This is a genomic window from Blautia sp. AF19-13LB, assembly GCF_003479105.1.
Classification (GTDB): domain Bacteria; phylum Bacillota; class Clostridia; order Lachnospirales; family Lachnospiraceae; genus Fusicatenibacter; species Fusicatenibacter saccharivorans.
This window is the reverse complement of the sequence record NZ_QUGO01000003.1, coordinates 244,988-295,343: the sequence shown is the minus strand read 5'-3', so window position 1 is coordinate 295,343 and position 50,356 is coordinate 244,988. Positions and strand designations below refer to the sequence as shown.

At 48.5% G+C, this 50,356-nt stretch carries 42 protein-coding genes, 1 pseudogene and 1 other annotated feature; of the genes and pseudogenes, 21 read left to right on the top strand and 22 right to left on the bottom strand.

The genetic code is table 11. The features are described from left to right. From DWX32_RS05080 to DWX32_RS04995, 18 genes and pseudogenes are all read right to left on the bottom strand, one after another. Positions 1 to 647, bottom strand: a 647-nt coding sequence (locus tag DWX32_RS05080) for a VirB6/TrbL-like conjugal transfer protein, CD1112 family (protein WP_118659349.1), incomplete at its 3' end; no start/stop codon positions are given. A 17-nt stretch (positions 648 to 664) separates the two neighbouring features. After that, positions 665 to 760 (bottom strand): annotated as a pseudogene (locus DWX32_RS05075) (Maff2 family mobile element protein); the annotation flags it as partial. 79 nt (positions 761 to 839) lie between these two features. Next, positions 840 to 2,462 carry a recombinase family protein gene (locus tag DWX32_RS05070; protein ID WP_118029937.1) on the bottom strand — a complete coding sequence of 541 codons (1,623 nt, stop codon included), beginning with the start codon at positions 2,460 to 2,462 and terminating at the stop codon, positions 840 to 842. A gap of 133 nt (positions 2,463 to 2,595) precedes the next feature. After that, positions 2,596 to 2,793, bottom strand: a complete 198-nt coding sequence (locus DWX32_RS05065) for a transposon-encoded TnpW family protein (RefSeq protein WP_118029936.1) — start codon at positions 2,791 to 2,793, stop codon at positions 2,596 to 2,598. Continuing rightward, positions 2,790 to 3,641, bottom strand: a complete 852-nt coding sequence (locus DWX32_RS05060; protein WP_118659348.1) for an ATP-binding protein — start codon at positions 3,639 to 3,641, stop codon at positions 2,790 to 2,792. Before DWX32_RS05060 ends, DWX32_RS05065 begins: the two co-directional genes overlap by 4 nt. A gap of 63 nt (positions 3,642 to 3,704) precedes the next feature. Continuing rightward, positions 3,705 to 4,475, bottom strand: coding sequence for a phage replisome organizer N-terminal domain-containing protein (locus DWX32_RS05055; protein ID WP_118029934.1), 771 nt, complete (start codon positions 4,473 to 4,475; stop codon positions 3,705 to 3,707). Positions 4,476 to 4,589: 114 nt separating this feature from the next. Then, the gene (locus DWX32_RS05050) at positions 4,590 to 4,976 is read right to left on the bottom strand and encodes a cysteine-rich VLP domain-containing protein (RefSeq protein ID WP_118029933.1); all 387 of its coding nucleotides are present in this window, start codon (positions 4,974 to 4,976) and stop codon (positions 4,590 to 4,592) included. Next, positions 4,966 to 6,612, bottom strand: coding sequence for a relaxase/mobilization nuclease domain-containing protein (locus tag DWX32_RS05045; protein ID WP_118029932.1), 1,647 nt, complete (start codon positions 6,610 to 6,612; stop codon positions 4,966 to 4,968). Before DWX32_RS05045 ends, DWX32_RS05050 begins: the two co-directional genes overlap by 11 nt. Then, positions 6,584 to 6,979, bottom strand: coding sequence for a plasmid mobilization protein (locus DWX32_RS05040; RefSeq protein WP_118029931.1), 396 nt, complete (start codon positions 6,977 to 6,979; stop codon positions 6,584 to 6,586). Before DWX32_RS05040 ends, DWX32_RS05045 begins: the two co-directional genes overlap by 29 nt. A 480-nt stretch (positions 6,980 to 7,459) precedes the next feature. Further along, entirely contained in the window at positions 7,460 to 7,792 is a 333-nt protein-coding gene (locus tag DWX32_RS05035) for a winged helix-turn-helix domain-containing protein (RefSeq protein WP_227616378.1), read from the bottom strand. Between the two features lie 100 nt (positions 7,793 to 7,892). Continuing rightward, the gene (locus tag DWX32_RS05030; protein ID WP_117739290.1) at positions 7,893 to 10,094 is read right to left on the bottom strand and encodes a HelD family protein; all 2,202 of its coding nucleotides are present in this window, start codon (positions 10,092 to 10,094) and stop codon (positions 7,893 to 7,895) included. Positions 10,095 to 10,496: 402 nt separating this feature from the next. After that, a complete protein-coding gene (locus DWX32_RS05025) occupies positions 10,497 to 10,637 on the bottom strand; it encodes a Maff2 family mobile element protein (protein WP_007037419.1) in 141 nt (46 codons plus the stop codon). A gap of 210 nt (positions 10,638 to 10,847) precedes the next feature. After that, positions 10,848 to 11,060, bottom strand: coding sequence for a hypothetical protein (locus DWX32_RS05020; protein ID WP_005928546.1), 213 nt, complete (start codon positions 11,058 to 11,060; stop codon positions 10,848 to 10,850). Then, positions 11,053 to 12,840, bottom strand: coding sequence for a VirD4-like conjugal transfer protein, CD1115 family (locus tag DWX32_RS05015; RefSeq protein WP_118235265.1), 1,788 nt, complete (start codon positions 12,838 to 12,840; stop codon positions 11,053 to 11,055). Before DWX32_RS05015 ends, DWX32_RS05020 begins: the two co-directional genes overlap by 8 nt. Then, on the bottom strand, positions 12,837 to 13,313 hold the full coding sequence (locus DWX32_RS05010) for a PcfB family protein (RefSeq protein ID WP_117853068.1): 477 nt from the start codon (positions 13,311 to 13,313) through the stop codon (positions 12,837 to 12,839). Before DWX32_RS05010 ends, DWX32_RS05015 begins: the two co-directional genes overlap by 4 nt. Before the next feature lie 81 nt (positions 13,314 to 13,394). Beyond that, entirely contained in the window at positions 13,395 to 13,613 is a 219-nt protein-coding gene (locus DWX32_RS05005; protein ID WP_118235264.1) for a DUF5348 domain-containing protein, read from the bottom strand. Positions 13,614 to 13,636: 23 nt separating this feature from the next. Further along, positions 13,637 to 14,638 carry a DUF6017 domain-containing protein gene (locus DWX32_RS05000; protein WP_118235263.1) on the bottom strand — a complete coding sequence of 334 codons (1,002 nt, stop codon included), beginning with the start codon at positions 14,636 to 14,638 and terminating at the stop codon, positions 13,637 to 13,639. 215 nt (positions 14,639 to 14,853) lie between these two features. Continuing rightward, positions 14,854 to 15,213 carry a hypothetical protein gene (locus DWX32_RS04995; protein ID WP_118235262.1) on the bottom strand — a complete coding sequence of 120 codons (360 nt, stop codon included), beginning with the start codon at positions 15,211 to 15,213 and terminating at the stop codon, positions 14,854 to 14,856. A 504-nt stretch (positions 15,214 to 15,717) separates the two neighbouring features. Here DWX32_RS04995 and DWX32_RS04990 point away from each other — a divergent pair. From DWX32_RS04990 to DWX32_RS04910, 17 genes are all read left to right on the top strand, one after another. Further along, positions 15,718 to 17,328, top strand: coding sequence for a CTP synthase (locus DWX32_RS04990; protein WP_022462358.1), 1,611 nt, complete (start codon positions 15,718 to 15,720; stop codon positions 17,326 to 17,328). 229 nt (positions 17,329 to 17,557) lie between these two features. Beyond that, complete coding sequence (gene gltB / locus DWX32_RS04985; protein ID WP_118594494.1) at positions 17,558 to 22,096, top strand: glutamate synthase large subunit; 4,539 nt, start codon at positions 17,558 to 17,560, stop codon at positions 22,094 to 22,096. A gap of 14 nt (positions 22,097 to 22,110) precedes the next feature. After that, the gene (locus DWX32_RS04980) at positions 22,111 to 23,595 is read left to right on the top strand and encodes a glutamate synthase subunit beta (RefSeq protein WP_022462356.1); all 1,485 of its coding nucleotides are present in this window, start codon (positions 22,111 to 22,113) and stop codon (positions 23,593 to 23,595) included. A 139-nt stretch (positions 23,596 to 23,734) separates the two neighbouring features. Further along, entirely contained in the window at positions 23,735 to 25,066 is a 1,332-nt protein-coding gene (gene glnA, locus DWX32_RS04975) for a type I glutamate--ammonia ligase (RefSeq protein WP_118659347.1), read from the top strand. Positions 25,067 to 25,089: 23 nt separating this feature from the next. After that, positions 25,090 to 25,638, top strand: a complete 549-nt coding sequence (locus DWX32_RS04970; RefSeq protein ID WP_022462354.1) for an ANTAR domain-containing response regulator — start codon at positions 25,090 to 25,092, stop codon at positions 25,636 to 25,638. A gap of 27 nt (positions 25,639 to 25,665) precedes the next feature. After that, entirely contained in the window at positions 25,666 to 26,880 is a 1,215-nt protein-coding gene (locus DWX32_RS04965; RefSeq protein ID WP_022462353.1) for an LL-diaminopimelate aminotransferase, read from the top strand. A 166-nt stretch (positions 26,881 to 27,046) separates the two neighbouring features. Next, the gene (locus DWX32_RS19515; protein WP_158555021.1) at positions 27,047 to 27,196 is read left to right on the top strand and encodes a hypothetical protein; all 150 of its coding nucleotides are present in this window, start codon (positions 27,047 to 27,049) and stop codon (positions 27,194 to 27,196) included. A gap of 194 nt (positions 27,197 to 27,390) precedes the next feature. Continuing rightward, complete coding sequence (aspS, locus tag DWX32_RS04955; protein WP_118594493.1) at positions 27,391 to 28,719, top strand: aspartate--tRNA(Asn) ligase; 1,329 nt, start codon at positions 27,391 to 27,393, stop codon at positions 28,717 to 28,719. A gap of 39 nt (positions 28,720 to 28,758) precedes the next feature. Then, on the top strand, positions 28,759 to 29,052 hold the full coding sequence (gatC, locus tag DWX32_RS04950; RefSeq protein WP_055228254.1) for an Asp-tRNA(Asn)/Glu-tRNA(Gln) amidotransferase subunit GatC: 294 nt from the start codon (positions 28,759 to 28,761) through the stop codon (positions 29,050 to 29,052). A gap of 15 nt (positions 29,053 to 29,067) precedes the next feature. Then, the gene (gene gatA / locus DWX32_RS04945) at positions 29,068 to 30,528 is read left to right on the top strand and encodes an Asp-tRNA(Asn)/Glu-tRNA(Gln) amidotransferase subunit GatA (RefSeq protein ID WP_117805348.1); all 1,461 of its coding nucleotides are present in this window, start codon (positions 29,068 to 29,070) and stop codon (positions 30,526 to 30,528) included. Between the two features lie 15 nt (positions 30,529 to 30,543). Continuing rightward, positions 30,544 to 31,980 carry an Asp-tRNA(Asn)/Glu-tRNA(Gln) amidotransferase subunit GatB gene (gatB, locus tag DWX32_RS04940; RefSeq protein ID WP_055228256.1) on the top strand — a complete coding sequence of 479 codons (1,437 nt, stop codon included), beginning with the start codon at positions 30,544 to 30,546 and terminating at the stop codon, positions 31,978 to 31,980. A gap of 163 nt (positions 31,981 to 32,143) precedes the next feature. Beyond that, complete coding sequence (locus DWX32_RS04935) at positions 32,144 to 32,356, top strand: DUF378 domain-containing protein (protein WP_055228257.1); 213 nt, start codon at positions 32,144 to 32,146, stop codon at positions 32,354 to 32,356. A gap of 114 nt (positions 32,357 to 32,470) precedes the next feature. Continuing rightward, positions 32,471 to 32,620, top strand: coding sequence for a hypothetical protein (locus DWX32_RS19510; RefSeq protein ID WP_158578723.1), 150 nt, complete (start codon positions 32,471 to 32,473; stop codon positions 32,618 to 32,620). 106 nt (positions 32,621 to 32,726) lie between these two features. Further along, positions 32,727 to 33,524, top strand: coding sequence for a GGDEF domain-containing protein (locus tag DWX32_RS04930; protein WP_243037557.1), 798 nt, complete (start codon positions 32,727 to 32,729; stop codon positions 33,522 to 33,524). A 428-nt stretch (positions 33,525 to 33,952) separates the two neighbouring features. Beyond that, positions 33,953 to 34,759, top strand: a complete 807-nt coding sequence (locus DWX32_RS04920) for a transporter substrate-binding domain-containing protein (protein WP_117762277.1) — start codon at positions 33,953 to 33,955, stop codon at positions 34,757 to 34,759. 176 nt (positions 34,760 to 34,935) lie between these two features. Further along, positions 34,936 to 35,625, top strand: coding sequence for an amino acid ABC transporter permease (locus tag DWX32_RS04915; protein WP_117762276.1), 690 nt, complete (start codon positions 34,936 to 34,938; stop codon positions 35,623 to 35,625). Beyond that, positions 35,615 to 36,358, top strand: a complete 744-nt coding sequence (locus DWX32_RS04910) for an amino acid ABC transporter ATP-binding protein (RefSeq protein ID WP_118594491.1) — start codon at positions 35,615 to 35,617, stop codon at positions 36,356 to 36,358. Before DWX32_RS04915 ends, DWX32_RS04910 begins: the two co-directional genes overlap by 11 nt. Positions 36,359 to 36,408: 50 nt before the next feature. Here the strand turns inward: DWX32_RS04910 and DWX32_RS04905 are convergent, their stop codons facing one another. Then, entirely contained in the window at positions 36,409 to 38,196 is a 1,788-nt protein-coding gene (locus DWX32_RS04905; RefSeq protein WP_117805378.1) for an aminopeptidase P family protein, read from the bottom strand. Positions 38,197 to 38,485: 289 nt separating this feature from the next. Between DWX32_RS04905 and DWX32_RS04900 the strand changes: the two genes are divergently transcribed. After that, on the top strand, positions 38,486 to 41,215 hold the full coding sequence (locus tag DWX32_RS04900; RefSeq protein ID WP_118594490.1) for a beta-mannosidase: 2,730 nt from the start codon (positions 38,486 to 38,488) through the stop codon (positions 41,213 to 41,215). Positions 41,216 to 41,269: 54 nt separating this feature from the next. Here DWX32_RS04900 and DWX32_RS04895 read toward each other — a convergent pair whose 3' ends face one another. Then, complete coding sequence (locus DWX32_RS04895) at positions 41,270 to 42,151, bottom strand: AraC family transcriptional regulator (RefSeq protein WP_158565949.1); 882 nt, start codon at positions 42,149 to 42,151, stop codon at positions 41,270 to 41,272. 133 nt (positions 42,152 to 42,284) lie between these two features. On the opposite strand from DWX32_RS04895, the gene DWX32_RS04890 reads away from it, so the two are divergent. Further along, positions 42,285 to 43,634 carry an MATE family efflux transporter gene (locus DWX32_RS04890; RefSeq protein ID WP_117802303.1) on the top strand — a complete coding sequence of 450 codons (1,350 nt, stop codon included), beginning with the start codon at positions 42,285 to 42,287 and terminating at the stop codon, positions 43,632 to 43,634. A gap of 91 nt (positions 43,635 to 43,725) precedes the next feature. Here DWX32_RS04890 and miaB read toward each other — a convergent pair whose 3' ends face one another. Together miaB and DWX32_RS04880 are read right to left on the bottom strand one after the other, a co-directional pair. Beyond that, positions 43,726 to 45,210, bottom strand: coding sequence for a tRNA (N6-isopentenyl adenosine(37)-C2)-methylthiotransferase MiaB (gene miaB, locus DWX32_RS04885; protein ID WP_118659346.1), 1,485 nt, complete (start codon positions 45,208 to 45,210; stop codon positions 43,726 to 43,728). A gap of 105 nt (positions 45,211 to 45,315) precedes the next feature. Next, positions 45,316 to 46,416, bottom strand: a complete 1,101-nt coding sequence (locus DWX32_RS04880) for an SLC13 family permease (RefSeq protein WP_055266017.1) — start codon at positions 46,414 to 46,416, stop codon at positions 45,316 to 45,318. Positions 46,417 to 46,644: 228 nt separating this feature from the next. Further along, positions 46,645 to 46,917, top strand: a binding site (T-box leader). 114 nt (positions 46,918 to 47,031) lie between these two features. On the opposite strand from DWX32_RS04880, the gene DWX32_RS04875 reads away from it, so the two are divergent. Together DWX32_RS04875 and DWX32_RS04870 are read left to right on the top strand one after the other, a co-directional pair. Beyond that, positions 47,032 to 47,532, top strand: a complete 501-nt coding sequence (locus tag DWX32_RS04875) for a TRAP transporter small permease (RefSeq protein ID WP_118594487.1) — start codon at positions 47,032 to 47,034, stop codon at positions 47,530 to 47,532. Then, positions 47,529 to 50,356 (top strand): TRAP transporter large permease subunit (locus DWX32_RS04870; RefSeq protein WP_243037556.1); only part of this gene is annotated, 2,828 nt, incomplete at its 3' end. The genes DWX32_RS04875 and DWX32_RS04870, both read left to right, overlap by 4 nt.

Genomic DNA, 50,356 nt, shown 5'->3' with positions numbered 1-50,356 from the left:
CCAAAATGCCCGCACACCGCCTTTGGATGAAAAGCGGCGCTTCTGGACGCGCGGTAAATTTCTATCATTCTGCCGTACAGAATAACCGTGATAAGCACCGACATGATTTTCATGCAAAGGCTCACAAGGCTTGTTTCCATAACGAGCAAAAGCAGTTCGGGGATTTCCATAGCGTCAAGTCCGGCTTGCATGGACGAGAGGGCGGCGTCAACGTCGATATTCGTATTGCCGCCGATCACGCCCGCCGCGCCGGAAACAACGTGCTGCGCCATATCGAACACCGCCATAGTGATAGTAAAGGTGTGGGTAACGAGATACACCGCTACCCACGCCTTGAAAAACCACTTAAAGAACATGAACGTGTCAATATCGTGCATATTGTTCTTTTCCGTTACCATGCTGATAAGCTCCACGCATAGAACGTAGGTAATGACAAGCCCCGCAATGGGTACAATCACATTTTCCGATAAACTCTGTATCATGGAAAATATGCCTGCGTTCCACCCCTGCGGGGTCTTGCCTACCTCTGCGGCGATAGTTCCGACTTTTTCGTTTACGTCCCCGAACATAGTTGACAGATTACCGTTAATGGCTCCAATGAGGATTTCCTTTATCCATTCGTTAATCGCGTCAAGTATGCTCTGCATAGGCAGTTACCCGCCGCTTAACCGAACAGGCCGGAAAGCAGAGGTACAAGGGTGCCACCGATAAGGGCAACGCCGCCGCCCGCCATGAGCTGCTTCATGCCCTGGCTTTTTGCTCATGTGAGATAAAGAAGTAAAAGAAGTGTAAAAAATTTTGCCGTTCCCTGTCCGGCTGACTGCCGGACGGGTCGGGCTTTAGTCGGGCAACTCTACCTTGCCGACAAAAGAGTAATAGATTTCGATTTCCTGTCTGCGGAGCTTCCCCCGGCGTTTCCCGTCAAGGGCTTCCGATTCGTGGATTACGATTTTCTCCACAAACTCCCGCAACAGGGTAGGGGTGAGTTCCTCAAAGCTGGTGTACTTGCGTACCACTTTCATAAACTTTTCAGCGTTTGCCGTGGCTTCCAGCGTTTTAGAAAGTTCGCCCTGCAAAGCGGCGGCTTTCTCTTTCAGTTCCTTTTGCTCGGCTTCGTAGTCTGCCGAAAGTTCCGTGAAACGCTCGTCCGATATGCGCCCGGTCACGCTGTCCTCATACAGCCGCTTGAAGATAGCGGAGAGTTCCGCAATCCGCTTTTCTGCCGCTTCCAGTTCTTTCTTTTTGGCGGCGTTCCGGCGTTTGCTCCCGTCCTCGGTCTGCTCGGTCAACAGCTTCATAAACCGGGCTTCATGCTTTGCGGCGTAGCTGGTGACTTTCCGTAAATTCTCGGTCACTCCCTCGGTCAAGAGGTCGGTGCGGATAAAGTGCGCCGTACAGTCTGCCGTACGCTTCTTGTAGCTGCCGCATATATAGCAGTCCTGCCGCCTTTTGTCCGTCTGATACCTCTGCTGGTACATCACGCTGCCGCAGTCCGCACAAAAGAGCAAGCCGGAGAACAAGCCCACTTCATCATAGCGGTTGGGGCGTTTGCGCTGTTTGCGCAGCTCCTGCACACGCTCCCATGTGTCTTTGTCGATTATCTGCTCATGGTGGTTCTCAAAGATAACCTGTTTTTCTTCGGGGTTCTCCTTGCTCTGCTTTACCTTGTAGGACACTTTCTCGGTCTTGAAGTTCACAAGGCAGCCCGTGTACTCCCTGTTTTCAAGGATATGCGCCACGGTGTTTGTCGCCCATCTGCACTCATAGCCGGGGTGGTAGCGGCGTGTGCTTCCCGTCCGGCGGTATTCCAGCGTTCCCGGCGTGGGGATTTCCTGCTCCGTGAGCATACGCGCTATCTTGGTCGGTCCATTCCCGGCAAGGCATAAGCTGTATATCTGCCTTACTACCGGGGCGGCTTCTTCGTCAATGATGAAATTTTCGTCCCCGTCCATGAGGTAGCCGTACACGGGCTTGCTTGTGACAGGCTTCCCACTCATGCCTTTTGAGCGTTTTACCGCCCGGATTTTCTTGCTCGTATCCCTCACCAGCCATTCATTAAAAATATTACGCAAGGGGGCAAAATCGTTGTCGCCCTGTGCGCTGTCCACTCCGTCATTGATAGCGATAAAGCGGACGCCTTTCTGTGGGAAAATCATTTCTGTGTACATTCCCACTTGTAAGTAATTTCGCCCTAACCGTGACATATCCTTTACTATGACTGTGCCGACTTTCCCGGCTTCAATGTCCGCAAGCATGGCTTGAAAACCGGGTCTTTGGAAGTTCGCGCCGGAAAATCCGTCATCAGTGTACCATTTGAGGTTGTTAAAGCCGTTCTGCTTGGCGTAGTTTTCAAGGATTCGCTTCTGATTGCTGATAGAATTGCTCTCGCCTTGCAGCTCGTCCTCATGGGATAACCTCGGATAAAGGGCGGTGATAAGTGTTGTGGCGGTCTGTCTTGACATAGATTCCTCCGTTTCCGACAGCCAGCCCACTATTCCGTATGTCTATTATACCATAGGTCATGGCTGGCTGTACAGTCCTTTTTGTTACTTTATGGCACATAATGTCGAATATTTTTTATCAAGGAATGTCGCTCTATATGGCATGGGCGGCTGTTCCCCCGGCTGCGCTTTCCGCTTCCAGCACTTTCATCATTTTGTCGGCGGCAGTGGCGGTGGTGTCCTGTTTGAAATAGCCGGAAACCACAAGGACGGTGTTTCCCCGGCGTATCTCGGTTACGCAGTCCGGGCGGCGGGCAGTAGTGGCGGTGTTCCTGTTGGGGGTATTGGTCATAGGCTCTCCTTTCCGTTCATCAGCGTTTTCAGCCGTTCCATTTTCTCCTGTGCCGTGGCTTTTCTGAAATTCTCCCCGGTGAAGCAGACGGGGGAACACATTTCAAGCAGGCGGTCATAAATCCGGGCGTGGGGCGTGTCCTCCGGGTTCTGCAATTCTTCCAGCGTGAGGTTGGTCGTCACGATCAGCGGCTTGTTGCTGCGGTATCGGCTGTCAACCACGTTATAGACTTGCTCTAAGCCGTATTCCGTGCCGCGCTCCATGCCGAAATCGTCAAGGATAAGCAGGGGGAAGCGGCAGAGGCGGTCTATGTATTCGTTCCTGTCCTTATAGCTGGCGGCAAGGTCGTTGAGTATCAAGGCAAAGTTCGTCATGCACACGGAAATCTCTTTCTCCATGAGGGCGTTAGCGATACACCCGGCAAAATAGCTTTTTCCCGCGCCGACTTTCCCCCATAAAAGGTAGCCGATATTCTCCGCTTTCATATCCTCCCAATGCGCCACATAGAAGTGCGCCTTATCCATTTGCGGGCATTTCCCGTTGTCGTTCTCAAACGTCCATTCCCTCATAGCCGGGTCGGTGAAGCCCTTTCTTTTCAGCCGTTCGACTTCCTCCCGGTGCTTCTGTTCCCTGTCGGCGGCTTCCCGCTTTTCCCGGTCTGCCCGTTTGCAGTCACATTCCTTGGGGTGTCGGTCGCGTCCGAAAAGCGTCTTTCCCTCCGCAAAATAGGCTTCTTTGGGCTGGCGGCATTTCCCGCAGTATAAAAGCCCGTCCCCGCCTGTGTAGTCCCCCGGCTCGGCTTCCTGTGCCGTGGCAAGCCGGAAAATAGCGTTATCGTAATCGCACATAAAATCGTTCCTCCTTATTCATGGTCTTTTACGCCCTGTTTACGGGGCGTTCTATTTCTATTGTCAAAGGCTCTCGCCCTCCCGGTAGGAATAATCGGGTATCTTTTGCTTTGGTGCTTTCTTTGCTTCATCATCAGCCGCCCATCGCCGGATAGTGGCGGCATGATTCCTGTATTTCTTTCCGCTGGAAGCGATATAGCCGGATAAGCGGTCTATGTAATATTCCCATTTGCCGGGAAGCTCCGTTTGCAGTTCTGCAAGCTCCTTTTCTGACAGGAATACGTTTTTATATCTGCCAAAAGGGGCGCGGGCGGTCTGTCCTGTCTTTATCTCTCCCTCTCTCTTTATCTCTAACTCTATATCTATCTCTTTCTCTATCTCTAACTCTCTCTCTGGTGGACAAATGTCCGCGGCATATGGTGGACATTTGTCCGCCACGGCTTCCGGCAATGTCTTTTGCTCCTGCAAAGCCCGCCTTGCGCGGCGTTTGCGCTCCCCCTCGGTAGAGGACTGACCGATTAAGAGTTCAATGTTGCTCATGTATAAAGCCCCGTTCTGCAACGGCTCTACAAGCCCCAGTTTCATAAAAATCTGCAAGGCTCTTTCCACTGTGCCGACTTGCTGGCGGGTGATTGTGGCTATCATCTGTGCGGTGTAGGGGATATTCTCGTCAAGCTGGAGCTTTCCCCCGTTCTTCAGCGATTTTAGGTACAGCTTCAAGAGAATGTTTGAATAGAGTACGCCGTCCTGCATACTTTCCAGCAGCACGATAGCGTCCTCGTCAAAATAGCTCTCTTTCAGCTTTAGGTAGTAATATTTGCGGTTGTCTGCCATTCGTTCCTCCTTATGGTCTGTTCTGTGGCTTCTGTCACGCTTTAGGACGCTGTTTTCATGGATAAAGGATATAAATACCGTCTACCCGTTGAGGGCGGTCAAAAAAGCCTTGATTTATGGGCTTCTTTCATAGCCTAAATGCGTAGAAAGGTGGTATCTTTTCCGCTGACGTTCCGATTCTTTCCGGCGGCGCACTTTTACGGCACAATCGGGGCAGTATTTCCCACGGTTTGACTTGGGGAGAAAATACGCGCCGCACTCGGTACAGCGTTTCAGTTCTGCCCGGTGGAACAGGGCGGCTTCCAGTTTCCCGTCCAGCGGCAGCACGGCGGCAGTAAACCAGCGGCATAAAAGCGAATAGCTGATACTCTGCACACATACGCAAGGCTCGCCATTATCCAGCAGGATACAGTTGCCGTTATCGTAATTGCAGCACTCATGCACAAGGCGGCACGCCGCCCGGTGCTGTAAATAGTCCATGTATGGGTGTTTACCGTTCATTTTCCCGCCCCTTTCCGCGCTCCGGCTCACGCCTTAAAATCTGCTCAATATTGCTCTTAACGGTCTGCAATTCCTTTGTTTTCTCTCTCTTTTCTCGGTACTCGTTGTAAAGCGTGTTTTTCTCCCTCATAAGCTGCTCAATCTCCGCTTGTAATGTCTTGGACGCTGGAAGTTTGGTAATGCCCTTTGCCTTAAAATACCGGGTGGCAGCTTCGGCTATCATAAAATCGCTTTCGTGCTGCTCCCGGTAGTTTTTGCGGGCTTTCTCCGTTTTCTGTGCTTTCAGCCCGTCACGGGCGGGCTTGGTCTTGATGTAGGCTAATAGCTGTTTCTGCAAGTCTTTCTTCTCCCGTAAAGTGCTTTCCACGGCTTTCAGTTCGGCATGGACACTGTTCAGTTCCGCGCTGGCGGCGGCAAGGGCGGCTTCCAGTTCCTCCGGGGAAGAAAAGCCGGATTCCTCGTAAATGCTCATGGTCGCCGCCATCTGTTTTAGGTTGTGGACAGCCGCCCAGCGGTCATATCCTATGCCCTTGCCCTCGGCTCGTTTCGCTTCCCGGTCTACCATGCGCTGTACAGCTTCCCGTTGGGAAGTGTCCTGTTTGGGTGTGTTTATGGCGGCTTTGTTACGCTGTAAACGCTCCCTTATGCTACGGGGGTGTTCCTTTTTGGGTGCGGGTGTTTCGGCGGCTCTGACGGCGTTCTGTGCGTTTAGGGTGAGTGCTTCCAGTACGGCGGCGCGGTCAAAATCATCACCCAATTTCCGGGCGGTGATTGGCTTCGTTCTGTCCGGCGTGAGATACGATAACCTCCCCCGGCTCTCCTTGACTGTCACGCCCTGTTGTAGCAGCTTCTCGGAAAAGTCCTCAAAAGAGAGGGCAGCGGACAGGGCGGTGCGGATCGTGCGCCGCAGCTTCTCCTTGTCGGTTTCAAATTTTGTAAGTTTGGGCGGCTCTCCTGTGGCGGTAGGGGAAGCGTTCTCTTTATCCAGTGCGGCTTGTCCTTTCCGCTTCGCCCAATACTCACGCTCGGTGACACGGTTCTTGCTCCCATGCAGTAAGTCAATCTGATAAAGGTTTTCCCGGTGGCACATCTCCATGACTTCCGCTTTGAAATACTCCATAGCAGCGTCCGTACAGCGGTGCTTGCAGCCCTCCCTTGTGTCCGCTGGTCTTTCCATGTAGGGCAGCAGCGGCACTTCCGCAATCCGCAAAGAATTGATTACGATATGCACATGAATGTTGCCGCTGTGGTTATGCCCGTCCGGGTGGGTGCATACAATGGCTTGGTGTCCGGGGAAATGTTCTCTGCAAAACTGTTCGCCTAACTGTTGCGCCCGGTCTACGGTCAAGCTGTTGTCGGCAGCGTCACGGGGGTCAAAACTGATAATATAGTGGTGGCTTTTCACGTCCTCACGTTTTTGGTTCTTGCCGTATTTCAGATTGGAGCGCATACAAGCGATTGCAAAATCTTCATCACCGCAATTCAGAGAGGAAATGAGATAGCCTGTCCTCGGAACAATCTGCCCGTTTTCATCAAGGGTGGGCTTCATGGTAAACTCGTCATGCTCAAAGGTTAGGTACTGCTCGGCAGCTCCATAGTCGGCATTTTTAGAGCTGATATGTTTGAATGTTGCCAACGGCTTCACCTACTTTCTGCAAGACTTCAAACTTCAAGGCGGCAAGCTCCGCTGTGGCGGCTCTTACTTCTTTTGAGAGGGCGTTATAAGGTGCGCCGTACTCGTTCAGACAGCGGGCAATCTGGTTCAAGTTGCCGCCGATTTTCCCGTATTCGGCTGTGAGTTTTCCAACGGCAGACAGCAATTCATCATTGACTGGGGAAACGGTGATAACCGGGCATATGCTCGACTTGATAAGGGCTTGCCGGATAAACTCGGCTTGGCTCATTTTGCATAAGGCGACACGCTCGGAAAACTCGGCGTATTCTTCCTCGGTCAAGCGTGTCTTGATTACCCTGTGGCGGTGGGGCGTGTTATATCTTTTCATGGTCGTAGACCTCCTTTCTTTTATGCTTTGCCATTTCACTAATAGGAGAAAAACAGGGGCAAAAGCGGAAGTGTTTTTTGAAAAATCCGAAAAAATTTTTTCGGTAGATTTTTCAAGCGGCGCAAGCCGCAAAAAGGCGGGCTTGGGGTGGCAACCCCAACAAGATTCCCGCAGGACAAAATAAGCCGGTAGGCGAAATTTGGTACTGTGGTAGAATCTTGCTCTAAGAAAGTGACGGATTCCGCTGTGTAGGCTTCTGCTGATACCCTCGACGGAGAGGGCGGGGCTTCTGCCAACTTTGCGGCAATATTTTTCCCGTCATTATTACTACGCACTGGAAGAAAAATATGGCAAAGTCCCCCGGAAAATCTTTTCGTGTTTTCGTAACAGTATTTGACAAAAACGGGCGCAAAAAAACAGGAAACCTTTTTCTGATTTCCTGTTTACTGACTGCCAAAAAGGGCGGCGGTTATTCGGTTGTCATTCCCCGGAAGCAAACTTGTAGCCTATGCCTAAAACGGTCTTTATGTAGGTGGGGTTTTTGCTGTCCGGCTCTATCTTTTTCCGTAGGTTGTAAATCACGTTGACAACACTTGAATGGCAGCTATCGCTATCCATGTTCCAAACGGCTTCAAAAATCTGTTCTTGTGTGAGGACATTGCCGGGATTGGAAGCAAGGAATACAAGGGTACTGTATTCAAGGCGGGTAAGGTTTATTTCCTCCCCGTCCCTAAATACCCGGCGTTGGTGCTGCCTTATTTCCAGTCCCGGAAAAAAGAGTGTAGGAAAAACACCAAAAGACATGGTTTCCATTTTAGCTTGATTGGCAGTTATTAACGATATAATTTGTTCATATAAGTTGTTCTGATTATCTGTCCGAATTATTATTAACTTATCCATGTGTTTTCATGACCTATTCTGTCTGCGCTAGTTTTGTATGTTTAGAAGTTGCATATATCAATGGGCTAACTTCTTTTTCACAAAATAAGCTAAGTCTATGGAGTGCTCTGGTACAGGCAACGTATAAGAGATTTTTATCATCTTCATCATAGTAGTTTTGATTGTCTGCATCACAAATTAAGACGGCATCAAATTCCAACCCCTTTGACATATATACTGGTATAATGAATACACCTTGTAACTCTGCTGCACTTCCATTTCTGATTATTTGTATATCTAGTTTGTGCTTTATTTTGTTATACAAGCAGATGGAATTATTTTCAGTTTTACAAATTAATCCTATTGACTGTAATCCTTTTTCTTGGCATGATTTTACCTCTTCAACAATCTTGTCAATAAAGACTTCGGAATTATCCGCAATAAATACTTCCGGGCTATCCCCTTTCCGATTAAAACTTTTTATCTGTGGACTTTGTTCTATGAATTTTAAGCTAAAATTTAATATCTCATTCGTACAACGGAAACTTTTGTTCAACACGATAAGAGAAGATTTTTTCTTATTCAGTATTTTATGAATTTCTTCATAGAAAGATATATCCTCTTTTTTGGCAAGGGTTTGTTTCATATCCCCTAAGATTGTAAATTTAGCATTTGGAAATAATAAGCCGAATATTTCATATTGAAGCGGGTAATAGTCTTGAGCTTCATCAATGACAACCTGCTTGATATTTTTATATTCATTCGTTCCGTATATTTTTAAATATAAATAAAGCATTGCTATTGCGTCATCATAGTATATACAGCCTGCTTCCAGATTTTCTTTCGTATATTCCCGGATTTCCTTTATGCTCTCTGAGGAATTATTATTTTGCAATAAACTGAAAAAATAGGATTCATTGCTAAATAATGTTTTATACAACTCAAATATATCAATTTTTATAAATTTTTGTATTTCCTGCTTTACTAAATTTTTTTCTGCTTTATGTCCCCGTCCCTTTCCTGTTCCAAATATTAGTTCTAAAATATAATCTTCTAATTGCTCTAACTTTATGCCTAATGGAGTTTCTGTTCTTCCCAGTATCTTATCTTGTAGAGTCTGCCTGTTTACAACACATGTTCCTTCATAATAAACATCATCAAATTCTATCCATTGGCATGGAATATCATAAATAAATTTGTCTAATATTTCCCCAAAAAGTTTTGACGCTTTAAACTCGATACTGTCTTTATAAATTTTTTTGTATTGTGAGGGAGCAATTATTTTTTCTAAAAAATCGTTCTTGGACTGAATTTTCCTGCCTTTTAACAGCATTTTTAGAATATCCTCAAATACAACGGAGATAACATTATCTTCTCCCAATTCGGGCAACACATTAGAAATATATTGCTCAAATATAGTATTAGGGGAAATAATCATAATATTATTTGCGGACAACTTTGTCTGTAATCCTTGATACATAAGATAAGCTGCCCGATGAAGGGCAATGGAAGTTTTACCGCTTCCTGCCACGCCCTGCACCATTAACAGGTCGTTTTCCATATCTCTGATAACAGCGTCCTGTTCTTGTTGTATTGTTTCAACTATCGCTTTCATTTTGGCGGTGGTATTCTGTGATAATAGTTGTCTTAAAAATTCATCAACAATCTGCACATCTGTATCAAAAAAATACTTTAACACTCCATTCTTTATTTCATACTGACGTTTTAATTTGAGTTCACCTGTTACCCGCCCGCATGGAGCGTCATAAAATGCTTCTCCTTTCATAAAGCGGTAAAAAATACTTGCAATCGGTGATCGCCAATCATAAACATACATCTCCTGATAACTGTTTTTCCGTAGAGAGGAACGTCCGATATATATTTTTTCACATTCTTCCTCATCATCAAATTTAAAATCAATACGGGCAAAATATGGTGATTTTATCATGTTTTCCAGTAAAAGTATTCTGTGTTCTTCTTCTTCATAATCTACAATTTTATCTGTAACAGGGTTCATATATTGACTTAACTCAACAAGTGCCTCAAATCCGTCAGAAGTGTATAGATTTGTAACACTATGTGTTGCGTTTTCACGAACTTCTTTTTTGGCTTCGATAATTTGTGATTTCTTTTTTTCTGCTGCTTCTTTTGCTTGTTTTAATTGTTCCTCGGCTAAAGATATAGTTTGCTTTAATCTTATTTCTTCGTACTCTCTTTCTGATTGATTATTTCCCATAAAAAATACCCTCCTTGATAAAAAACAACAGAAAAATTCTCACTGATACATTGCTAGGCTAGTTTAGCACACGTTTGCCTATATAAACAGTCTTGTAATCATGAAATTTGTATGATACTATTATGGTGGGAGAGAGAATACAAAAATATTGTATATGCAATAGTAAAAAGGTCAGTAGCCTTTCCCATTATCCCATATCTTCAGCAGACAGGAATACAAGCCCAGTAAATTCTTCTTACAGAACGTGGGAAAGCTGCACCTTAGCTTTCCATGTCCTGTGAATAGAGTTATCCATGATTCCATAGCCTGTTATGCACATTTCCATAATGCTTGTCTTTGGTTCTTTTGTTCGGAATAGTGTGGTGCTGGCGGTCTATCTCTTGTTTTCGGTTGCTTGCTTCTTTACCGTACATGAGCATTGGCGCCGGGGTTGTCGTTGCCGTAACCTTCCAGCAGGTTGATAACGCCCCAGATACCGAGACCGGCACCGAGCGCGATAACGAGGGTCTGAAGAACGGTGATTGCCTGTTCAAAAAATGCCATAATATAACTCCTTTCTGCCGCTGTGCGGCTGCCCGAAAAAGGGCATAAAAAACGGCGGTCAGTTTTCGATAACTGCCGCGGTCATAAGTCCCCGCGCTGCGTTTGTTGCTGCGGCGCGGCGGTATTCAGTTGTAAGGGTGCGGCTTCCTGCCGCGATACGCGCAAGGAGTAGGGGCGCGTACCATGTAGCCCGTGTTTATTATTTTTACTTTAAGCTCCCTCCTTTTCAAAAAGTGGTGTGTAGACAGGCATAATGCCGTACTGCCGTTCCCGGACAGCTTCGATATACTTGATATAGGAAATACCTGCCTGTCTTGTCCTGCGTTCCTGTTCCCGCTGCATTTCCTCGGCAGCTTCCACAAGCCCGCTGATAGCCCGGATTAGCTGCTGTTTTGCCTTTTTCTTTCTGATACGCTTATTCATTTTCTGTGTCCTCCTGCAAATCTGCTTCGTCAACTTCGTAATAGTCAAATACCTCGTCCGGCTTTACGATTGCAGGACGGCGGCGCAAGTGCTTTTCCATGTCAAAGGCATTTTTCTTGTCAAAGTCGGAAAGGTACTTGTACTTCGGGTGTTTGGTAATATCGTATTTTTCGGAGAAGAACGGACGCACCCCGCGTAGTTGCAAGATACATTTCCCGCCGTCCATGACCGCAATTTCATCTTCGCTCATAAGCTGCTTGCCTAACTTCTGATAGTTCAGCCCGTGGGAAAGCTCCCGTCCTCTTGTTTCGGAAGTGTTGAAGCTGTCAATGGTTTCTTTCCCCAAGATTTCCGACATTTCTTTAAGGGTCGTTTTCTCCTTGCCGCCCAAGAACAGGGTCGTATCGCAGTTGCCGACAATGGTATCGGCGTTGTCCTTGTAGATAGCCTTTAGCTGCGACTGGCTCTGCAAGATGATGGACGCGGAGATTTCGCGGCTCCTTATCGTGGCAATGAGTTTTTCAAACTTCGGTATCTGCCCGATATTTGCAAACTCGTCAAGCAGACAGCGCACATGAACAGGTAGCCGCCCGCCGTACACATCATCTGCCTTGTCACAAAGCAGATTGAAAAGCTGTGTGTAAAGGATTGATACAACAAAGTTAAAGGTGTCGTCGGTGTCGGAGATAATAACAAAAAGCGCGGTCTTTCGGTCGCCTAAGGTGTCAAGCTCCATTTCGTCGGTTTCCATCAGCTCGCGCAGTTCCCGAATGTCAAAGGGGGCAAGACGCGCACCGCAGGAAATGAGGATAGAGCTTCTTGTTTTTCCGGCAGACAGCAAAAACTTCTTGTACTGGCGCACCGCAAAATGTTCCGGGTCTTTTTCCTCCAAGCGTTCAAACATGAGGTCAACGGGGGATTGAAATTCCGGGTCGTCCTCGCGGGCTTCCGACGCATTTATCATTTCAAGCAGCGTCGTAAAGTTTTTCTCATTCTCCGGGGCTTCGTACCAGATGTAGCCGATAAGGGCGCAGTAAAAAAGCCGTTCCGATTTCACCCAAAAATCCTCGCCGGATTTTTCCCCGTCGCCTTTGGTGTTGGCGATAATGGTATTTACCAGTTTCAAAATATCCTTTTCGCTGCGCAGATAGGCGAAGGGATTGTACCGCATGGATTTCTTGAAATTGATGGTGTTTAGCACTTTGATTTTGTACCCGCCCCGCTGCAAGAGCTTCCCGCACTCGATTAAAACCGTTCCTTTCGGGTCAGTGACTACATAGCTGCTGTGCATTTGCATTAAGTTGGGCTTTACAAAAAACCTCGTTTTGCCGCTGCCGGAGCCGCCGATGACAAGTACATTTTTGTTTCGTGCATATTTCGGGTGCTTCGGGCGGCTTGACATCATCAGCCGTTCGGTCTGCGTCAGCAGCACGTTATTTTCAAAAATGGGGTCGATATACGGCTTTATATCCTCGGCATTGCCCCAACGTGCAGAGCCGTACTCCATGCCCTTACGGTATTTCTTTGCGTTCTTGCCTTTCACATAGACCGCAAGCCGGATAACGACAGCCCCGACAATGCCGATAAGCAAGTCCATAGGGGCGAAACTCGGCAGGGCATTTGAAAAGGCGGCAGAAAAGCCGCTGCCAATGGAAAGCAGCTTGCCGGAGAGGTCAGCCCCCGGAGAGAGCCGCACCGCCTGTCCGACTTTATCAAAGAGATACACAAAGAGCAGATAGGGGGCGTTTAGGATAAGCAGCTTCTTGATATTCGGCTTCATAGCGATACCTCCCTGTCCTTGTGTTTTGTCTTTTGACGGTTCGCATTAAGCTGCTTTGCTGCGTCCCGGAATGTGGCAAGTGCCTTTCGGATAGAGGGCTTTTGCTCCTGTGTCAGCTTCTTTGCGGAAAACTCCTTAAAGGCTGCGGTCAGAGCGTCCGCGTCCCGCCCCTTGAAAAATACAAGATAACGGGGCGGCGTTTCGGTGCTGTCTTTCTTTAGGGCAAAGTCGATACCGTATTTTTTTGCCGTCTGCTCAAAGGCTTTGATATTGCCCTCGGTTATCTCAATGTTGGAAAGCCCCGCGTTCTGCTTCGCAAGCTGCTTTAGGGTCTGCTTCCCGTGGGGCTGTTTTTCCTGCTGCTTTTTTGCCTGTGCAAGCATGGCTTTGATTGCCTTTTGCAGCATTTCAGCGGTCAGCTTTGCTCCCTTGACAGAGAGCGCAACCACTTTTTCGTTGATTTCATCTTGCAATGTTTACCGTTCCTCCTTTCCCGATAGTGATAGTGTTCTTTTGGGCGTGAAAAAAGGGCGTCCGTTCTTCACGCCGCCCTGTTAAATCCGTACCCGCAGCCCGTTCAAATCCTCGGCGCGGATACCTACAAGATACCAGTTGTCCCCGTACTCAATGCGGGTAGGCTTCCATTTGCCGCCTGTGAATACGTCCATGCACTCGCCGCAATGCAAGCCGCCGTAATAGTCGGCAATATCAAAGCGAATGTCGTAGCGGTCAGCGGTTTCATCAAAAATCAAAGCTCCTGTTTTCTGTGTCATGTGGTAAATCCTCCTTTTTTCGTTTACAGGCTTTCGCCCTCATTGTAGGTGTAATAGTCCGGGTCGCCGTACTTCGGCTTTCTCGGTGCAAGTGCGCCGCTTGCCATATCGTGAGCGACAAGGGAAGTATAGTAGCTGTCAATGGTAGACGGGGCATTGAAAAGCACCGCCTTTAGGTACTGCTTGATGTTGCGGATTTTGGTGGTGTTCTCCTGCATACAGTCAAGCACAAAGCGGATATGTTCGCTGTTCAGCTTCATAAACTTTGACTTCACAAGTTCGGCGGGGTAATCGTCCCCGGCAATACGGATTTTCTTTCTTGACGTACAGAGTGTTTCAAGGATAATGTCAACAATCTCATTCAGACGGTCATGGTCAAACTTCATATCCTGCAAGAGAATGTCATACTCGATATTGTCCTTGATGATTTCCTCATACACTCTATAAGCGTCGTTCCTTTCCGTTCTTTTCCTTTCCTGCGGCTGTGCCGTTTCGTCCTCGCCATAAGGCAGAGGGATAGGCGTTTGTTCCAAACGCCCGGAATGGATAGGAATGGAATGGGTAATTGATAAATCCGTATTTGATTTTTCTTTTTTTGGTAAGTTAGTTCTTGATATATCTTTATTTATTTGCGTTGGATTTTCCGACGTCGGATTATCCGTTGTCGGATTTTCCAATATCGGGTTAGCCGCTGTTGGATTTTCCAATATCGGATAATCCAATCCCGGCGGCTGCGGCTGCTCGTAAATGGTGTACTCGATAGCGGTCATTTTTCCTTTCTCGTCGCGCCCCTGCCGCCTTGTGATATATCCGGCTTTTTCAAGCTCCCAAATGGCGGTACGGATAGCGTCGATACTTTCCCGGTTGATGTAGGACAGCCCCGCAAGGGTATAGTCCCAATTTTCGGGAAGTGACAGCATTTGAGAAAGCAGCCCCTTTGCCTTTAGGGTAAGCTCCTTGTTGCGTAAGTGGTGGTTGCTCATTACGGTGTAGCCCGTTGTCCTTTCCACGCGGAAAACTGCCATAGCTTCATCACTCCTTTGCTGTGGATTTGTTACGCAGTAGAACGGCGATTTTGAGGGAAAAGGTATAAATCCCTTACCGCACGAAAAACGCGCCCGCAAAACCGCATAAATCAAGGCTTTTTCTGCTCCTACTGCGTAACATGAGGGCATAAAAATAGCGGCGTTCCTGTTCTCCCGGTGTGGGAGTAAGAAACGCCGCCTGTGCGGGTCTGTATTTAATTGTCGTCGGCGATTATGTCCTGCATGACTTCGCCAAAGTCAGCCGTAAGGGAAAACAGGAAGTATTCCAATACGTCGGGGTCTGCGCCCATAGGCTCGGCTTCCTCAGAAAAGGGCAAGCCCATAAGCCCGTACAGCAGCTTGACAACCTTAAAAAGTTTTTCCCTGTCTGCGGGGGTGTTCATGGTTACAAATACGTCCGTCAAGCGGTTAATGGTTTCCATGTCGCCGCCTGTCGTTACCCATACCATTTCCGCGAACGGCTGCGTGATTGCTCCGGCTACAAGGTTGATTTTATCCTTGTTGATTTCGCCGGACGGGAGTATAATACCCTTGTCTAAAAGTACGTTTTTCATGTCGTCCTCCTTCATTTTCGGTGCTGCGCTTGACGCTTTTTTGCCGCCCGCGCTTACAAAACGAGATTATGTGGAGATACGGCAAGATAAATGACGATATGCGGAAAACCTTGATTTTAAGCCATTTTCGCAAGGTTTTATAAACATTTGCGAGGACTTATAAAAGGTTTTGCGTCTATCAAATCAATAAAAAATAGTAAAAAAAAGTTGCAGGAAATTCGAGATGTGTTATAATCGTTTTTGATTTTGAATGAAAGCCCCGGACAGCAGCTATGGATGAGCCATGCTTGCATGAGCGAATTCATAGATATTGGCCGGGCAAGACGACATGAGTAAGTAGGGCGATAGCCCGGATTACGAATGTTGTCAGCAGTTACGGGAGCGACGCAGGCGCGGAGTAACTGGCTTTCATCATAGAGATGTCGCCGGCAGGCGACATTTCCTTTTAGAGAAACTTGTGACGGAAAAGAAAATATCAGAAGAGAAAAGCAGGAGGAAATCAATATGGCAGTAAAATATGTCTTTGTGACAGGCGGAGTAGTCTCTGGCCTTGGAAAGGGAATCACGGCGGCGTCCCTTGGACGGCTTTTAAAAGCCCGAGGATACAAAGTGACGATGCAGAAATTTGACCCGTACATCAACGTTGACCCGGGTACGATGAACCCGATTCAGCACGGCGAGGTTTTCGTTACCGATGACGGCACAGAGACAGACCTCGATCTCGGCCACTACGAGCGTTTCATCGACGAGAGCCTGGATAAAAATTCCAACGTGACGACCGGAAAAGTATACTGGTCTGTTCTGCAGAAAGAACGCCACGGTGATTTCGGCGGAGGCACCGTACAGGTCATTCCGCACATTACAAACGAAATCAAGAGCCGTTTCTACCGCGGAAAAGAAGTAGACGAGGAGCGTATTGCCATCATTGAGGTCGGCGGAACCGTCGGCGATATCGAGAGCCAGCCGTTTTTGGAGGCAATCCGCCAGTTCCAGCATGACGTCGGACACGAGAACGCCATTCTGATCCACGTTACCCTGATTCCATATCTGAAAGCTTCCGGTGAAATGAAAACAAAACCGACGCAGGCGAGCGTAAAAGAGCTGCAGGGAATCGGTATTCAGCCGGATGTCATCGTATGTCGGTCCGAGCATCCGCTGACCACTGAGATCAAAGATAAAATTGCTCTGTTCTGCAACGTTCCGTCAAGCCATGTTCTGCAGAACCTGGACGTGGAGTATCTGTATGAAGCTCCGCTTGCCATGGAGAAAGAGAACCTGGCGCAGGTTGTCTGCGAGAGCCTTCACCTTCCATGCCCGGAACCGGATCTGTCCGACTGGACCCATATGGTAGAAGCACTCCGCCATCCGAACAAAGAGGTGACGATTGCGCTCGTCGGAAAGTATATCCAGCTGCATGATGCATACCTGAGCGTTGTTGAGGCATTAAAACACGGCGGAATTGCAAGCCATGCAAACGTACACCTGAAATGGGTGGATTCCGAGCTGGTAACCGAGGAGAACGTGGCAGAGTATCTGAGCGATGTGGACGGTGTTCTGGTACCGGGCGGATTCGGAAACCGCGGTATCGAAGGCATGATCACAGCGATTCGATATGCAAGAGAGAACAAGATTCCGTTCCTCGGCCTCTGCCTCGGCATGCAGCTGACGATTGTTGAATATGCAAGAAACGTTCTCGGTTACCACGACGCACACAGCATCGAGATGAACCCGAACACCATGCACCCGGTGATCGCACTGATGCCGGATCAGGATGGAATCGAGGATATCGGCGGTACGTTACGTCTCGGCGCATATCCATGCGTCCTGGCAGACGGATCGAAGGCACAGGAGCTGTACGGTGAGAAAGAGATTTCCGAGCGTCACCGCCACCGCTATGAAGTAAACAACGATTTCCGGAAAGCACTGACCGAAAACGGCATGGTTCTCTCCGGTGTTTCTCCGGACGGAAGAATCGTTGAGATGGTAGAACTTTCAGATCATCCGTTCTACATCGCAACGCAGGCACATCCGGAGTTCAAATCCCGTCCGAACCGTCCGCATCCGCTGTTCCGCGGCCTGATTGCAGCAGCAGCCGAGTACCATGCAGCGAAATAATGGATCGAAAGTGTAGAAAATTATGTAAAATGCAGCAATAACCTAAGAAAGTAAAGAAAAATTGTAAAAAATTATATAAAAATTAAATTTGCTCTTTACAGGATGAAAAAAATAGAGTATAGTAAGGGCAATCCAAAAAGAACGGCGGGGAATGAAATGTTCCCCTCCATTCTTTTCTGGAAAACAAAAGAGAACCGAAAATAAGAAAAGGTAAAGGAAGGGAAGCCGTATGACACAGAGTAAAGAGCGTGTCATGGGAGAAGAAGGGCTGTACCGTTCTTCCTTTGAACACGACAACTGCGGTATCGGAGCAGTCGTGAACATCAAAGGTGAAAAATCCCATGCGACCGTAGAAAACGCATTAAAAATCGTAGAAAATCTTGAACATAGAGCCGGCAAAGACGCCGAGGGTAAAACAGGAGACGGAGTAGGAATCTTGTTGCAGATATCGCACAAATTCTTTTCCAAAGCCTGTTTGACCCTCGGTTTTTCATTAGGCGGAGAACGGGAATACGGCGTCGGCGTATTCTTCTTCCCACAAAATGAGCTGAAACGGAACCAGGCAAAAAAGATGTTTGAGATCATCGTGGAAAAAGAGGGACTGGAACTCCTTGGATGGAGAACCGTGCCGACCGTTCCGGAAGTTCTCGGCCATAAGGCAAGAGAGTGTATGCCTTACATCATGCAGGCATTCATCAAAAAACCGGAGGATGTGGAAAAGGGAATCGCTTTCGACCGTCGTCTGTACGTCGTACGCCGTGTTTTCGAACAGAGCAACGACAACACCTATGTGCCATCCCTTTCCAGCCGTACCATCGTATACAAAGGTATGTTCCTCGTAGGACAGCTCCGCACTTTCTTCCGTGATCTGCAGGATACAGATTATGAATCTGCCATCGCCATGGTGCATTCACGGTTCAGTACAAACACCAACCCGAGCTGGGAAAGAGCACATCCGAACCGTTTCATCGTACACAACGGTGAGATCAACACCATCCGCGGAAATGCTGACAAGATGCTGGCCCGTGAGGAGACGATGTCTTCCCCGATGCTGCAGGATGAACTTCATAAAGTGCTGCCGGTTGTCAACACACAGGGTTCTGACTCCGCGATGCTCGACAATACACTCGAGTTCCTGACCATGAGCGGTATGGATCTTCCGCTGGCTGTCATGATCACGATCCCGGAGCCATGGGCAAACAACGATACGATTTCCCAGGAGAAACGTGATTTCTATCAGTATTATGCAACGATGATGGAGCCGTGGGACGGACCGGCATCGATCCTGTTCTCCGACGGAGATGTGATGGGAGCAGTGCTTGACCGCAACGGTCTTCGTCCTTCCCGTTACTACATCACTAACGATGGATTTCTGATCCTCTCCTCTGAGGTCGGTGTTCTGGAAGTTCCGGAAGAAAAAATCGTCTTAAAAGAGCGTCTCCATCCGGGCAAGATGCTTCTCGTCAACACCGTACAGGGAAAAGTCTTAAACGATGAGGAAGTCAAAGAATATTACGCAAAGAAACAGCCGTACGGCGAATGGCTCGACAGTTATCTGGTACAGTTAAAGGATATCAAAATCCCGAATCTGCCGGTCGAAGAGTACACGAAAGAAGAGCGGATGCGCCTGCAGAAAGCGTTCGGCTACACCTACGAGGAGTACCGTTCCTCCATCGGAAAGATGGCATTAAACGGTGTCGAGGCAACCGCTTCGATGGGTATCGATACCCCGCTTGCCGTTCTCTCCCATGAGCATCAGCCGCTGTTCAACTATTTCAAACAGCTCTTCGCACAGGTAACGAACCCGCCGATCGACTGCATCCGTGAGGAGATCGTAACTTCCACAAGCGTTTACGTCGGACGTGACGGAAACCTGCTTGAGGAGGAGCCGAAGAACTGCCAGGTATTAAAGATCAACAATCCGATCCTGACCAATACCGATATGCTGAAGATCAAGAACATGAAAGTCGAAGGCTTCAAGGCAGTGACCGTTCCGATCACCTACTACAAGAGCGCACCGCTTGACCGTGCGATGGACCGCCTTTTCGTCGAGGTTGACCGTGCACACCGGGCAGGAGCCAACATCCTGATTCTCTCTGACCGCGGTGTCGATGAGAACCATGTGGCGATTCCATCCCTCCTGGCTGTATCTGCGGTTCATCAGCATCTGGTAAAAACGAAAAAGAGAACTTCTCTTGCGATTATTCTGGAGTCCGGCGAGCCGCGCGAGGTGCACCATTTCGCAACACTGCTCGGCTACGGTGCCTGCGCAATCAACCCGTATCTGGCACTCGACACGATCCATGAGCTGATCGAAGAGGGTATGATCAAGAAAGATTACTACGCAGCCGTTGAAGATTACAACCACGCAGTCATCTCTGGTATCGTAAAAATCGCAGCGAAGATGGGTATCTCCACGATCCAGTCGTATCAGGGTTCCCAGATCTTCGAGGCCATCGGTATCTCAGCAGATGTCATCGACAAATACTTCACCGGTACGGTCAGCCGTGTCGGCGGTATTACCTTGGAAGACATTGCAAAAGATGTCGATGAGCGTCATTCCCAGGCATTCGATCCGCTGGAGCTGTCTACCGATCTGACACTGGACAGTATCGGCCGTCATAAATCGAGAAGCCAGGGCGAGGAGCACCGCTACAATCCGCGCACCATTCATACACTGCAGGAGTCCACAAGACGCGGCGACTACAAGATGTTCAAAGAGTACACAGCAATGGTCGACAGCGAGGAGAGCGGCTATCTGCGGAGCCTGATGGACTTCGATTATCCGGAGCAGGGCGTTCCGCTCGAAGAAGTTGAGAGCGTAGATTCTATCGTAAAACGATTCAAAACAGGTGCGATGTCCTACGGTTCTATTTCCCAGGAGGCACATGAGACACTGGCAATTGCCATGAACCGTCTGCATGGAAAATCCAACACTGGTGAGGGCGGTGAGAGTGATGACCGTCTCGAATCCCCGGAGAGATGCTCCGCGATCAAACAGGTAGCATCGGGAAGATTCGGCGTTACCAGCAAATACCTTGTCAGTGCAAAAGAGATCCAGATCAAGATGGCCCAGGGTGCAAAACCGGGCGAGGGCGGCCACTTACCGGCCGGAAAGGTTTACCCGTGGATTGCAAAAACACGTCACTCCACACCGGGTGTATCCCTGATTTCCCCGCCGCCGCACCACGACATCTACTCCATCGAGGACCTTGCACAGCTGATTTATGACCTGAAAAACTCGAATGTGAATGCAAGAATCTCCGTTAAACTGGTATCCGAAGCAGGTGTTGGTACTGTCGCAGCAGGTGTTGCAAAAGCCGGAGCACAGGTTATCCTGATTTCCGGATATGATGGAGGAACGGGAGCAGCACCGAGAAGTTCCATCCACAATGCAGGACTTCCATGGGAGTTAGGCCTTGCCGAGACCCATCAGACGCTGATCAAAAACGGCCTCCGCAACCGTGTCATGATCGAGACTGATGGTAAGCTGATGAGCGGCCGTGACGTTGTGATTGCAGCACTCCTTGGCGCCGAGGAATTCGGTTTTGCGACCGCACCGCTTGTAACGATGGGATGCGTTATGATGCGTGTCTGCAACCTCGATACCTGCCCGATGGGTATTGCAACCCAGAACCCGGAGCTGCGCAAACGTTTCCGCGGCAAACCGGAGTACGTCATCAACTTCATGCACTTCATCGCAGAAGAGATGCGGGAATACATGGCAAAACTTGGCTTCCGCACCGTTGACGAGATGGTCGGCCGTTCCGACCTCTTAAAGAGAAATGATAAAGTGACGAACGAGCACGCAGACCGCGTAGACTTAAGCCAGATCCTGAACAATCCGTTTGCAAAAGCAGGCGAGAAGGTAACGTTCGATCCGAAAGATGTTTACGACTTCAAACTTGGCGCAACCCTGGATGAGAAGGTACTCTTAAAGAAATTCGGTCCGGCAATGGATAAGAAAGAGAAGAAGACCGTCAAAGTCGAGATCACCAACACCGATCGTACCGTGGGAACGATTCTTGGTGCCGAGATCACCAGAAAATTCGGCACCTCTCTGGAGCCGGATACGTACACCGTACAGTGCAAGGGTGCCGGCGGACAGAGCTTCGGAGCATTTATTCCAAAAGGACTGACCCTGGAACTTGAGGGCGATTCGAACGATTACTTCGGAAAAGGCCTCTCCGGCGGAAAACTGGTTGTCTACCCGCCGAAAGCAAGAAAGTATAAACCGGAAGAAAACATCATCGTCGGAAACGTTGCCCTCTACGGCGCAACGAGCGGTGAGGCGTACATCAACGGTATCGCAGGAGAGCGTTTCTGTGTCAGAAACTCCGGTGCTTACGCCGTTGTCGAGGGTGTCGGTGAGCATGGATGCGAGTATATGACCGGCGGCCGTGTCGTTGTCCTCGGCGCAACCGGAAAGAACTTTGCAGCCGGCATGAGCGGCGGTATCGCTTATGTCCTGGATGAAAAGAGCAACCTGTACCGCAATTTGAACAAGGAAATGATTTCGATTGAACTGGTAGAAAGCAAATACGATATTGCAGAGCTGAAAAACATGATTGAAAAACACGTCGCACACACCGGCTCTGAAAAAGGTAAAGAAATTCTCACACACTTTGACGAATATCTGCCGAAATTCAAGAAGATCATTCCGAATGACTATAAGCGCATGATGATGCTGAGTGCCCAGATGGAAGACAAGGGCCTTAGCAGCGAACAGGCACAGATTGAAGCATTTTACGAAAGCATGCGTAAGTAGGAGGAAGAAGAATTATGGGTAAGCCAACTGGATTTATGGAATATCAGCGCAAGACGGGAAACACCGTTGCCCCGCTTGAGCGTATCAAAAACTTTAAGGAATTTCATCTGCAGCTCCCGAAAAAGGAACAGCAGATGCAGGCTGCCCGCTGTATGGCATGCGGTGTACCGTTCTGCCAGGCGGGAACCATGATTGCGGGAATGGCCTCCGGCTGTCCGCTGCAGAACCTCGTTCCGGAGTGGAATGACCTTGTGTATCTTGGAAACTATGAGCAGGCATACCGCCGCCTCACCAAGACAAACTGTTTTCCGGAATTTACCTCCCGTGTCTGCCCGGCACTCTGCGAAGCAGCCTGTACATGCAACGTAAACGGAGACCCGGTCTGCACGAAGGAAAATGAACGCGCGATCATCGAAAACGCATGGGCAACCGGCCTGATTACGCCGCAGCCGCCGAAAGTGCGCACCGGAAAACGCGTTGCCGTTGTAGGAAGCGGTCCTTCCGGCCTTGCAGCAGCGATGCAGCTCAACCGCCGCGGCCATTCTGTTACGGTCTTTGAACGCCGCGACCGCGTGGGCGGACTTTTACGCTACGGTATTCCGAACATGAAACTCGATAAGAGCGTCATCGACCGCCGTGTGGATCTGATGAAGGCCGAGGGCATCGAGTTTGTGACGAATGCTGATATCGGAAAAGATGTAAAAGCTGACAAACTCTTAAAAGAATTTGACCGTGTCCTGCTCTGCTGCGGTGCGGCAAATCCAAGAGATATCAAGGCAGAGGGAAGAGATGCAAAGGGCATCTACTTTGCTGTCGATTTCCTGACTTCCGTAACGAAGAGTCTTCTGGATTCCAATTTTGAGGATCATGCCTACATCGATGCCAAGGGCAAACACGTTGTTGTCATCGGAGGCGGCGACACCGGTAATGACTGTGTCGGAACTTCCATCCGTCTCGGTGCCAAATCTGTGACACAGCTTGAGATGATGCCGAAAGCACCGGATCAGCGTGCCGAGAACAATCCGTGGCCGGAGTGGCCGAAGATCTGCAAGACGGATTACGGCCAGGAAGAGGCAATCGCCGTATTCGGCCATGATCCGCGGATTTACCAGACAACCGTAACGGAATTTATCAAAAACAAAAAAGGTGAAGTCTGCCAGATCAAGACCGTAAAACTGACACCGAAAAAAGATGAGAAATCCGGCCGCATGATGATGGTTCCGGTTGAGGGAACCGAAGAGATTCTCCCGGCAGATCTCGTTCTTATTGCAGCAGGCTTTTTAGGATCCCAGAAATATGTGACCGATGCATTTAAAGTGGAAGTCAACCAGCGCACCAACGTGAAGACAGATGACGGAAAATACCAGACAACAAAAGAAAATGTCTTCACCGCAGGCGATATGCACCGCGGCCAGTCCCTGGTCGTATGGGCGATCCGCGAGGGACGCGAGGCAGCAAAGGCAGTCGATGAATCCCTGATGGGATACACGAATCTCTAAGTTTTTCTTGACAAAACACGCGAAAAACTGCTATAATATGCCCAAAACAAGGGTGTTTTTACGCAAGGTGTCTTTCTGCCCTGCCGCGTGAAAACACCCTTTTCGTTTAGAATCGTCTTTGATAAAGGAGAGAATCGATATGGCAAAGTATACGAAGGAAGCGATCCTTCAGATGGCGGAGGAAGAAGATGTTGAATTTATCCGCCTGCAGTTTACCGATATGTTTGGAATGATGAAAAATATGGCCATCACCGCCGGACAGCTGGAAAAAGCCCTGAATAATCAGTGCGTTTTCGATGGCTCTTCGTTCGAAGGATTTGTCACCATCGAGGAAGCAGACATGTTTCTGCACCCGGATCTCGACACCTTTGCAATACTTCCGTGGCGTCCGCAGCAAGGAAAGGTTGCAAGATTGATCTGTGATGTGTATGATAGAGAGGGGAATCTTTATGCAAAGAGTTCCCGAACCATCCTTCAGAAGGTAATTTCCGAAGTGAAAGCGATGGGTTATGAGTTTGAAATCTCACCGGAGTGTGAATTTTTCCTGTTCCACACCGATGAGGACGGCGGAGCAACGAGTGTAACGCACGACAAAGGCGGTTATCTGGATCTTGGACCGCTGGACCTGGGAGAAAACGCGCGGCGCGATATGGTGCTGACTCTCGAAGAAATGGGAATCGACGTTGAGTCTTCCTTCCACGAGGTAGCGGCAGGCCAGCACGAACTGGATTTCTGTCCGGCTGCAGCACTTCGGACGGCAGATCAGCTGATGACTGCCAAATTTGCTATCCGTACGATTGCAAAACGTCATGGTCTTCACGCAACCTTTATGCCAAAACCAAAAACCGGAGTTCACGGATCGGGTCTTCATCTTTCCTTCTCCCTGTTTCAGGAGGGAAAAGATGTGTTTGCCGACAAATCCGATGAATACGGGCTCAGCAAAGAGGCATATTACTTTATGGGCGGACTGATGAAACACATCAGCGGAATCGCAGCGATTACCAATCCGCTTGTAAACTCCTACAAACGTCTGACACCGGGATACGGTGCACCGATCTACGTGGCATGGTCTGCAAAGAACAGAAGCCCGCTGATCCGCATTCCGCTGACGGGAGACGGTATCATGGCCATTGAGCTTCGATGCCCGGATTCGGCAGCCAATCCGTACCTGGCACTTGCTGTCTGCATGGCAGCAGGACTTGACGGTATCAAACAGAAAATCGTTCCGCCGTCCCCGGTGGACCGCAATATTTCCGATCTGACAGAAGAAGAACGAAACGCGATGCAGATCACCCTTCTCCCGGGAAGCCTTGGAGAAGCGGTCGCAGAGTTAAAGAAAGACGATTTTCTGTGTCAGGTACTCGGCCAGGAATTTGTGAATGGATATATCAATGCCAAAGAAGAAGAGTGGCATGAGTATCTCCGTCAGGTATCCGACTGGGAGACCGAGAAATATCTGTACCGTATTTAGACGACGAAGGGGCCTGAAAATGCATGAGCAGCATAGTGATAGTACTTCCCAAAATAGAAGATGGAAAGCGCATCCGGGATATTCTGGCAAAAAGAGGATATGAAATCGATGCTGTCTGTTCGACAGCGGCAGCGGCGCTCGGAGAGATGAACAACTTAAACGGCGGTATCGTCATCTGCGGCTACAAGCTCCCGGATATGTTTTTTACGGATCTGAATGAGTGTATGCCGTCCGGCTTCCAGATGCTTCTGATTGCATCGAGCCGCGCATTAAGTGCGGTGGAGGGAACCGGAATCATGGCGGTTACGATGCCGCTTTCCGTGTACGAGCTGGTTAATACACTGGAGATGATGCTGCAGAGTGCGGCACGGCGCAGAAAGAAAGAGCGGGCAAAGCCCAAGGTGCGCAGCGCCGAGGAACAGCACATCATCGATCGTGCAAAAAGCCTTCTGATCGAACGAAATCACATGACCGAGTCGGAGGCCCATCGCTACATGCAGAAATGCAGCATGGACAGCGGCACCAATCTGGTTGAAACGGCACAGATGGTGCTGACGCTTTTGACAGAGTAAGAAAAAGTGAAAAGGAGCGACATAATAATGTTCAAAATCAATGACAATTATCTGAAATTGCCGGGAAGCTATCTGTTTTCCACCATTGCAAAAAAAGTTGCAGCTTACACCGAGGCAAATCCGGACGCGAAAATCATCCGTCTTGGAATCGGCGACGTAACCCAGCCGATCGCACCGGCGATCATTGAAAAGCTGCACGGAGCAGTGGATGAGATGGGACACGCAGAGACCTTCCACGGATATGCACCAGATCTTGGATATGCTTTCCTTCGCGATACCATCGCAAAAAATGATTATCAGGACAGAGGATGCGATATCTCATCTGATGAAATTTTTGTATCGGACGGCGCAAAATGCGACTGTAGCAACATTCAGGAGATCTTCAGCCTGGACAACAAGATCGCTGTATGCGACCCGGTTTATCCGGTTTATGTAGACTCCAACGTAATGGCAGGCCGTGCCGGTGACTACGACGCAGCAACCGAGCGTTTCACGAATGTGATTTACATGCCGTGTACCGCAGAAAACAACTTCACCCCGGAGCTCCCGAAAGAAACCCCGGATCTGATTTATCTGTGCTTCCCGAACAACCCGACCGGCGCTATGGTTTCCAAAGCCGAGCTGCAGAAATGGGTTGATTATGCAAATAAAGTAGGAGCCATCATCCTGTATGATGCTGCATACGAGGCATATATCTCAGAAAAAGACATTCCGCATTCCATCTATGAGTGCGAGGGTGCAAGAACATGTGCCATCGAAATGCGCAGCTTCTCCAAGAACGCAGGCTTTACCGGTATGCGTCTTGGATTCACCGTTATCCCGAAAGACATCAAATCCGGCGATGTGACTCTGCACAGCCTGTGGGCACGCCGTCACGGAACGAAATACAACGGAGCTCCGTACATCATCCAGAGAGCCGGCGAGGCTGTTTACTCTCCGGAAGGAAAAGCACAGTTAAAAGAGCAGGTTGCTTACTACATGAAGAACGCAAAAGTCATCTACGACGGATTAAAAGGCGCAGGCTACACCGTATCCGGCGGCGTCAACGCTCCGTATATCTGGCTGAAAACACCGGGAAATATGACTTCCTGGGAGTTCTTTGATCACCTGCTTGCAGACGCAAACGTAGTCGGAACACCAGGATCAGGCTTCGGCCCGAGCGGAGAAGGCTACTTCCGTCTGACTGCATTCGGTACGTATGAGAATACAGTGGAGGCAGTGGAGAGAATCAAAAAACTGTAAATTGTGTGCGAAATACCAATAAAACGGAATTTCTGCGCAATTTTATAAACACGCGAAAAAATAATTTTGTATAGATAAAATTCATGAAAAATGCATTAGAATTTATATGAAATCCGTAAAAATTAGGTGTTTACAAATGCAAAACTGCTGTGCTATAATGCACAGTATGAAAAAGGCAGTGAAGGAAACTCCGTATGCGGAATCTGACAGGAAGCCGATGTCACCGACTGAGAGCATCAGCATGGAGGAAACATACAATGGGGAACATTCCGGAGCCGGTCTGCTGAACATGAGATCCGAACAGGAAATCAAGTAGGCAGATCCGTGATACGCGTTAAGTATAAATGAGTGGGCGTTTTCCCTCGGAAAACCGGAGAGAAAAACGCAATGCGGGTGGTACCGCGGGAACATAAAATATCCCGTCCCGGAACAGTAGTTAAAAAACTGTTCCGGGACTTTTTTATTTGAAAAAGCAATCCGGGACAGGCGAGAAAGAGAGGAGAACAAGACATGGAATTTATGACAGGCGTAAAGAAAAAAGAAGACATCTCCGTAAAAACTCTGCTGGAGATACCGGAAGGCACAGAAGTAAAACTCGAAGGAGCCGTACACATCATCCGTGACATGGGCGAGGTTGCCTTTGTCATCTTAAGAAAGAGCGAGGGACTCGTTCAGTGTGTGTACGAAGAAGGAAGTGTTGACTTCCCGCTGAAAGATCTGAAAGAGGAATCGGCAGTTGCCGTAACCGGAACGGTCAAAAAAGAGGACCGCGCACCGGGCGGCGTCGAAGTCAGGCTGCAGACCATCACCGTTCTTTCCGAGCCGACCGAGCCAATGCCGCTCGCAGTCAACAAATGGAAAATGAACACCTCCCTTGAAGCAATGCTGAACATGCGGCCGATCGCTCTTCGAAACGTCAGAGAGCGTGCAAAATTCCGCATCCAGGAAGGCGTGGTACGGGCGTTCCGTGATTTCCTTCATTCCCAGGGATTCACCGAAATCCATACACCGAAGATCGGCGCGAAAGGCGCTGAAGGCGGCGCAAACATCTTCAAGTTGGAATATTTCCACCGCCCGGCTGTCCTGGCACAGAGCCCGCAGTTCTACAAACAGATGCTTGTCGGCGTGTTTGACCGTGTCTTTGAAGTCGGACCGGTTTTCCGTGCAGAGAAACACAACACGAAACGTCATCTGAACGAGTATACCAGCCTTGACTTTGAGATGGGCTACATCGAGGATTACACCGACATCATGGCAATGGAAACCGGATTTTTACAGTACATGGTGGAGCTTCTTAAAGAGGATTACGCAAAAGAGCTGGAGATCCTGAAAGTTATGCTTCCAAAGACAGAAGAAATCCCAACTGTACCGTTCACGAAAGCGAAAGAGCTGGTAGCCGAGAAATACAACCGAAAGATCCGCAACCCGTTCGACCTTGAGCCAGAGGAGGAGCTTCTGATCGGCCAGTATTTCAAAGAGGAGTACGATGCAGACTTCGTATTCGTCACCGAATATCCGTCGAAAAAGAGACCGTTCTATGCGATGGACGACCCGGAGGATAAGAGATACACAAAGAGCTTCGACCTGCTGTTCCACGGTCTGGAGATTACAACCGGAGGCCAGCGTATCCACGATTACAAGATGCTCTCTGAAAAGATCGCAGCCCGCGGCATGACAGAAGAGGGCATGGAGCAGTATTTAAGTGCTTTCAAACACGGTATGCCGCCGCACGGAGGTCTTGGCATCGGTCTGGAGCGTCTAACCATGAAGCTGATCGGTGAGGACAACGTCCGCGAGACAACGCTGTTCCCGCGTGATCTTACAAGACTGGAGCCGTAAGCGGATCCTGCTGGAAAATGAAAAAGGAGAATGAGTGAAATGGCAAATGTGATTTCAGATGAAACGATGGAATATGTCGGCATCCTGGCAAAGCTGGAATTAAAGGATGAGGAAAAAGAATCCGCACGGCAGGATATGCAGAAGATGCTGGATTATGTAGATAAATTAAACGAGCTCGACACCAGCAAGGTCGAGCCGATGACCCACATTTTCGAGATGGGAAATGTATTCCGCGAGGATGAAGTAACCAATGGCGACGACCGCGATGCAATGCTTACCAATGCACCGGAAGTCAAAGAGGGCCAGTACAAGGTTCCGAAAACGGTAGAATAGCAGGAGGAGATTGATATGGAAATCAAAGATATGACAGCAGTACAGCTTTCTGCCGCAATCAAAGAAGGAAAGATCACTGTAGCGGACGCTGTAGAAGCGTCTCTTGCGGCAGTCAAAGCATCGGAAGAATCAATTCACGCATTCCTTCTTGTGGATGAAAAGGGTGCAAGAGCACGCGCGGCAGAAGTGCAGAAGAAAATTGACGCAGGAGAGCTCACCGGTCCGCTGGCCGGCGTTCCGATTGCGGTCAAGGACAACATCTGTACGAAAGGTCTTGCGACGACGTGTGCGTCAAAGATCCTGCAGAACTTTGTTCCGACGTACGATGCAGAGGTTATCACACGGCTCGAAGAGGCGGGAGCCGTTATCATCGGAAAGACAAACATGGATGAGTTTGCGATGGGAAGTACGACAGAGACTTCCGCGTACGGCGTGACGAAAAATCCATGGAACACCGAACACGTTCCAGGCGGTTCCTCCGGCGGTTCCTGCGCAGCCGTTGCAGCAGGAGAAGTACCGATGGCACTTGGCTCCGATACCGGCGGATCGATCCGTCAGCCGAGTTCCTTCTGCGGCGTAACCGGCATGAAACCGACGTACGGCACCGTTTCCCGTTACGGACTGATCGCTTATGGTTCCTCCCTTGACCAGATCGGACCGGTCGCAAAGGATGTGACAGACTGTGCAGCACTGCTGCAGACGGTCGCTTCGTATGATGCAAAAGATGCGACATCGATGAAACGCGACGATTACGATTTCATGAGCGCTTTAAAAGAAGATGTCTCCGATCTGAAAATCGGTATTCCGAACAGCTGCTTCGGCGAAGGCCTGGATCCGCAGGTGAAGGAATCCATTTTAAAAGCTGCCGATGTCCTGAAGGCACGCGGAGCAGAAGTAGAGTATTTCGATCTCGACCTCATTGATTATGCCATTCCGGCTTACTACGTTATTGCATCCGCTGAGGCAAGCTCCAACCTGGAACGCTTCGACGGCGTGAAATACGGCTTCCGTGCCAAAGAGTACGAAGGACTCCACGATATGTATAAGAAGAGCCGTTCTGAGGGCTTCGGTCCGGAGGTGAAACGACGGATTATGCTGGGAAGCTTCGTCTTAAGCTCCGGTTACTACGATGCGTATTATCTGAAAGCACTGCGCACGAAAGCCCTGATTAAAAAAGAGTTTGACCGCGCATTTGAAAAATACGATATGATTTTAAGCCCGGCAGCACCATCGACCGCACCGCGTCTTGGCGATTCGCTTTCGGATCCTTTACAGATGTATCTGGGCGACATTTACACCGTATCGGTCAACCTCGCCGGCCTTCCGGGCATCACCGTTCCGTGCGGCATGGATGACAAGGGGCTTCCGATCGGCATGCAGCTTATCGGAGACTGTTTCTCAGAGAAAAAACTGTTCCGTGCAGCATACACCTATGAGCAGGCACGCGGTGCATTCGGGCAGCCAGAAAAATGGTAAGGAGGAAGCAAAACAATGTCAAAACAGTATGAAACCGTCATCGGACTTGAAGTACATGTGGAGCTTGCGACGAGAACAAAAATTTTTTGCGGCTGCTCTACCGCATTCGGCGGTGCGCCGAACACCCACACCTGCCCGGTCTGCACCGGTATGCCGGGATCCCTTCCGGTATTAAATAAGAAGGTTGTCGATTACGCCCTGCGCGTCGGACTGGCTGCAAACTGCAAAATCAACCAGCTCTGCAAATTCGACCGGAAGAACTATTTCTACCCGGACAACCCGCAGAACTATCAGATTTCCCAGCTGTATCTGCCGATCTGCCACGATGGATATGTCGAGATTGACACCGCAGCGGGAAAGAAGAAAATCGGCATTCATGAGATCCACATGGAGGAGGATGCCGGAAAGCTGATCCACGATGAGTGGGAGGATTGCTCACTCGTCGACTACAACCGAAGCGGCGTTCCGCTGATCGAGATTGTATCCGAGCCGGATATGCGCTCTGCGGAAGAGGTTATCGCTTATCTGGAAAAACTGCGTATGATGATTCAGTATCTCGGCGCATCCGACTGCAAACTGCAGGAGGGCTCGATGCGTGCCGATGTCAACCTTTCGGTCCGTGAGGTTGGAAGTGAGAAATTCGGAACACGTACCGAAATGAAGAACCTGAACTCCTTTAAGGCAATCGGAAGAGCGATCGAGGGAGAGCGTGCAAGACAGATCGAGCTGATCGAGGAAGGAAAAGCCGTTGTCCAGGAGACCCGCCGCTGGGACGACAACAAAGAGTATTCCTACGCGATGCGTTCGAAAGAGGATGCGAAGGATTACCGCTACTTCCCGGACCCGGATCTGCCGCCGGTGCACATTTCCGACGAGTGGATCGACCGCATTGTGAAATCCATGCCGGAATTCCAGCCGGAAAAACAGGCACGCTACGTGGAGCAGTACGGACTGCCGCAGTACGATGCGGGCATTCTGACCGGTTCCAAGAAGCTGTCCGATCTCTTTGAGGAGACGACGGCGCTCTGCGGCAAACCGAAAAAAGTGGCAAACTGGCTGATGGGCGAGACCTTACGTCTCTTAAAGGAGAACGGCCAGGAGCCGGAGGATCTGCAGTTTTCACCAAAGCATCTGGCATCCCTGATCGAACTGGCAGAAGCCGGATCGGTCAATAACCAGGTGGCAAAAGAGGTATTTGAGCAGATCTTTGCAGAGGATGTCGATCCGGAAGCATACGTCGAGGAGCACGGACTGAAAACCGTAAACGACACCGGCCTTCTGGAAGAAACCACGAGAAAAGTTCTGGAAAACAACCCTGGCCCGGTAGAGCAGTACAAATCCGGAAAGACAAAAGTCCTCGGATTTCTGGTCGGCCAGGTCATGAAAGAAATGAAAGGTAAAGCCAACCCGGCAGCAGCAGGAGAGCTGCTGCAGAAGCTGCTGTCTGAATAAAGAAAACAAAATTGCACGAATGGAGGCCTGGAAATGGTCTCCATTTTTCTGCCCGAAAAATCAAAGAAAATGCATAATCTGCCTCCTTTTGGGAAATTCTTTATAAAGAAACCGGAAGAGATAAAAAGACGATACAAAATCCGGAAAAAGGAGGTTTCTTTACATGAAAGGACTGGATTACACCGCACTCACCGTTGCAATCATCGGAGCCGTCAACTGGGGCTTGATCGGATTCTTCCGTCTCGACCTCGTCGCCCTGATCTTCGGAAACATGACGTGGCTGAGCCGCATCATCTACGCGGTTGTCGGCATCTGCGGCCTCTACCTGATCTCCGTCTACGGAAGAATTTCCGACCACGTACTGGGACAGGCGTAAGAACAGGAACCCTCTCATATACGCAGAGAAAGGCGGTATGAGAGGGTTTTCTTTTGCTGTTTTAGGAAGGACAAAACAAATATTGCGGCCCTCTGTATGGTTTTGAGCAGGGATATGGATCAGAAAAAGAAAAAATACCGGATGCTTCTGATGCAGCTTTCCTGTGCCGTTCTTCTGGCGAGTGATGCCGCAGCGTGGGCATTCCGCGGAGGTCCGGGGAGTCTGGAAAGAGGTATTGTGTATGTGAGTAACTATCTGGTTTGAATGTGATAGATCTTGCTGAATGGATTGCCCTTGCAGCAATTTTTATATTAATGTGCAGACGCAGAAATATCATATTGTAAAGACAACATCGCAGAGTGCAGCCCAAATGGGGGAATATGAGATCATAGACGATTTTGGCGGGCATGCGAAGTGCATGGCAGAGAAAATGTGCATGGAATCACAACTGGAAGAAACTGCTGCATTTATCGATCTCAATACGCTGGAAGAGCGGCTCGCCGGAAAAAACAGTATCATACACGAATTTATCGATAAAAAAACAGGCTGGTGCCGGAGCAGATTCATTCCTGTTGATTACGATGAAAATGGAAGGCTTCTGCATGTGCTGTTTTGTATTGAGTGTATCGAAGAAGAGAAAAAACGTGAGAACCGCTTGATTTATCTGGCACAGACGGATCTTATGACGGGATTGTATAACCGTGGAAGCGGGGAAAGACAGATTTCCCATCTGCTGCAGGAAAAAACAGGAGGTCTGCTTTGCCTGATTGATTGTGACAAATTCAAAACAATCAACGATACGTATGGACACTCGACAGGGGATAAGGTTATTATCGCCGTTGCAGAGACGATGCAGAAATCCTGCCGGGACAAGGACGTAGTTCTGCGCCTCGGGGGTGACGAGTTTGCAGTCTTTATGCCGGAAATGCGGGAGAAAGCGGCGGCAGAGAGATTTTTCGAAAGACTTTTTTATAACATCAGCCAGATTACGATTGCGGAAATGAAGGGGAAGCAGATAGAAATCAGCCTGGGTGCCTGTTTCTGCGAGGCATCGGAAGAAGTTTCTTTTGACCAGCTGTACAGAAAGGCGGACCGGGCAATGTATCAGAGTAAAAAGAAACAGGGATACAGTGCCTCCATTTATGAAGAATGGATGAAAAGCAATTAGAACAGGACAAGGCAGGAGAGATACCAGATGAACATCATTTGTGTAGACGACGAACAAATACAGAGGGACTGGAAGGGATGGAAGCCTTAAAGCTCTTCGGGAGCAGTGTGGAAGCCTAGGAATGGGCAAAGGAGCATCCGGTGCCGGGAAATTTGCGAGAAACATCAAAACGGAAGCAGAGTTTCCGAACTCTCAGAGGAATATGCTTTATCGGAAAAGAGCATTCAGCGGATCCTGCGCTGCACAGCAGCAGACGGAAAAAATACGGACTGAATACAAAAACGGAAAGACAGCCATGGAAGAACCCCCGGGCTGTCTTTTGTATTTCTGTTGCTTTTTTTCCGTTTTTCCTTGCATTTCAGAAAGATGCTGTTATAATAAGGGAAAGTGAATAAATATACATTACATGAGGAGAGAAGGAGATTATTATGAAAATGAATTTTGCAAAAAAAGCAACAGCACTTGCAATGTCCGTTTTGTTTGCTGTTTCGATGGCAGGCTGCGGAAGTTCTGCATCTACCGCAAAGAAAGTAGAAGTAACATCCGTAGAGGATCTGGCAGATCTGAAGATTGGTGTACAGACCGGAACAACAGGTGATTCTCAGGCGAGCGATGCCGTTAATGCAGATTCCCAGATGCAGCGTTACAACAAAGGCGCCGATGCTATTCAGGCACTGAAAAACGGAAAGATTGACTGTGTTGTCATCGATTCCCTGCCGGCAGAAAAATTCGTTGCAGCAAACGATGATCTGAAAATTGTAGAAGGCATTTTTGATACCGAAGAGTACGCGATGTGCTTCAAAAAAGGAAATGAGTTAAGAGACGAGTTCAACACTGCATTGGCAGAGCTGAAAGAGGACGGAACTCTTGATGAGATCATGAGCAACTACATTGGTGATGAAGTCGGCCAGCATCCGTATGAGTCCCCGGCAGACGTGGACCGTTCCAACGGAACGCTTACCATGGCAACCAACGCTGAGTTCGAGCCGTGGGAGTACAAAGAGGGAAATGATATCGTTGGTATCGATGCCGACATTTCCAAGGCAATCTGCGACAAGCTTGGTTATGAGCTGAAAATCGAGGATATGTCATTTGAAACCATCCTTGCATCTGTCAACAGTGGAAAAGCAGACTTCGGCGCAGCCGGAATGACCGTTACTCCAGAACGGGAAGAAAGCGTTGATTTCACGGATACTTATGCAGATGCAACACAGGTTGTCATCGTCAGAAAGTAATAACATAGTGATAAGGACTGCGAGAGTACGAAGTACGGGGCAATCTGGAATCAGGGGATAGAAACGAGCGGCTGTCCGCCAGACAAAAGGCGCGGCCGTTCGTTTTTCGATTGCGCTGTAAGGAAACTGCCGGTTGCAGATCCCGCAGTTAAAAACACAAAGGAGAGATGTGTCATATGGAAAATTTACATCATCAGTTCAACCGCTACTTTGTAGACAATGGTGCTACAGAATGGTGGCTGACCGGTCTGAAGACGACACTGCTTGTCACGGTGCTTGCGCTGTGCATCGGTGTTGTGCTCGGACTTCTTATCGCACTGATCCGCTCGACACACGAGCAGACCGGTAAATTAAAACTTCTGAACATCGTTGCGCGCGTCTATCTGACGATCATCCGCGGAACGCCGTCCATGATTCAGATCCTGTTTTTCTATTCGGTTATTTTTGCAACCGTAAACCTGAACAATATCGTGATCGGCGGAATCGCATTTGGTATCAATTCCGGTGCATACGTTGCTGAGATTTTCCGTTCCGGAATTATGTCTGTGGACAAAGGACAGACGGAAGCAGGACGAAGCCTTGGCTTAAATTCTGCACAGACCATGCGTCTCATCATCATTCCGCAGGCGTTTAAAAATGTTCTTCCGGCGCTGATTAATGAGATGATCGTGCTGTTAAAAGAGACTGCCATCATCGGCTATATCGGAACCATTGATATTACAAAGGCAGCGACCCTGGTACAGAGCCGTACGTACGATGCACTGGTTCCGCTTCTTTCCGCAGCGATTTTTTATCTGATTCTTGTTATGATTCTGACCTATTTCATGGGAAAACTGGAAAGGAGACTGCGTAAGAGTGACCACTAATGAAAAAGTATTAATCAAAGTTGAAAATCTGCAGAAGAGCTTCGAGGATAATAAGGTTCTGGACGGGATCAGTACAGAGATCCATCAGGGAGAGGTTGTCGCTGTCATCGGTCCTTCCGGTTCCGGAAAATCGACCTTTCTGCGTTCCTTAAACCGTCTGGAAATTCCAACCGGCGGAAAAATTTATTTCGAGGGCGTTGACATCACGGCGCCGGAAACCGATATCGACCATGTACGACAGAGAATTGGAATGGTATTTCAGCAGTTCAACCTGTTTCCGCATAAAACCGTCAAGGAAAATATCATGCTCGCCCCGGTGACATTAAAGCTGATGACACCGGAAGAAGCAGCGAAAAAAGCGTTGGAGCTCTTAAACCGCGTTGGACTGCCGGATAAAGCAGATGCTTACCCGGGAAGCCTTTCCGGCGGTCAGAAACAGCGAATCGCCATTGCACGCGCCCTTGCGATGAACCCGGATGTCATGCTGTTTGACGAGCCGACCTCCGCACTCGACCCGGAAATGGTAGGGGAGGTTCTTGAAATTATGAAGGAACTTGCTGAATCAGGCATGACGATGGTTGTCGTAACGCATGAAATGGGTTTTGCAAGAGAAGTGGCAACCCGCGTGATCTTTATCAACGAGGGAAATATTCAGGAGGAGAATACGCCGCAGGAGTTCTTCGCAAATCCGCAGCATCCCCGGCTCAAAGAGTTTTTATCGAAAGTATTATAATAAAAAACGCTGTTCTGTATCATCAAAACACAGAACAGCGTTTTTGCATCTTATTTGGAAATCGGGCGGGTGGCTTCTTTCAGCCACTCTTTTTCGTCTCCTTCTAGATAAGGAGAAATCTTTTCATATACTTCTTTGTGGTAGTTGTTCAGCAGTTCCACATCTTTTTCGGTCATATACTGTGTGTCAATACCGTCAAGATCGATCGGAACCATGGTAACGAACTCAAAGCACATGAACTGGCCGTACATGTTCTTTTCTGCTTTGCGGCAGAGCATCAGGTTCTCAGTACGGATGCCGTGGCTTCCTTCGATATAGATACCCGGTTCATCGGAAGTAAGCATGCCCTCCTCAAGAACGGCGTTTTCCATCCGCTCCGGAACCATTTTCCAGCGGAAACCGTTTGGACGCTCATGTACATTTAAAAGATAACCGACACCGTGGCCGGTTCCGTGATTGAAGTCAAGACCTCTCTCCCAGAATGCCTGTCTTGCAAGGTAATCAAGGTTGATACCGATGCAGCCGTGGAGGAATTTTGCATTTCCAAGACGAAGGGTTCCCATCGCAGTGATGGTGAAATGTTCTTTTTCTTCCTCGGTCAGCGGTCCAACTACGATTGTTCTGGTAATATCGGTCGTTCCCTCATAATACTGTCCGCCGGAGTCCACTAGGTACATGCCTTTTGGCTGCAGAACAGAGAAATTGTCTTTCGTTGCCTGATAATGGCACATAGCAGCATTCGGGCCGTAAGCGGAAATCGTTCCGAAACTTGGCTCAATAAAGCCTTCCTGCTCCTTCCGGAAGGATTCCAGTTTTTCAGCAACGGAAACCTCATCCATTGGGATCTTACCGATATTCTTCTTTAACCAGTATACGAAACGGGTAACGGCAACGCCGTCTTTGATGTGGGCTTTTCGGATGTTTTCCATCTCAACCGGTGTTTTGACTGCTTTTAAAGAAGAAGCCGGGTTCATGACATTGACAATCGTATTGCTGCCCATGACACTCTGGCAGATCGTGTAGTTGACTTTGGCTTTTTCCAGAAGAATGGTTTTTCCTGTGATGCCGGAAACAAAATCATAAACAGCATCGTATGGATGAAGGGAAATGCCAAGATCAGCAAGATACTGTTTTACTTTCTCATTTAAGGTTTCTTCCTGAATGAACAGATGACTCTCGGTTTCTGTCAGTACGAGATAGGAGAGAACAACCGGGTTGCATGGAATATCGTTTCCACGGATATTCAGCATCCAGGCGATATCATCCAGTGCAGTCAGAATATGCACTTCGGCACCGTTCTCTTTCATCTTTTCGCGTACTTTTGCAAGACGCTCCGCAGCGGATTCACCGGTATATTTTGCATCAAGGATCCACACGGGTTCTGCGGAAAGTGCCGGGCGGTCCGACCAGATCTCACCGATCAGGTCGCTTCGATAGGAAAGAAAACGCTCCGGAAGTGTTTTCTCCAGTGCTTCGCCGAGCATTTCATTGACAACGCGGCCGTCAAAACCAATGGTCATGCCCTCTTTTGTATTTGCCGCCAGGTATTCCTCTACCGTCGGAACGCCTTCCTGGCCCATTTTCATTAAGGTAACGCCGGTTCCGGCAAGTTCTTTGGCTGCCTGTACGAAGTAGCGGCCATCGGTCCAGAGGCACGCTTCGTCCTGCGTAATCACAGCAGTTCCGGCAGAACCGGTAAAACCGGTAATATACGTTCTTGCTTTAAAGTAAGTTCCTACATATTCGGATTCATGATAATCGGCGGTCGGAACCAGATAAGCGTCCACGCCGTATGCTCTCATTTTTTCGCGGAGAGCAGCTAATCTTTCTGGTATCATAGTTTTTTCCTCATCTTTCTTTTCGAAAAATAATGTCGACATTTTTAAATGGGATGCCAACGTTTTTATTCTATCACATTTTCCAAATCTGTCAAAGTGATGATTGAGAATTTGTCTCACTGTTTTCCTGTTTTTGCGAAAATTTTTGTGCATTTGGAGATTTTTCCTATTTTTCAAGAGCTTTTTTGTACCATTTTCTGTACAAAAGAAGTAAGATAGGAAGAAGGAAAAAGCGTGGTGAAACTACGCGAAGAAGCAGAAACTATGTAAGAAAGGGGGACATACTGTAATGCATACAATATGTCTGAAAGACAACTGGACCTTAACGGTCCTTGGAAAAAATGTTTACGATATTCCGGAGACTCCAATTGAGACAAAGGTTCCGTCTACCGTTTACGGCACACTTCTGGAAAAAGGTCTGATCCCGGATCCGTTTTATCGTGACAATGAACTCGACGCACTGAAACTGATGGAGAACGATTTCGCATACGAGACAGAAATCGTGATCGGAGAGGAAGACAGAAAAGCGGACCGCCTGTTTTTACATTTCGACGGAATTGATACGATCGCGGATGTTTATTTGAACGGAGAGAAAATCGGCTCCGCAGACAACATGAACCGTGTCTGGGAGTACGATATTACCGATCTTGTTGCAGGTGATGCAGCCGATACCGTATATCAGGTAAAAGTGATTCTGCATTCCCCGACCAAATTCATTGCGGAAGAAGATACAAAATGCCCGGTTGGCGGATCCTCCGATGCAATGCCGGGATTCCCGCATATCCGTAAAGCAGCGTGCATGTACGGCTGGGACTGGGGCCCGCGTCTTCCAGATGCAGGACTGTTCCGTGAAGCTTCCGTTCTCGCAGTAAAAACAGCCCGTCTGGCGCAGGTATTTGTAGGCCAGGAGCATCACGTAACCGGAAAAACGGTTCACGGAAACGTTGTTGATTCTGTTCGCCTGACGGCAGATGCTGAGATCGAGTGGATGCCGGGAGTTACCAACGGAAATGTAAAAATTGTCATGACGGTTACTTCTCCGGATGGAAAAACCGTTCTGACCGCAGAAAGCGGCAGCATCGATCCGCTGACCCATTCAGCACCGGCAAAGAATCTGACTGGTCTTACGTGTGAGCTTCGCAGCAACCATGTACAGGCTTCTCTTACCGTAGAAAATCCGGAGCTGTGGTGGCCGAACGGTTACGGCGCACAGGCACTGTATCAGGTAAAGGTAGCGCTTGTTGCAGAGGATACCCTGGATACCTGGGAGAAAAAAATGGGTCTTCGCACCATCACGGTCAATACCGATCCGATGGAAGATGAAGTTTATGATGAGCACATGACCGGACAGGCACCAGATTACGACGACGGCGACAACATGGTTATGACAAACGGTGAGAAGAAAGTAATTATCACCGATAAAGCAGCAAAGACGGTAAAAGGCCGCAACTTTGCATATGAAATCAACGGACTGCAGATTTTCGCGATGGGCGCGGATTACATTCCGGAGGATAATATTTTAACCCGCCAGACGAGAGAACGTACCGATCTGCTGTTAAAATCTGCACAGGAAGCAAACTTCAATTCCCTGCGTATATGGGGCGGCGGATACTTCCTCGATGACTTCTTCTATGATGTCTGCGATGAGAGAGGACTTCTGATCTGGCATGACTTCATGTTTGCCTGCGCTTCCTATGAGCTGTCAGATCATTTTGAGGAGAATATCTCCACAGAAATCCGTCAGAATGTACGCAGACTTCGTTCTCATGCAAGCATTGCTCTGTGGTGCGGAAACAATGAGATGGAGACACAGTATGAAATGCTGGCATGGCCGAAATCCAAGAAACAGTATTACGATTATATCCATCTGTATGAGTACATCATTCCGAAAATCGTCAAAGAAGAGGATCCGGAGAAATTCTACTGGCCGTCATCCCCGTCTTCAGGTGGAAATTACGAAAACAGCAATGCGGAAAATGTCGGCGATACCCATTACTGGGGCGTATGGCACGGAAGCGAGCCGTTTACCGCTTATCGTTCCCACCATTACCGTTTCCTGTCCGAGTTCGGATTCCAGTCCTTCCCGTCCCTGCAGACTGTAAAACGGTTTACGGAAGACGGCGACCGCAACATCTTCTCACGCGTCATGGAAATGCACCAGAGAAATACGGCTGCCAACGGAAAGATCCTGAACTATATCTCACAGACCTATCTGTATCCGAAGAATTTCGATGAGCTTCTTTACTGCTCACAGCTTCTTCAGGCAGATGCCATCCGTTACGGCGTAGAGCATTTCCGCCGCTTCCGTGGTACCTGCATGGGTGCTGTTGTATGGCAGCTGAACGATATCTGGCCGGTAGCATCCTGGGCAAGCGTCGATTACTACGGAAACTGGAAAGCCCTGCAGTACGCAGAGAAGAAGATGTTCGCACCGATTCTGCTTTCCTGTGAGGAGCATGGAGAGATCGATCAGAAACCGTTTGTCAACACCCTGCCGCATCCAATCGATGTCAGTGCAGACCTTCACGTTGCGAATGAGACGGGTGAGCCGATTGTTGGAACCGTAAAATGGTCTCTGCGCCGTCCGGATTCTTCCGTAGTCAAAGAGGGAACCTTCGAGGTCAACGCACCGGCCTACGGCGGACAGTGGATGCCGCATCTTGATTTCAACGGTCAGGATCCGCTGGAAGTTCATCTGACGTATGAGCTGGTTGTCGATGGAAACGTCGTATCTTCCGGATCGACGCTGTTCTGTGCACCGAAGCATTACCATTTCGCAGATCCGAAACTTTCTGTATCGGTAGACGGCGATACCGTAACTGTAACGGCAGAGAACTTCGCAAAATCTGTCAGCGTAGAGACCGAAAACGGTGTGCTTCGCCTGGACGATAACTTCGTTGATATGGAAGCAGGAACAAAGACCTTCCGTATTCTGCCGACCGCAGACTTTACCGCCAAGGGAACCGGCGTATCGGGCGCATACCGCGTACGAAGCGTATACGAGACAGCAGAACGATAAGGCATGGAAAAAGGGCACGCAAAATGAATGCGTGCCCTTTTCTGCAAAATAACGTTATTTATTTTTTTCTGCCTGCATTTTTCTGGCCTGTTTCGGTGTGATTCCTTTTATTTTTTTATAACACCGGATGAAATAGCTGCAGTCCGGATAGCCGACTTCTCTGGCAATAAAAGAAACATCGTGACTGGAAAAAAGCAGCATGTTTTCTGCCGCATTGATTCTGGTTGCCGTAATATATTCTTTGCAGGTCATATTGTAGCGGCGGTAAAAATTCATGGAAAATGTGGAGTGCGACATGTTGCACATGGCGGCAAGTTTCTCTACGGTCAGTTCTTCAAAATAATGGGAATCAATGTATTCGGAAATCAGGTCAAAACTGATTTCGTAGGAAGGATGCACGCCGGGAGACGGAAAAGAAGTCCCGCTTTTCTGCCAATTCCGTACAAAACGGCTGATGATTTTCCGAAGATCCGCTGTAAGAATCATGGAATAGCCAAGCTCTTTATCCCGGTATTCCTTAAGAATATCCGAAAAAAGAGGAAAAAGGTCCATTTTCCGTACCTGCTCCGGAGAAAAAATACAGGGGCAGCGGAACGTGTGGAGGCCGTGCAGAATCGAACGCAGATCCAGCTCATCCGTCTTGCAGGTGGGCAGAAGATTGGGGTCAAATTTAATCACATCATACTGCACCGGAACAGACCCTTTTGCAAGCGCGATGGAATGAACGCATTTGGGCGGAAAAAGGATCACGGATCCTTCCGTTCCGATGGATGTCACATTATCAAGGGAAACCTCAATTTCTCCTTTCAGAACGTAGAGAAGTTCTACATAATAGTGCCAGTGAGCAGGAATCGGAAGGGAGTCCCGCGTGCTGTCAAAAAGAAAAGCCTCATAAGGAGAGGCGATGGGGTCGATATATTCATATAAGTTATTCATAGATGTCTCACTTTTCGTTCGTAGTGGATGTTCCATACTGACTGTGGATGGAAACAAACTTCTTTTAGTATATAGTGATTTTATATGATTTGCAAGAAGGAATGAAGAAAGGAAAGGTTACAAGATTATCATCATGCAAAAAACAACAAATGATATGACGCAGGGCAACAGCATGAAGCTGATTTTTCAGTTTTTCCTGCCGATTCTGATCGGAAATCTTTTTCAGCAGCTTTACAGCTTTGTGGATTCCATGGTCGTTGGAAAGGGGATCGGAGATGTGGCCCTGGCAGCGGTTGGAAATACCAGTTCGGTACATTTTTTGATTCTCGGCTTTGCCATGGGGCTTACCGGAGGACTTGGGATCTGTATTTCCCACTCCTTTGGAGCGAATGATATCGAAAAACTGCGGAAAGAAATTGCGATGTCGGTTTATATCTGCCTTGCCATTGGAATTGTAATTACGGTGGGCAGTCTGTTTTGGATGCGCCGTCTGTTTGTCTTTCTCCAGACACCGGAGGATATGATGACAGACACTCTGGTTTATTTTGGAACCATTCTGGCGGGCAGTACCGTTACCATTTTTAATAACTTTGCCATGACGCTGCTCCGGTCCGTCGGAAACAGTAAAGTGCCGCTGGCTTCTATGATCGTTTCGTCGGTGGTCAATATTGTGCTGGATCTTCTATTTGTATTTCCGTTTGGCATGGGCGTGTTTGGAGCGGCGCTTGCAACGGTTCTGGCGCAGGTGGTTTCTGCCCTTTACTGTCTGGTATATATCCGGCGCGCCGCAGAACTGCTTCCGCGGAAAACAGACTGGAGGGCAGATGGTGTACTTCTTGGCGCACTCGTTGGAAAAGGCCTGCCGGTAGCTGTGATGAATTCTGTAACTGCGGTGGGCGGTATGGTCCTTCAGGTTTTTGTCAATCAGATGGGAACGGCTTATGTCGCAGCTTATGCTGCATGTATGAAGGTGTGCGGTCTGTTCGAGCAGCCGGGTATAACACTTGGACTTGCACTTCTGACTTTTACAGGACAAAATTATGGAGCCGGAAAATACGACCGGATCAAACAGGGAGTCAGGGCAGGTGTCGTGCTTTCTGTCCTTGTCAATCTTCCTTTTGCAGCACTGGAAATTTTCTGCCCGAAGTTTCTGGCATCCCTGATGCTGAATGATGCGACAGTCATTTCCTATACCTGTATCTTTCTGCCGGTTACCGGAGTTGCCCTGTTCGCCCTTGGCTGGCTGTTTGTCTTCCGAAACGCCTGCCAGGGAATGGGAAAAACAGTTCTGCCGATGGTGTCCGGGATTGTGGAGGTTGCCATGCGCGTCATGGTTGTGCTGCTTTTAGCACCGCGCCTTGCGTTCCGCGGAGTGGCATTCGCAGAAATTTCCGCATGGGTCGGAGCTGGAGTTATGCTTATGATTACCTACTTTTTTTATCAGAGGCGGCTCTCCGGGAAAACTCCAGATGTGAGAGGATAAAAGGAGAAGTTATATATAAAAACCCTGCCTGCACAGCTTTGTAACATAGTCTTTTCAAAGACTGAAAAACTGTGCGGGCAGGGTCTTTTGGTTAAACAAGCGTTCCCATATAGTAGAAGCCGCGGCATTCGTCCAGGGAAACGTTCTGCAGCGTTCCGATCATCGAAGCATCTCCCGGGAAATGAACCAGCGTATTGTTGCTCATACGGCCGGTGACAAGAGAAGCGTCCTGCTCATTGATACTTTCCACCAGAACTTCCTGTACGGTATGAAGATGTCTTGCGGTTACCTCGCGGGAAATTTCCTGAACCTCGGCAAGAAGACGGTCAAAACGGTCTTTTACAACATCCGCCGGGATCTGGTCTTCCATGGCAGCTGCCGGTGTTCCGGTTCTTCTGGAATACTGGAAGGTAAACGCGCTGTCGTAACGAACGCGGCGGACCACATCCAGTGTTTCCAGAAAATCTTCTTCGGTCTCACCAGGGAAACCAACGATAATATCTGTTGTCAGAGAAATATCCGGCACTTTTGCGCGGATTCGGTCTACCAGGTCGAGATACTGCTCTTTGGTATAACGGCGGTTCATCAGTTTTAAGATACGGCTGCTTCCGGACTGGAGCGGAAGATGAAGATGGAGGCAGACCTTCTCGCAGTCGTGCATTGCATCGATCAGTTCTTCCGAGAGATCCTTTGGATGTGAGGTCATGAAACGGATGCGTTTCAGCCCTTCAATCTGATTTGCCTTGCGCAGAAGCTGTGCAAACGTCATCGGCTCCTCGAGATTCTTTCCGTAGGAATTGACATTCTGACCAAGCAGCATGATTTCAACAACGCCGTCTGCAACGAGGCGTTTGATCTCTGCGATGATTTCCTCCGGCTTCCGGCTGCGTTCGCGGCCGCGCACATACGGTACGATACAGTAGCTGCAGAAGTTATTGCAGCCGAACATAATATTAACACCCGACTTGAACGGATATTTGCGGTCAACCGGGAGATTTTCCACGATTTTGTCGGTATCTTTCCAGATATCAATCACCATGCGGTCCTCTGTCATGCACCGGACAAGATACTCGGCAAAGCGGTAGATATTATGCGTTCCAAAAATCAGGTTGACGAAATGGTAGCTTTTTTTGAGTTTTTCGACAACAAGCGGCTCCTGCATCATGCATCCGCAGAGGGAAATAATCATGCCCGGATTTTTCTTTTTGTACTTGCCAAGCTGTCCAAGACGACCGTAGACACGCAGATTTGCGTTTTCACGGACGGTACAGGTGTTGTAAACAACAAAATCGGCATCTTCGGTCTCCACAATGTGGTAGCCGACGGTTTCCAGAATTCCCTCCAGTTTTTCGGAATCGCGGGCGTTCATCTGGCAGCCGAAGGTTGTGATGCAGGCAGTCAGATACTCTTTTCCGTTTTGTTTTGCACGCTCCGGTACGAGCTGCTGTTTTAAAAGTGCCATAAAGTAATACTGACGCTGCGGTTCTGTCTCCGGCGCCGGAACAGTAATGTCAACATTTGCAAGATCAATACCGGAAACCTCGGCATCCGGAACGTTTCTGAGATCTATCTTCATAAATGAAACCCTTTCTTTTTCAATATAAAATGCTAAGTACAGTAATCATGAGACGGTATAAAATGCCGTGAAAAAAGACCCGTACAGCCGGATCTTCTTTTTATTTTAGCGTATCTGATACAAAATAGCAAGAAAAACAAGATTGAAAACAGTAAAAATCAGGATATATTTTTTGCGGCAGGAAGCGTCTGCGGCCGTAATCTGGCGATAGGAGATCAGGCTTGCCATAGATGCAATTAAAGTCCCGAGGCCGCCGAGGTTGGTTCCTACAATCAGTTCCGGGATTTCTTTTGTATATCCGGAAAGCAGCATGGCGGCAGGAACATTGCTGATGATCTGGCTTGTGAGGACGGAAAGAAGCCGTTCGTGTCCGGTAATCATCTGTTCCAGATAAATACGAAGCGCTGCCATTTGTTTCATGTTTCCAATAAAAAGAAAGAAAAACACAAAAGTGAACAAAAGAGAGTAGTCTGCTCTGCGGTAAAGGCTGCGGTTCACCAGGCAGATCCCGGCAATCGTGATCAGAAGCAGAATACTATGCGGGAGAAGTTTGGCAACCGTAAGAATACAGCAGAAAAAAAGAGCTGCAAAAACTGCGATTTGCCGCGGATGAGTAATCGCTTTTTTCCCCAGGGAAACGGAAATTTTTTTTCCGGAGAAAAACAGAAAAATGCAGATCAGAAAAAGAACTGCAGCACCCAGAGTATAAGGCAGCATCATAAGCAGAAACTGCAAAAGGGAAAGTCCGGAAAGCGAATACAGATAAAGATTCTGCGGATTGCCGATAGGAGTAAACATACTGCCAAGGTTTGCAGCCATGGTCATAAAGGTGACAAGAAGTATTTTTTTCTGCTCCATATGGCACATTCGCAGAAGCAGAATGCCAAACGGAACAAAGGTAATCAGAGCGACATCATTGGTAATCAGCATGCTGCAGAAAAAGCACAGGGAAATCAGAAGCAGAGCAACCATCCGTTCTGAGTTTACATGCCGGAGAAGACTGGTGCCAAGCCAGTCAAATACGCCACATTCCCGCAGGCCCGCGACAATCAGCATCAGACAGAACAGCAGGATCAGAGTATGAAAATCCAGATAGCCAAGATACTGTGGACCGGGAGGACAGAAAAAGCAGGAAAGCACTGCAAGAAAAAAAGAGACGGTAAGCACTGCATCTTTTTGAAAAAAGGAAATCAGTTTTTTTATCATAAAAATCATCCTTTCATGAATAAGCAGGACTGATGTTGGAAGATCGAGATGAAAAATCAGGCTGCATATTTCGGATACCGCAGATTATTATATAAAAGATATGGAAAAGATGCAAGAAAAAGGTCCGAAACCGAAAAAAATGCGGTTTTTCAAAAAATCGACAAATTTTTCCAGCCAATTCTTGACAATCAACAAAAATCGCGTTAAAATTGCTCCAGTCGTGTAAAAGCAAATTCTGAGAAAAGAAAAAGTAAATGCAGACAAATCGTTTTCAGAGAGCTGCCGGAAAGGTGCGAGACAGCAACGAATCTGGATTGAAAATCATCTTGGAGAAGGAAAGCCCAACGAATCGGCCGTGTATCGTACTATGTGCCGGAATTCCAGTAGGTTTTCACGGGAGTTTCCCGTTACAGAAACCGCGTATGCTTGTGCGTTGTATTCGTGCTTGTTTCAAAGAAGAGACAAGGGTGGTTGCGGGAAAAGAACAGTTCCGTCCCTCGTTGAGGGGCGGATTTTTTTGTTTGTCAGCTGCAAATTCACCCCGGTAATACAGCCTGGCAAAGAATAGATCCTGCTGGAACATTGTACCTGACAGCGGGAAAAGGGAGGAAACATATGAAAGTGTACAAAAAAATCATGAATGGACTGGCGTTTGTTGAGAAACTGGTTCTCGTGCTGTCCACGATCCTGATTGTTGTGCTTACGGTGGGAAACGTTCTTTCCCGTAAGGTACTGCATCAGTCCTGGTCATTTACCGAAGAGCTTGTCGTTGCGGTATTTGTCCTGATTACACTTCTCGCAGCAGCGCTTGCTGCCCGTGACGGAGAACTGGTCAATCTTTCTTTGCTGCCGGACCGTCTTTCTGCGAAGGCGAGAAGAATCCTGCTGGTTGTCAACACAGCATTTAGTGTTGCCTTTACCGTAGTTCTGTTTAAATACGGCATGGACAAGGTACTGACCCAGCTTGCCAACGGAAAGAGAACGTTCGTTTTAAACTGGCCGGAATGGGTTTTCTGGTCTTTCGTACCGATCGGCGCAGCCTGCATGACGCTGCACATGATCGAATATCTGATGGATACATTCGTAAAAGCAAAAGAGGAGGGACAGAAAAAATGATCAGTGCAATTCTTTTTCTTTCATTCTTTGTTTTTCTGATCCTTGGTATCCCGATTGGCATCTGCCTTGGTCTGTCTTCGATCTGCGCGATCCTGTACTCCGGTACATCCCTGACCATCGTAGCAACCAATATGTATTCCGGTATCAGTAAATTTTTGCTCCTTGCCATTCCGTTCTTTGTACTGTCCGGAAACATTATGGCAAAAGCGGGCATTTCCAAACGACTGATTCGTTTCGTCGACACCTGCGTCGGCCATAAAAAGGGCGGTATCGCGATCGTATGCGTTATCGTAGCCTGCTTCTTTGGCGCGATTTCCGGTTCCGGTCCGGCAACCGTAGCAGCACTTGGTATGGTTCTGATCCCTGCCATGATTGAGCGAGGCGGATTTTCTGCTCCGTTTTCCACGGCCCTGATGGCGACGTCAAGTTCGATTGCGATCGTCATACCGCCGAGTATTGCATTCGTTGTTTATGCATCCATCACAGGCGTATCCATCGCCGATATGTTCACAGCAGGTATCGTTCCTGGTATTCTGATGGGTGTGGCCCTTGTCATCGTTGTTCTTCTGGAGGCAAAGAAACACAACATTCAGCCGACCCAGAAAAAAGCAACAGCCAAAGAAAGATGGGATGCTTTTAAAGATGCTTTCTGGGGATTCTTAATGCCGGTCATCATCCTTGGCGGTATCTATGGAAGTATTTTCACCCCGACCGAGGCAGCTGCCGTTTCCGTTGTATACGGTCTGTTTGTCGGAATCTTTATTTATAAAGAGATCAAACTGAAAGACCTGTGGGATCTGATGGTAGATTCTGCCAAAACAACCGGTGGAATTATGCTGATCGTCGCAAGTGCTTCTCTGTTCTCCTTTGTCTGCACAAAGTTTGGTATTGCGCAGGCAGCGTCGGATCTTCTTGGAAGCGTTGCTCATAACCAGTTTGTATTCCTTCTGATTGTCAATATCATTTTCCTGATTGCAGGATGCTTTATCGATGCAAACTCTGCCATGTATATTTTCATCCCGATTATGCTTCCGGTCTGCAAAGCCCTTGGCTATGACCTGATAGCATTCGGTATCGTGGCAACGGTCAACCTGGCCATCGGACAGGTAACTCCGCCGGTCGGTGTCAACCTGTTTGTCGCCATTTCCGTAAAACTGAAAAAAGGAATGGAAGTTACCATTCAGCAGATTTCCAAAGCCGTTATGCCAATGATCGCAGCATCGGTAGCAGTTCTGCTTCTGATTACGTATGTTCCGCAGATTTCCACGTTCCTTCCAAAAGCACTGGCAAAAGACGGAGCTTATACCGGAACGGTAGCTGCAGCAACGAATTCCGATACTTCCAGTGGCGATGGTGCGGATGGCAGCACAGCAGGAAATTCCTCCGGCAATGAGGATTACAATGATATCGCTGATTACAGTGACCTTGGATGGGAAGAGCAGACCTGGAACTTTACCTGCTCCACCACCGAGAACAGTACCTGGGCAGAAGGCGGACGCAAGTTCGGCGAGCTCATGGAAAAAGCAACCGGCGGCAAGATCAAAGTCAATGTATACGCTGCAGACCAGCTGACCAACGGAAACCAGTCCGAGGGAATCCAGGCACTGATGAACGGAGATCCGGTACAGATTTCGATGCACAGCAACCTGATTTACTCTGCATTTGACCCGAGATTTAACGTCGTATCTCTTCCGTTCCTGTTTGATTCCGTAGAAGATGCGGATGCCAAACTGGACGGCGAGGCAGGCGAAAAATTAAAAGCAATCCTCGATGAGTACGGCCTGCACTGCATGGGAATCGCCGAGAACGGTTTCCGTCAGCTGACCAACAGCAAGCAGGAAGTAAAAACCGTCGATGATATGAAGAACCTGAAAATCCGTGTAGCAGGAAGTAACCTGCTGATGGAGTGCTACAAACGCTGGGGTGCCGATGCGACCAACATGAACTGGTCTGAGACCTACACCGCCCTGCAGCAGAAAACCGTAGAAGGCCAGGAGAATCCGCTTCCGGCTATCGATGCAGCCAGCGTACAGGAAGTACAGCCGTACTGCTCCATGTGGAATGCAATTTATGACTGCCTGTTCTTCTGCATTAACGGAGACATCTATAACAATCTGACCCCGGAGCAGCAGAAAGTTGTCGATGAGGCCGGACAGAAAGCCGTCGATTACGAACGTGCGATCAACCGTGCCGGTGACGATGAGATCATGAACCGCTGGCAGAACGAGAACGGTGTCAAGATCACAAAATACGAAGATATGGACATCGATTCCTTTAAACAGGCGGTAGACGGTGTAGATGCCTGGTATCAGAACGAACTGGAAAGCCAGGGCTATGACGATGCCAAAGATCTGATTGAAGCCTTTACAAAGAAAGATACATCTTCTGCAAGCACCTACGATGTAGAAGACAGAAGCGATCTCGACTGGCCGGAGCAGACCTGGAACTTCACCTGCTCCACGACAGAAACCAGTACCTGGGCAGAAGGCGGCCGGAAGTTCGGTGAGCTGATCGAAAAAGCAACCGGCGGCAAGATCAAAGTCAACGTATATGCCGCAGACCAGCTGACCAACGGAAACCAGTCCGAAGGTATCCAGGCACTGATCGATGGAGATCCGGTACAGATTTCAATGCACAGCAACCTGATTTACTCTGCATTTGATCCGAGATTTAACGTCGTATCCCTTCCGTTCCTGTTTGATTCCGTAGAAGATGCGGATGCAAAACTGGACGGCGAGGCAGGCGAAAAATTGAAAGAGATCCTTGATGAGTACGGCCTGCACTGCATGGGAATCGCCGAGAACGGTTTCCGTCAGCTGACCAA

Bases quoted from the DNA above. Each gene is read 5' to 3' on its own strand.
- DWX32_RS05070 (WP_118029937.1), bottom strand. From the start codon at position 2,462: ATGTCAAGACAGACCGCCACAACACTTATCACCGCCCTTTATCCGAGG.
- DWX32_RS05065 (WP_118029936.1), bottom strand. From the start codon at position 2,793: ATGACCAATACCCCCAACAGGAACACCGCCACTACTGCCCGCCGCCCG.
- DWX32_RS05060 (WP_118659348.1), bottom strand. From the start codon at position 3,641: ATGTGCGATTACGATAACGCTATTTTCCGGCTTGCCACGGCACAGGAA.
- DWX32_RS05055 (WP_118029934.1), bottom strand. From the start codon at position 4,475: ATGGCAGACAACCGCAAATATTACTACCTAAAGCTGAAAGAGAGCTAT.
- DWX32_RS05050 (WP_118029933.1), bottom strand. From the start codon at position 4,976: ATGAACGGTAAACACCCATACATGGACTATTTACAGCACCGGGCGGCG.
- DWX32_RS05040 (WP_118029931.1), bottom strand. From the start codon at position 6,979: ATGAAAAGATATAACACGCCCCACCGCCACAGGGTAATCAAGACACGC.
- DWX32_RS05035 (WP_227616378.1), bottom strand. From the start codon at position 7,792: ATGGAAACCATGTCTTTTGGTGTTTTTCCTACACTCTTTTTTCCGGGA.
- DWX32_RS05030 (WP_117739290.1), bottom strand. From the start codon at position 10,094: ATGGGAAATAATCAATCAGAAAGAGAGTACGAAGAAATAAGATTAAAG.
- DWX32_RS05025 (WP_007037419.1), bottom strand. From the start codon at position 10,637: ATGGCATTTTTTGAACAGGCAATCACCGTTCTTCAGACCCTCGTTATC.
- DWX32_RS05020 (WP_005928546.1), bottom strand. From the start codon at position 11,060: ATGAATAAGCGTATCAGAAAGAAAAAGGCAAAACAGCAGCTAATCCGG.
- DWX32_RS05015 (WP_118235265.1), bottom strand. From the start codon at position 12,840: ATGAAGCCGAATATCAAGAAGCTGCTTATCCTAAACGCCCCCTATCTG.
- DWX32_RS05005 (WP_118235264.1), bottom strand. From the start codon at position 13,613: ATGACACAGAAAACAGGAGCTTTGATTTTTGATGAAACCGCTGACCGC.
- DWX32_RS05000 (WP_118235263.1), bottom strand. From the start codon at position 14,638: ATGGCAGTTTTCCGCGTGGAAAGGACAACGGGCTACACCGTAATGAGC.
- DWX32_RS04995 (WP_118235262.1), bottom strand. From the start codon at position 15,213: ATGAAAAACGTACTTTTAGACAAGGGTATTATACTCCCGTCCGGCGAA.
- DWX32_RS04990 (WP_022462358.1), top strand. From the start codon at position 15,718: ATGGCAGTAAAATATGTCTTTGTGACAGGCGGAGTAGTCTCTGGCCTT.
- gltB (WP_118594494.1), top strand. From the start codon at position 17,558: ATGACACAGAGTAAAGAGCGTGTCATGGGAGAAGAAGGGCTGTACCGT.
- DWX32_RS04980 (WP_022462356.1), top strand. From the start codon at position 22,111: ATGGGTAAGCCAACTGGATTTATGGAATATCAGCGCAAGACGGGAAAC.
- glnA (WP_118659347.1), top strand. From the start codon at position 23,735: ATGGCAAAGTATACGAAGGAAGCGATCCTTCAGATGGCGGAGGAAGAA.
- DWX32_RS04970 (WP_022462354.1), top strand. From the start codon at position 25,090: ATGAGCAGCATAGTGATAGTACTTCCCAAAATAGAAGATGGAAAGCGC.
- DWX32_RS04965 (WP_022462353.1), top strand. From the start codon at position 25,666: ATGTTCAAAATCAATGACAATTATCTGAAATTGCCGGGAAGCTATCTG.
- DWX32_RS19515 (WP_158555021.1), top strand. From the start codon at position 27,047: ATGAAAAAGGCAGTGAAGGAAACTCCGTATGCGGAATCTGACAGGAAG.
- aspS (WP_118594493.1), top strand. From the start codon at position 27,391: ATGGAATTTATGACAGGCGTAAAGAAAAAAGAAGACATCTCCGTAAAA.
- gatC (WP_055228254.1), top strand. From the start codon at position 28,759: ATGGCAAATGTGATTTCAGATGAAACGATGGAATATGTCGGCATCCTG.
- gatA (WP_117805348.1), top strand. From the start codon at position 29,068: ATGGAAATCAAAGATATGACAGCAGTACAGCTTTCTGCCGCAATCAAA.
- gatB (WP_055228256.1), top strand. From the start codon at position 30,544: ATGTCAAAACAGTATGAAACCGTCATCGGACTTGAAGTACATGTGGAG.
- DWX32_RS04935 (WP_055228257.1), top strand. From the start codon at position 32,144: ATGAAAGGACTGGATTACACCGCACTCACCGTTGCAATCATCGGAGCC.
- DWX32_RS19510 (WP_158578723.1), top strand. From the start codon at position 32,471: ATGGATCAGAAAAAGAAAAAATACCGGATGCTTCTGATGCAGCTTTCC.
- DWX32_RS04930 (WP_243037557.1), top strand. From the start codon at position 32,727: ATGGGGGAATATGAGATCATAGACGATTTTGGCGGGCATGCGAAGTGC.
- DWX32_RS04920 (WP_117762277.1), top strand. From the start codon at position 33,953: ATGAAAATGAATTTTGCAAAAAAAGCAACAGCACTTGCAATGTCCGTT.
- DWX32_RS04915 (WP_117762276.1), top strand. From the start codon at position 34,936: ATGGAAAATTTACATCATCAGTTCAACCGCTACTTTGTAGACAATGGT.
- DWX32_RS04905 (WP_117805378.1), bottom strand. From the start codon at position 38,196: ATGATACCAGAAAGATTAGCTGCTCTCCGCGAAAAAATGAGAGCATAC.
- DWX32_RS04900 (WP_118594490.1), top strand. From the start codon at position 38,486: ATGCATACAATATGTCTGAAAGACAACTGGACCTTAACGGTCCTTGGA.
- DWX32_RS04895 (WP_158565949.1), bottom strand. From the start codon at position 42,151: ATGAATAACTTATATGAATATATCGACCCCATCGCCTCTCCTTATGAG.
- DWX32_RS04890 (WP_117802303.1), top strand. From the start codon at position 42,285: ATGCAAAAAACAACAAATGATATGACGCAGGGCAACAGCATGAAGCTG.
- miaB (WP_118659346.1), bottom strand. From the start codon at position 45,210: ATGAAGATAGATCTCAGAAACGTTCCGGATGCCGAGGTTTCCGGTATT.
- DWX32_RS04880 (WP_055266017.1), bottom strand. From the start codon at position 46,416: ATGATAAAAAAACTGATTTCCTTTTTTCAAAAAGATGCAGTGCTTACC.
- DWX32_RS04875 (WP_118594487.1), top strand. From the start codon at position 47,032: ATGAAAGTGTACAAAAAAATCATGAATGGACTGGCGTTTGTTGAGAAA.